Annotated in this window: 51 protein-coding genes, 1 pseudogene and 1 riboswitch (1 of these 53 running past the window's edge); of the genes and pseudogenes, 24 read left to right on the top strand and 28 right to left on the bottom strand. The window is 69.9% G+C overall.

Features of this window, described 5'->3' with window-relative positions:
- The first annotated feature begins 205 nt into the window (after positions 1-205).
- From pgsA to ACFWHU_RS36300, 10 genes are all read left to right on the top strand, one after another.
- Entirely contained in the window at positions 206-814 is a 609-nt protein-coding gene (pgsA, locus tag ACFWHU_RS36255; RefSeq protein WP_078078411.1) for a CDP-diacylglycerol--glycerol-3-phosphate 3-phosphatidyltransferase, read from the top strand.
- A 114-nt stretch (positions 815-928) separates the two neighbouring features.
- The gene (locus tag ACFWHU_RS36260; protein WP_385802973.1) at positions 929-3,424 is read left to right on the top strand and encodes a sugar phosphate nucleotidyltransferase; all 2,496 of its coding nucleotides are present in this window, start codon (positions 929-931) and stop codon (positions 3,422-3,424) included.
- Between the two features lie 97 nt (positions 3,425-3,521).
- On the top strand, positions 3,522-4,451 hold the full coding sequence (locus ACFWHU_RS36265; RefSeq protein ID WP_385802971.1) for a DUF881 domain-containing protein: 930 nt from the start codon (positions 3,522-3,524) through the stop codon (positions 4,449-4,451).
- The gene (locus tag ACFWHU_RS36270) at positions 4,448-4,780 is read left to right on the top strand and encodes a small basic family protein (protein ID WP_023543062.1); all 333 of its coding nucleotides are present in this window, start codon (positions 4,448-4,450) and stop codon (positions 4,778-4,780) included. Before ACFWHU_RS36265 ends, ACFWHU_RS36270 begins: the two co-directional genes overlap by 4 nt.
- A gap of 5 nt (positions 4,781-4,785) precedes the next feature.
- Entirely contained in the window at positions 4,786-5,553 is a 768-nt protein-coding gene (locus tag ACFWHU_RS36275; protein WP_387230403.1) for a DUF881 domain-containing protein, read from the top strand.
- A gap of 85 nt (positions 5,554-5,638) precedes the next feature.
- On the top strand, positions 5,639-6,553 hold the full coding sequence (locus ACFWHU_RS36280) for an FHA domain-containing protein (protein WP_385802980.1): 915 nt from the start codon (positions 5,639-5,641) through the stop codon (positions 6,551-6,553).
- A gap of 17 nt (positions 6,554-6,570) precedes the next feature.
- Complete coding sequence (locus tag ACFWHU_RS36285; protein ID WP_387230405.1) at positions 6,571-7,323, top strand: MerR family transcriptional regulator; 753 nt, start codon at positions 6,571-6,573, stop codon at positions 7,321-7,323.
- Between the two features lie 53 nt (positions 7,324-7,376).
- Complete coding sequence (locus ACFWHU_RS36290) at positions 7,377-7,850, top strand: bifunctional nuclease family protein (protein ID WP_031232239.1); 474 nt, start codon at positions 7,377-7,379, stop codon at positions 7,848-7,850.
- Positions 7,851-8,032: 182 nt separating this feature from the next.
- Positions 8,033-8,599, top strand: coding sequence for a MerR family transcriptional regulator (locus tag ACFWHU_RS36295; protein WP_385802964.1), 567 nt, complete (start codon positions 8,033-8,035; stop codon positions 8,597-8,599).
- Between the two features lie 48 nt (positions 8,600-8,647).
- On the top strand, positions 8,648-10,054 hold the full coding sequence (locus tag ACFWHU_RS36300; RefSeq protein WP_387230407.1) for a DNA polymerase IV: 1,407 nt from the start codon (positions 8,648-8,650) through the stop codon (positions 10,052-10,054).
- 10 nt (positions 10,055-10,064) lie between these two features.
- Here ACFWHU_RS36300 and ACFWHU_RS36305 read toward each other — a convergent pair whose 3' ends face one another.
- Positions 10,065-10,466 carry a PRC-barrel domain-containing protein gene (locus ACFWHU_RS36305; RefSeq protein WP_387230409.1) on the bottom strand — a complete coding sequence of 134 codons (402 nt, stop codon included), beginning with the start codon at positions 10,464-10,466 and terminating at the stop codon, positions 10,065-10,067.
- A 112-nt stretch (positions 10,467-10,578) separates the two neighbouring features.
- Positions 10,579-10,676, top strand: a riboswitch (glycine riboswitch).
- Between the two features lie 178 nt (positions 10,677-10,854).
- Between ACFWHU_RS36305 and gcvP the strand changes: the two genes are divergently transcribed.
- Complete coding sequence (gcvP, locus tag ACFWHU_RS36310) at positions 10,855-13,740, top strand: aminomethyl-transferring glycine dehydrogenase (RefSeq protein ID WP_387230411.1); 2,886 nt, start codon at positions 10,855-10,857, stop codon at positions 13,738-13,740.
- A 71-nt stretch (positions 13,741-13,811) separates the two neighbouring features.
- On the opposite strand, the gene ACFWHU_RS36315 is transcribed toward gcvP, so the two are convergent.
- Entirely contained in the window at positions 13,812-14,018 is a 207-nt protein-coding gene (locus ACFWHU_RS36315) for a DUF5999 family protein (protein ID WP_355187043.1), read from the bottom strand.
- A gap of 345 nt (positions 14,019-14,363) precedes the next feature.
- A complete protein-coding gene (locus tag ACFWHU_RS36320) occupies positions 14,364-14,978 on the bottom strand; it encodes a hypothetical protein (protein WP_385802957.1) in 615 nt (204 codons plus the stop codon).
- Positions 14,979-15,488: 510 nt separating this feature from the next.
- On the opposite strand from ACFWHU_RS36320, the gene ACFWHU_RS36325 reads away from it, so the two are divergent.
- Positions 15,489-17,021 (top strand): glutamate--cysteine ligase, encoded by a 1,533-nt coding sequence (locus ACFWHU_RS36325; protein WP_387230414.1) that lies wholly within the window; start codon positions 15,489-15,491, stop codon positions 17,019-17,021.
- Positions 17,022-17,213: 192 nt separating this feature from the next.
- On the opposite strand, the gene ACFWHU_RS36330 is transcribed toward ACFWHU_RS36325, so the two are convergent.
- Complete coding sequence (locus ACFWHU_RS36330) at positions 17,214-18,980, bottom strand: substrate-binding domain-containing protein (protein ID WP_387230416.1); 1,767 nt, start codon at positions 18,978-18,980, stop codon at positions 17,214-17,216.
- 182 nt (positions 18,981-19,162) lie between these two features.
- On the opposite strand from ACFWHU_RS36330, the gene ACFWHU_RS36335 reads away from it, so the two are divergent.
- A complete protein-coding gene (locus ACFWHU_RS36335; RefSeq protein ID WP_385802951.1) occupies positions 19,163-19,942 on the top strand; it encodes a CPBP family intramembrane glutamic endopeptidase in 780 nt (259 codons plus the stop codon).
- A gap of 25 nt (positions 19,943-19,967) precedes the next feature.
- Here the strand turns inward: ACFWHU_RS36335 and ACFWHU_RS36340 are convergent, their stop codons facing one another.
- Positions 19,968-20,789 carry a PhzF family phenazine biosynthesis protein gene (locus ACFWHU_RS36340; RefSeq protein WP_387230418.1) on the bottom strand — a complete coding sequence of 274 codons (822 nt, stop codon included), beginning with the start codon at positions 20,787-20,789 and terminating at the stop codon, positions 19,968-19,970.
- A gap of 150 nt (positions 20,790-20,939) precedes the next feature.
- On the opposite strand from ACFWHU_RS36340, the gene ACFWHU_RS36345 reads away from it, so the two are divergent.
- A complete protein-coding gene (locus ACFWHU_RS36345; protein WP_147878668.1) occupies positions 20,940-21,545 on the top strand; it encodes a PadR family transcriptional regulator in 606 nt (201 codons plus the stop codon).
- A 120-nt stretch (positions 21,546-21,665) separates the two neighbouring features.
- Here ACFWHU_RS36345 and ACFWHU_RS36350 read toward each other — a convergent pair whose 3' ends face one another.
- Complete coding sequence (locus ACFWHU_RS36350; protein ID WP_069630480.1) at positions 21,666-21,860, bottom strand: hypothetical protein; 195 nt, start codon at positions 21,858-21,860, stop codon at positions 21,666-21,668.
- A 232-nt stretch (positions 21,861-22,092) separates the two neighbouring features.
- Here ACFWHU_RS36350 and ACFWHU_RS36355 point away from each other — a divergent pair, with 232 nt between their 5' ends.
- From ACFWHU_RS36355 to ACFWHU_RS36365, 3 genes are all read left to right on the top strand, one after another.
- Positions 22,093-22,644: a Clp protease N-terminal domain-containing protein gene (locus tag ACFWHU_RS36355; RefSeq protein WP_385802947.1), complete on the top strand. Its 552-nt coding sequence runs from the start codon at positions 22,093-22,095 to the stop codon at positions 22,642-22,644.
- A gap of 84 nt (positions 22,645-22,728) precedes the next feature.
- Positions 22,729-23,808, top strand: coding sequence for a DMT family transporter (locus ACFWHU_RS36360; RefSeq protein ID WP_385802946.1), 1,080 nt, complete (start codon positions 22,729-22,731; stop codon positions 23,806-23,808).
- Positions 23,809-23,975: 167 nt separating this feature from the next.
- A complete protein-coding gene (locus ACFWHU_RS36365) occupies positions 23,976-24,950 on the top strand; it encodes a DMT family transporter (protein WP_385802978.1) in 975 nt (324 codons plus the stop codon).
- Between the two features lies 1 nt (position 24,951).
- Here the strand turns inward: ACFWHU_RS36365 and ACFWHU_RS36370 are convergent, their stop codons facing one another.
- The gene (locus ACFWHU_RS36370; protein ID WP_387230421.1) at positions 24,952-25,629 is read right to left on the bottom strand and encodes a pyridoxamine 5'-phosphate oxidase family protein; all 678 of its coding nucleotides are present in this window, start codon (positions 25,627-25,629) and stop codon (positions 24,952-24,954) included.
- 36 nt (positions 25,630-25,665) lie between these two features.
- On the opposite strand from ACFWHU_RS36370, the gene ACFWHU_RS36375 reads away from it, so the two are divergent.
- Complete coding sequence (locus ACFWHU_RS36375) at positions 25,666-26,997, top strand: aminotransferase class I/II-fold pyridoxal phosphate-dependent enzyme (protein ID WP_387230423.1); 1,332 nt, start codon at positions 25,666-25,668, stop codon at positions 26,995-26,997.
- Here the strand turns inward: ACFWHU_RS36375 and ACFWHU_RS36380 are convergent.
- Positions 26,988-28,073 (bottom strand): DMT family transporter, encoded by a 1,086-nt coding sequence (locus ACFWHU_RS36380; RefSeq protein ID WP_387230425.1) that lies wholly within the window; start codon positions 28,071-28,073, stop codon positions 26,988-26,990. The genes ACFWHU_RS36375 and ACFWHU_RS36380 overlap by 10 nt on opposite strands.
- A gap of 73 nt (positions 28,074-28,146) precedes the next feature.
- Between ACFWHU_RS36380 and ACFWHU_RS36385 the strand changes: the two genes are divergently transcribed.
- Positions 28,147-29,064: a LysR substrate-binding domain-containing protein gene (locus ACFWHU_RS36385; RefSeq protein WP_381801421.1), complete on the top strand. Its 918-nt coding sequence runs from the start codon at positions 28,147-28,149 to the stop codon at positions 29,062-29,064.
- Positions 29,065-29,112: 48 nt separating this feature from the next.
- Here ACFWHU_RS36385 and ACFWHU_RS36390 read toward each other — a convergent pair whose 3' ends face one another.
- The 11 genes and pseudogenes from ACFWHU_RS36390 to ACFWHU_RS36440 all read right to left on the bottom strand — a co-directional run bounded on the left by ACFWHU_RS36390 (position 29,113) and on the right by ACFWHU_RS36440 (position 41,376).
- Entirely contained in the window at positions 29,113-29,583 is a 471-nt protein-coding gene (locus ACFWHU_RS36390) for a Rieske (2Fe-2S) protein (RefSeq protein WP_385802937.1), read from the bottom strand.
- A 154-nt stretch (positions 29,584-29,737) separates the two neighbouring features.
- A complete protein-coding gene (locus ACFWHU_RS36395; protein WP_385802976.1) occupies positions 29,738-30,658 on the bottom strand; it encodes an endonuclease/exonuclease/phosphatase family protein in 921 nt (306 codons plus the stop codon).
- A gap of 461 nt (positions 30,659-31,119) precedes the next feature.
- Positions 31,120-32,457 carry an ABC transporter substrate-binding protein gene (locus ACFWHU_RS36400; RefSeq protein WP_385802935.1) on the bottom strand — a complete coding sequence of 446 codons (1,338 nt, stop codon included), beginning with the start codon at positions 32,455-32,457 and terminating at the stop codon, positions 31,120-31,122.
- 87 nt (positions 32,458-32,544) lie between these two features.
- Complete coding sequence (locus tag ACFWHU_RS36405) at positions 32,545-34,143, bottom strand: glycoside hydrolase 43 family protein (RefSeq protein ID WP_387230428.1); 1,599 nt, start codon at positions 34,141-34,143, stop codon at positions 32,545-32,547.
- Entirely contained in the window at positions 34,140-35,030 is an 891-nt protein-coding gene (locus ACFWHU_RS36410) for a PmoA family protein (RefSeq protein WP_387230463.1), read from the bottom strand. Before ACFWHU_RS36410 ends, ACFWHU_RS36405 begins: the two co-directional genes overlap by 4 nt.
- A pseudogene (locus ACFWHU_RS36415) lies at positions 35,013-36,134 on the bottom strand (Gfo/Idh/MocA family protein); the annotation flags it as partial. The gene ACFWHU_RS36410 and the pseudogene ACFWHU_RS36415, both read right to left, overlap by 18 nt.
- Positions 36,131-37,039 carry a carbohydrate ABC transporter permease gene (locus ACFWHU_RS36420; RefSeq protein WP_385802931.1) on the bottom strand — a complete coding sequence of 303 codons (909 nt, stop codon included), beginning with the start codon at positions 37,037-37,039 and terminating at the stop codon, positions 36,131-36,133. The pseudogene ACFWHU_RS36415 and the gene ACFWHU_RS36420, both read right to left, overlap by 4 nt.
- Complete coding sequence (locus tag ACFWHU_RS36425; protein ID WP_387230430.1) at positions 37,036-38,004, bottom strand: carbohydrate ABC transporter permease; 969 nt, start codon at positions 38,002-38,004, stop codon at positions 37,036-37,038. The genes ACFWHU_RS36420 and ACFWHU_RS36425 overlap by 4 nt, the downstream gene beginning before the upstream one ends.
- A gap of 50 nt (positions 38,005-38,054) precedes the next feature.
- A complete protein-coding gene (araD, locus tag ACFWHU_RS36430) occupies positions 38,055-39,827 on the bottom strand; it encodes an L-arabinonate dehydratase (protein WP_387230432.1) in 1,773 nt (590 codons plus the stop codon).
- On the bottom strand, positions 39,824-40,735 hold the full coding sequence (locus tag ACFWHU_RS36435) for a dihydrodipicolinate synthase family protein (protein ID WP_385802926.1): 912 nt from the start codon (positions 40,733-40,735) through the stop codon (positions 39,824-39,826). The genes araD and ACFWHU_RS36435 overlap by 4 nt, the downstream gene beginning before the upstream one ends.
- Positions 40,732-41,376, bottom strand: coding sequence for a GntR family transcriptional regulator (locus tag ACFWHU_RS36440; protein ID WP_387230434.1), 645 nt, complete (start codon positions 41,374-41,376; stop codon positions 40,732-40,734). Before ACFWHU_RS36440 ends, ACFWHU_RS36435 begins: the two co-directional genes overlap by 4 nt.
- Before the next feature lie 217 nt (positions 41,377-41,593).
- Between ACFWHU_RS36440 and ACFWHU_RS36445 the strand changes: the two genes are divergently transcribed.
- On the top strand, positions 41,594-42,337 hold the full coding sequence (locus ACFWHU_RS36445; RefSeq protein ID WP_387230436.1) for an SDR family oxidoreductase: 744 nt from the start codon (positions 41,594-41,596) through the stop codon (positions 42,335-42,337).
- A 100-nt stretch (positions 42,338-42,437) separates the two neighbouring features.
- Here ACFWHU_RS36445 and ACFWHU_RS36450 read toward each other — a convergent pair whose 3' ends face one another.
- The 7 genes from ACFWHU_RS36450 to ACFWHU_RS36480 all read right to left on the bottom strand — a co-directional run bounded on the left by ACFWHU_RS36450 (position 42,438) and on the right by ACFWHU_RS36480 (position 49,327).
- The gene (locus tag ACFWHU_RS36450) at positions 42,438-43,256 is read right to left on the bottom strand and encodes a hypothetical protein (protein WP_385802920.1); all 819 of its coding nucleotides are present in this window, start codon (positions 43,254-43,256) and stop codon (positions 42,438-42,440) included.
- Between the two features lie 161 nt (positions 43,257-43,417).
- The gene (locus ACFWHU_RS36455) at positions 43,418-44,158 is read right to left on the bottom strand and encodes a VOC family protein (protein ID WP_387230438.1); all 741 of its coding nucleotides are present in this window, start codon (positions 44,156-44,158) and stop codon (positions 43,418-43,420) included.
- Positions 44,159-44,168: 10 nt separating this feature from the next.
- Positions 44,169-45,158 (bottom strand): erythromycin esterase family protein, encoded by a 990-nt coding sequence (locus ACFWHU_RS36460; RefSeq protein ID WP_387230440.1) that lies wholly within the window; start codon positions 45,156-45,158, stop codon positions 44,169-44,171.
- Positions 45,159-45,281: 123 nt separating this feature from the next.
- Positions 45,282-45,923, bottom strand: a complete 642-nt coding sequence (gene vanX / locus ACFWHU_RS36465; protein ID WP_387230465.1) for a D-Ala-D-Ala dipeptidase VanX — start codon at positions 45,921-45,923, stop codon at positions 45,282-45,284.
- An 8-nt stretch (positions 45,924-45,931) separates the two neighbouring features.
- Positions 45,932-46,975, bottom strand: a complete 1,044-nt coding sequence (gene vanA-Sc, locus ACFWHU_RS36470) for a D-alanine--(R)-lactate ligase VanA-Sc (protein ID WP_387230467.1) — start codon at positions 46,973-46,975, stop codon at positions 45,932-45,934.
- Positions 46,968-47,954, bottom strand: a complete 987-nt coding sequence (locus ACFWHU_RS36475; RefSeq protein WP_387230442.1) for a D-isomer specific 2-hydroxyacid dehydrogenase family protein — start codon at positions 47,952-47,954, stop codon at positions 46,968-46,970. The genes vanA-Sc and ACFWHU_RS36475 overlap by 8 nt, the downstream gene beginning before the upstream one ends.
- A 200-nt stretch (positions 47,955-48,154) precedes the next feature.
- A complete protein-coding gene (locus ACFWHU_RS36480) occupies positions 48,155-49,327 on the bottom strand; it encodes a lipid II:glycine glycyltransferase FemX (RefSeq protein WP_387230444.1) in 1,173 nt (390 codons plus the stop codon).
- A gap of 87 nt (positions 49,328-49,414) precedes the next feature.
- Here ACFWHU_RS36480 and ACFWHU_RS36485 point away from each other — a divergent pair, with 87 nt between their 5' ends.
- The 4 genes from ACFWHU_RS36485 to ACFWHU_RS36500 all read left to right on the top strand — a co-directional run bounded on the left by ACFWHU_RS36485 (position 49,415) and on the right by ACFWHU_RS36500 (position 54,324).
- The gene (locus ACFWHU_RS36485; protein ID WP_387230446.1) at positions 49,415-50,110 is read left to right on the top strand and encodes a response regulator transcription factor; all 696 of its coding nucleotides are present in this window, start codon (positions 49,415-49,417) and stop codon (positions 50,108-50,110) included.
- A complete protein-coding gene (locus ACFWHU_RS36490; protein ID WP_387230447.1) occupies positions 50,103-51,212 on the top strand; it encodes a sensor histidine kinase in 1,110 nt (369 codons plus the stop codon). The genes ACFWHU_RS36485 and ACFWHU_RS36490 overlap by 8 nt, the downstream gene beginning before the upstream one ends.
- 85 nt (positions 51,213-51,297) lie before the next feature.
- The gene (locus tag ACFWHU_RS36495; RefSeq protein ID WP_387230449.1) at positions 51,298-51,708 is read left to right on the top strand and encodes an ACT domain-containing protein; all 411 of its coding nucleotides are present in this window, start codon (positions 51,298-51,300) and stop codon (positions 51,706-51,708) included.
- 114 nt (positions 51,709-51,822) lie between these two features.
- Positions 51,823-54,324 carry an excinuclease ABC subunit UvrA gene (locus ACFWHU_RS36500; RefSeq protein ID WP_385802903.1) on the top strand — a complete coding sequence of 834 codons (2,502 nt, stop codon included), beginning with the start codon at positions 51,823-51,825 and terminating at the stop codon, positions 54,322-54,324.
- A 51-nt stretch (positions 54,325-54,375) separates the two neighbouring features.
- Here ACFWHU_RS36500 and ACFWHU_RS36505 read toward each other — a convergent pair whose 3' ends face one another.
- Both ACFWHU_RS36505 and ACFWHU_RS36510 read right to left on the bottom strand, forming a co-directional pair.
- Positions 54,376-55,641, bottom strand: coding sequence for a metallophosphoesterase (locus ACFWHU_RS36505; RefSeq protein WP_387230451.1), 1,266 nt, complete (start codon positions 55,639-55,641; stop codon positions 54,376-54,378).
- Between the two features lie 11 nt (positions 55,642-55,652).
- On the bottom strand, positions 55,653-56,999 hold the 3' portion of the coding sequence (locus ACFWHU_RS36510; protein ID WP_385802899.1) for an FAD-dependent monooxygenase. The gene runs 132 nt beyond the window's last position; 1,347 of the gene's 1,479 nt are visible here — the last part of the coding sequence; its start codon lies beyond the right edge, outside the window; it ends in the stop codon at positions 55,653-55,655.

A 56,999-nucleotide genomic window follows, 5' to 3' on the forward strand; every position in this document is an offset into this window, starting at 1 on the left:
GGGACCCTGTGGGAGAGTAGGACGCCGCCGAACAATCTTTGGTTGGGAATGCCCCGCACCTCTGGTGCGGGGCATTTCTGCGTTCAAGACCCTTTCTGCAACGGCCGAACAAGGCCACACCCCAAACCCCACGGCGTCCGCCGGCGGTTGGTCCGGGTAAGGTCAGGGGGCATCGTTGGTACATCCCCGCACAGGAGGCCCCCGGGTGGAGGTTCAGGAGACCCGCGTCCAGACGGATCGGGTGTTCACCATCCCCAACATCCTGAGCATGGCTCGCCTCCTGGGCGTACCGCTCTTCCTGTGGCTCATCCTCCGTCCGGAGTTCGGCGGGCCGAACAGCGACGGCTGGGCATTGCTCGTCCTGATGCTCAGCGGGGTGACCGACTATCTCGACGGCTACCTCGCTCGCCGCTGGAACCAGATCAGCAACCTGGGGCGCCTTCTGGACCCCGCGGCCGACCGGCTGTACATCCTTTCCACCCTCGTCGGCCTGACCTGGCGCGAGATCCTGCCCCTCTGGCTCACCGCGGCGCTTCTGGCCCGTGAGTTGATGCTGCTGGTGATGGTGGGAATCCTCCGCAGGCACGGCTATCCGCCTCCCCAGGTGAACTTCCTGGGAAAGGCGGCTACCTTCAACTTGATGTATGCCTTCCCGTTGCTGTTGCTCAGCGACGGGAGCGGATGGCTCGCAGCACTTGCCGAAGTTTTCGGATGGGCGTTCGCTGGATGGGGTACAACTCTGTATTGGTGGGCAGGGATCCTCTACGTGGTCCAGGTCCGCCGGCTCGTCAGAGCGGACAGAGTGGCCGATTGAGCTCGTCGATGTGGTGCCGTGCAGAGTCGCCGGCCCGCACCTGATGCCTGCCATGCGGCCTGTTCAGATGGGTGACGTCGGCGAGACCGTCTCTTCAAGGAGGACGCTTCCGACATGAAGGCAGTCGTGATGGCTGGCGGCGAAGGCACACGTCTTCGTCCCATGACCTCGAGCATGCCCAAGCCGTTGCTGCCGGTGGCGAATCGGCCGATCATGGAGCATGTGCTGCGTTTGCTGAAGCGGCACGGGCTCAGTGAGACCGTTGTCACCGTGCAGTTCCTCGCCTCCCTCGTGAAGAATTATTTCGGCGACGGCGAAGAGCTTGGAATGGAACTCACCTATGCCAATGAGGAGAAGCCGCTCGGCACCGCGGGGAGTGTGAAGAACGCCGAAGAGGCGCTCAAGGACGATGCTTTTCTCGTCATTTCCGGTGACGCTCTCACCGACTTCGACCTGACGGACCTCATCGCCTTCCACAAGGAGAAGGGCGCGCTGGTCACGGTGTGCCTGACTCGCGTGCCGAATCCACTGGAGTTCGGCATCACGATCGTGGACGAGGAGGGGAAGGTCGAGCGCTTCCTGGAGAAGCCCACCTGGGGTCAGGTGTTCTCGGACACGGTGAACACGGGCATCTATGTGATGGAGCCCGAGGTCTTCGACTATGTCGAGGCCGACACGTCGGTCGACTGGTCGGGCGACGTCTTCCCCCAGCTCATGAAGGAGGGCAAGCCCGTCTACGGCTATATCGCCGAGGGTTACTGGGAAGACGTCGGTACGCACGAGAGCTATGTGAAGGCCCAGGCGGACGTCCTGGAGGGGAAGGTCGACGTCGATCTCGACGGGTTCGAGATCTCCCCCGGAGTGTGGGTCGCCGAAGGAGCCGAGGTCCATCCGGACGCCGTCCTCCGCGGTCCGCTCTACATCGGTGACTACGCCAAGGTCGAGGCGGACGCCGAGATTCGCGAGCACACCGTCATCGGGTCCAACGTGGTCGTCAAGTCGGGGGCCTTTCTCCACAGGGCTGTCGTTCACGACAACGTGTACATCGGGCCGCACAGCAATCTGCGTGGCTGTGTGATCGGTAAGAACACCGACATCATGCGCGCCTCCCGGATCGAGGACGGCGCTGTCATCGGTGACGAGTGCCTTGTCGGCGAGGAATCGATCATCCAGGGCAATGTCCGGGTGTATCCGTTCAAGACCATCGAGGCCGGCGCGTTCGTCAACACCTCGGTGATCTGGGAGTCCCGGGGACAGGCGCATCTCTTCGGCGCGCGCGGGGTCTCCGGAATCCTCAACGTCGAGATCACTCCCGAGCTGGCCGTGCGGCTGGCCGGCGCGTACGCGACGACGCTCAAGAAGGGTTCCACGGTCACCACCGCCCGCGACCACTCACGTGGCGCGCGTGCTCTCAAGCGGGCCGTGATCTCCGCGCTCCAGGCCAGCGCCATCGACGTACGCGACCTGGAGAACGTCCCCCTGCCGGTGGCCCGCCAGCAGACAGGGCGGGGCAGCGCCGGCGGCATCATGATCCGGACGACGCCCGGTGTGCCGGACTCCGTCGACATCATGTTCTTCGACGAACGGGGCGCCGACCTCTCGCAGGGCGGGCAGCGCAAGCTGGACCGGGTGTACGCGAGGCAGGAGTACCGCAGGGCCTTCCCCGGCGAGATCGGGGACCTGTACTTCCCGGCGAGCGTCTTCGACTCGTACACCGGCTCACTGCTCAGGAACGTCGATACGTCGGGAATCGCCGAGGCCGGGCTCAAGGTCGTCGTCGACGCCTCCAACGGCAGCGCCGGCCTCGTTCTGCCCAGTCTTCTCGGGCGGCTCGGCGTCGACGCGCTGACCATCAACCCGGGCCTCGACGAGGCGCGTCCCACCGAGACCGTCGAGTCGCGCCGGTCAGGGCTGGTCAGGCTGGGCGAGATCGTGGCGTCGGCGCGGGCGTCGTTCGGGGTGCGGTTCGACCCCGTGGGTGAGCGGCTGTCGCTCGTCGACGAGCGCGGACGGATCATCGAGGACGACCGTGCCCTGCTGGTGCTGCTCGACCTGGTCGCCGCCGAGCGGCGCAGCGGGCGGGTGGCGCTGCCCGTGACGACCACCAGGATCGCCGAGCAGGTCGCCGCGTACCACGGGACCCAGGTCGAGTGGACGACCACGTCGCCCGACGATCTGACACGGGTCGGCCGTGAGGATTCCACGATCTTCGGCGGTGACGGCCGCGGCGCGTTCATCGTTCCCGAGTTCAGCAGTCTCCTCGACGGCACGGCGGCCTTCGTACGGCTGCTGGGCCTGGTCGCCCGTACGCAGCTCACACTCAGCCAGATCGACGCCCGCATTCCCCGCGCCCATGTGCTGCGCAGGGATCTGGCGACCCCCTGGGCCGTCAAGGGTCTCGTCATGCGGCGGGTCGTGGAGGCGGCCGGTGACCGGGACGTCGACACGACCGACGGAGTCCGGATCGTGGAGGCCGACGGACGGTGGGTGATGGTGCTTCCCGCGCCCGCCGAGGCCGTCACCCATTTGTGGGCGGAGGGACCGGACGACGCCTCCGCCCAGGCGCTGCTCGACGAGTGGTCGGCCGTCGTGGACAGCGCAGGTCAGTGACCTGATGACGGTGTGCCGGAGGCGGGTGACCGACGCCCTCCGGCACACCGGTGGGGCCATTCGGCGGTAACGCCCACGCCGTGCGACGATGTGCGGCATGCCGCAGCAGCCACCCGTTCGGAGCACACCGTCGCCACCCCGGCGTCCCGACGCGTCCATGTCGCTGCTGAACAATGTGATGGACCACAGCCTGGACGACGGTTACGCCGAGGCGGCCGCCCGCAGGGACGCGGAGGACGGTGGGCTGCCCCGTACGCTCCGGGCGAAGCTGGGCCTGGCGGCGGGGCTCGTACTGGCCGCGCTGGTCGTCACCGTGGGCGCGGCCGAGGCGCGGATCGACGCGCCGGTCGTCGCCAAGGAGCGCGAGGAGCTGATCGACCGGATCGACGCCGAGACGGCATCGGCGGACACCCTCGAACGCACGGTGGACAAGCTCCGTGACGAAGTGGGCGCCCAGCAGCGCGAGGCGCTGCGCGACCACGGGGGCGAACAGGGCGAACTGGTGGCCCTCCTGTCGGGTTCCACGGAGGTCGAGGGACCGGGCGTGAAGCTCGTCGTCGACGACGCGAAGTCCGCCGACGAGAGCGCCGGCGGCCCCCGTGAGAGCACCAACTTCTCGGACAACGGCCGGGTCAGGGACCGGGACATGCAGCAGATCATCAACGGTCTGTGGGAGTCCGGTGCCGAGGCGGTGTCCATCAACGGCCAGCGTCTGACGGCCCTTTCGGCGATCAGGGCCGCCGGTGAGGCCATACTGGTCGACAACAAGCCGCTGGTGCCGCCGTACACGGTGCTGGCCGTGGGGGACGGGAAAAACCTGAGCACCGCATTCCAGGACAGCGCCGACGGGCAGTACCTGCACTCGTTGCAGGAGAACTTCGGTGTGCGCACCAGCATTTCCGACCAGGAGACGGTGCGCCTTCCTGCCGCGCCGAGCCTGATCGTACGTACAGCAGAGCCGAAGGCCGCCGACCCGGGGAAGGGCGACGGAGGGGCCACGGCAGACACAGGGAAGGGCACATCGTGATCGCGGTACTTGGCCTCGTCGTGGGAGTCGTGGTCGGACTGTTGGTTCGGCCCGAAGTGCCGGCGGTGGTCGAGCCCTATCTGCCGATCGCCGTCGTCGCCGCTCTCGACGCGGTCTTCGGGGGTCTCCGGGCCATGCTCGACGGGATCTTCGTCGACAAGGTTTTCGTGGTGTCGTTCCTGTCGAACGTGGTGGTGGCGGCGCTCATCGTCTTCCTCGGTGACAAGCTCGGTGTCGGCGCGCAGCTGTCCACCGGTGTGGTCGTGGTGTTCGGCATCCGGATCTTCTCCAACGCTGCCGCGATCCGCCGGCACGTCTTCCGGGCGTGACGCCGATGAACAGCGAACAGCCCCCGCAGCCCCCGCCGCCCTCCCAGCCGAAACAGATGACGGGCCGTCAGCGGCTCGTCGCCGGACTGTGGCCGCCGCGCGTCACCCGGGCCCAACTGATCGTCGCCGTCCTGCTGTTCGTGCTGGGACTCGGTCTCGCCATCCAGGTCAGGTCGACCAACGACGACAGCGCGCTGCGCGGCGCGCGCCAGGAGGACCTCGTACGGATCCTGGACGAGCTCGACGGCCGTACCGAGCGGCTGGAGGACGAGAAGCAGCGGCTGGACGACCAGCAGACGGAGCTGGAGACCAGTTCCGACCAGGCCGAGGAGGCGCGCAAGCAGACGCGCGAGAAGGAGCAGCAGCTCGGCATCCTGGCCGGTACGGTCGCCGCCCAGGGGCCCGGCATCACGCTGACCGTCCATGACGACGGCGGCAGCATCGACTCCGACATGCTGCTCGACGCGATCCAGGAGCTGCGGGCGGCGGGCGCCGAGGCGATCCAGGTGAACGGGGTCCGGGTGGTCGCCGCGACGTACCTCTCCGGAAGCGACGGTGACATCGAGGTGGACGGCAAGCGGATCAGCGCGCCGTACCGTTTCAAGGTGATCGGCAAACCGCAGGATCTGGAGCCGGCGCTCAACATCCCCGGAGGTGTGGTGCAGACACTGGAGAAGGAGCAGGCCACCGCCACGGTCGCGGCGGCGGACGAGATCGTCGTCGACGCCTTGCGACCCGCGCAGCGGCCTGACTACGCTCGGTCGTCGTCGTGATGTGGCCGGGGCGCATGCGGACCGGGGGACGAGGGCAGAAGGTTCCGGGGGGTCGGCGCACATTCCGCGTGGTGCGTGGTGGAAACTGTCTGATGGATACGGACGTTGTGAAGATGTCCGAGTCGGCAGGTGTGTTCATTCAGGGTTCGTCCTGCCCCACGGGCGGGTCTGTTCAGGTCAAGGGGAATCGCCCGTGAAGTTGTTTGGAAAGTTGTTCGGCAGGAGTGCACGCGAGGACGGCGGTAACGCCCGGCATCGCGCACCGCGCCATGGCCAGGACGCGGAGCAGGGCGGCGAGCGTCCGCTCTTCCGTGACGAGGTCGGCGCCGCCGGTGGGGACAATTCGGGCGGTCAGGGCGCGTCGTCTGTTGACCCCGCGAACGCAGGCGGCATAGGTTTCGGTGGACCATCGACCTCAAGTACGGGTGGAGGGTTTCCCCCCGGTCAGGAGGGTCCGTCCATGGCGGCCTTGCCGGTTTGTACGAGGTGCGGGCACCGCAACACCCAGGACAGTCGGTTCTGCTCCAACTGTGGTGCGCCGTTGAGGGCTGGAACGCCCGCGGAGCGTCCTTCGGAGACGACCTCGACCATCTCCATCTCAGGCCTTGAGGCGTACGAGGCGGAGGCGACCGGTCAGACGGCCGTTCCCTCGCTCTCGCCGGAGGCGCAGGCCGCGGTGGACGCGCTTCCGCTCGGTTCCGCGCTGCTGGTCGTGCGCCGCGGCCCCAACTCGGGAAGCCGGTTCCTGCTGGACGGCGACCTGACGACGGCCGGAAGGCACCCGCAGAGCGACATCTTCCTCGACGACGTCACCGTGTCCCGGCGGCATGTCGAGTTCCGCAGGAGCCCCGAGGGGCACTTCACGGTCTCCGACGTCGGCAGTCTCAACGGCACGTACGTCAACCGGGAGCGGATCGACGCCGTGGCCGTGTCGAACGGCGACGAGGTCCAGATCGGCAAGTACCGGTTGGTCTTCTACGCGAGCCAGCGGGGCGTGTGACCCTTCAGGGAAGGTCCATGCTGCGACCGCCGACGGGCGGTGCCGGTCACGGCACCGCCCCCACGGGTGACCGTCTGGTCAGCATCGGCATGGTGCTGAACCAGCTCAGGGACGAGTTCCCCGAGGTCACCATCTCCAAGATCCGGTTCCTGGAGTCCGAAGGTCTGGTCGAGCCCCGGCGTACCGCGTCGGGGTACCGGAAGTTCGGCCCCGAGGACATTGAGCGCCTCACTCAGGTACTGCGCATGCAGCGGGACCACTATCTGCCCCTCAAGGTCATCAGGGAGCATCTCGACGCCGTCGCGCGCGGTGACCGGCTCCCGCTGCCCGCACAGGCCTCCCAGGACGCTCAGCGCGAGCTCGTCGGCTCCACGTGGGACGCGGAGCCCGAGCTGCCCACCGCCCCGAGGATCGGCCGCGCGGAGCTGCTGGCGGCCACCGACGCGGGCGAGAGCGAGCTGGACGAGTGGGAGGCGTACGGCCTCATCGCCCCGATGGCGGATGGCGGCTACGACTCCGAGACCGTGACCGTGGCAAAAATTGTCGCGGAACTCGGAAGATTCGGTCTGGAACCACGACATCTGCGAGCGGTGAAAGCGGCCGCCGACCGCGAGGCCGGACTGGTCGAACAGGTCGTCTCTCCCCTGCGCCGGCACCGTAATCCGCAGACCAGAGCCCATGCCGAGGCCGCGACGAAGGAGCTCGCCGCGCTCTCGGTGAGACTCCACGCGGCACTGGTGCAGACGGCTCTCGGAGTCCGGCTTACCTGATCTTGGGGGAGTCCGACTACCCAAACCGACCGGGCACGTCCTAGGGTTGCTGTGTGAACGAGCTCGACGTCGTGGGTGTCCGGGTGGAAATGCCCTCCAACCAACCGATCGTGCTCCTGCGTGAAGTGGGAGGCGACCGGTACCTTCCCATCTGGATCGGGCCTGGGGAAGCTACCGCTATTGCCTTCGCCCAACAGGGCATGGCACCGGCCCGACCACTGACCCATGACCTCTTCAAGGACGTCCTTGAGGCCGTGGGCCAGGAACTTACGCAGGTGCGCATCACCGACCTGCGCGAAGGAGTCTTCTACGCGGAGCTGGTCTTCGCGAGCGGTGTCGAGGTGAGTGCCAGGCCGTCCGACGCCATAGCGCTGGCACTGCGCACCGGCACGCCCATCTACGGGAGTGACGGGGTGCTGGACGATGCGGGCATCGCCATCCCCGACGAGCAGGAGGACGAGGTGGAGAAGTTCCGCGAATTCCTCGACCAGATCTCTCCGGAGGATTTCGGGACCAACAGCCAGTGAGCGGTGAACTGCCGGCCGTCATACCGACCTCTGCCAGCGCATTCGACCAGCCTTTCCCGGTGACGGGGCACGGGAAACCACTCTCAGGGTGATTATCACTCGGCGTGCCCAGCGTGGCGATCGTTGACGCACCCGGAGGGACTGCCTACCGTCGACGGGGCAGGTCAAGGACGGAGGTCGGTGTGAGAAGCAGCGGCGACGGTACGGCTAACGACCCGTACCCGCTTCACAGCAGTACGTCCGACCCCACGACCGACACGGTCGGCTACCGGGGACCGACGGCCTGCGCGGCGGCGGGCATCACGTACCGCCAGTTGGACTACTGGGCGCGCACGGGGCTGGTCGAGCCGAGTGTGCGCCCCGCGCGGGGATCGGGCTCCCAGCGCCTCTACAGCTTCCGGGACGTCGTCTTCCTCAAGATCGTGAAGCGCTTCCTGGACACCGGCGTCGCCCTCCAGAACATCCGGACGGCCCTCCAGCACCTTTGTGGGCGCGAGGCGGCGGATCTGGAGCGCATGACGCTCATGAGCGACGGCGCGACGGTGTACGAGTGCTCGTCCCCGGACGAGGTCGTGAACCTCCTCCAGGGCGGTCAGGGCATCTTCGGCATCGCCGTCGGAGTGGTGTGGCGGGACGTGGAAGCGGCGCTCTCGCAGCTGCACGGGGAGCGCGTCGACACCGGCGAGACCCTGATCGGCCACAACCCCGCCGACGAACTCGCCCGCAGACGCCGCGACCGGGCCGTCTGAACCCCTGCTCCGGGGCGATTGTCAGTGGCGTAGGGGAGCATCGGTGGGGTGAGACCCGCGCCGACCATCCTGCATCTCGACATGGATGCCTTCTTCGCCGCCGCCGAGCAGGCCGCGAAGCCGAGCCTGCGTGGAAAGCCGGTCGTCGTCGGGGGTCTCGGTCCGCGCGGGGTGGTCTCGACGGCGTCGTACGAGGCGAGGCGGTTCGGGGTCCACTCGGCCATGCCGATGGCGCAGGCGAGACGGCTCGCGCCGAACGCGGCGTATCTGGTGCCGCGCTTCACGCTCTACCGCACGGTCAGCGAGCAGGTGATGGAGCTGCTCGGCCGGCTGTCACCGCTGGTGGAGCCGCTGAGCCTGGACGAGGCGTTCGTCGATCTGGAGGCGGGCGGATCGGCCTCCGACTCGGCGTCGGCGCGGGCGACCGGCGAGCGGCTGCGCCGTGAGATCAGGGCGGTCACCGGCCTTACCGGATCGGTGGGTCTCGCCGGATCCAAGATGCTCGCGAAGATCGCCTCCGAGCAGGCCAAACCGGACGGCCTGGTGCTCATGGAGCCGGGCACGGAGCGCGAGCTGCTGGGGCCGATGAGCGTACGGACGCTGCCCGGCGTGGGGCCGGCCACCGGTGAGCATCTGCGCCGGGCGGGGATGACCACCATCGCCGATCTGACGGAGGCCGGCGAGGACGAGCTCGTACGGCTCGTGGGGAAGGCGCACGGCACTTCGCTGTACCGGATGGCGTCGGGGCACGACGACCGGCCGGTGGTGGCCGAGCGTGAGACCAAGTCCGTCTCCGTCGAGGACACCTTCGACGTCGACCTGCACGACCGTGCGCGGGTCAGGGCGGAGGTGGACCGGCTGGCGGACCGGTGTGTCCAGCGGCTCCGGCAGTCCGGGCACTCGGGCCGCACGATCGTCCTCAAGGTGCGGCGGTACGACTTCTCGACGCTCACCCGCTCCGAGACCCTTCGCGGGCCCACGGACGACGCGGGCGTGGTGCGTGAGGCCGCGGGGAGGCTGCTGGAGTCCCTGGACACCACCGGAGGGGTGCGGCTGCTGGGGGTGGGGGTGACAGGGCTGACCGACTACACCCAGGAGGACCTGTTCGCGCAGGCGGCGGCGGACGCGGAAGCCACGGGCGCCGGTGCCGAGACGGACCCCGTGGTGGTGCCGGAGGAGTCCGAGCCGCGGCCGGAGCGGGAACCGGAGTCCGATGCCGAGGCGGTCGCCGAGCGGCACTGGCCCGCCGGGCACGACGTGCGGCACGCGGAGTTCGGCGCGGGGTGGGTGCAGGGAAGTGGTGTGGGGCGGGTCACAGTACGGTTCGAGGAGCCGACGTCGGTGGTCCCGGGGCGGGTCCGGACGTTCCGTACGGACGATCCGGACCTGGAGCTGTCGGAGCCGCTGCCACTGGTCGCGGTGGAGCCGGATCCGGCTCCACCGCCGCCCTCGTGAGGGGCGGGTGCTAGGAGGCTCCGCCCGGCTCGTCGCGGCCCGCCACATGGCCGAAGTCGCGGTCGACCGGACGGGGCGGGGTCTCCGGGGCCGCCGGTTCCGGCAGAGCCAGCCGGTAGTGGTGGTAGAGCTGGATCTCCTGGTCGGGGGAGAGATGGCGGCCGACACCGAAGTCGGGGGCGCCCTTGATCAGGCCGCGTTCGTACGGGACGTGCAGCGTCTCGTCGCGGTAGGTGCTGGGGGCCAGCGGCACGAACGCGTCCCGGCTGAACAGCCCGGTCCGTACCGCCGCCCACTCGGGCACGCCGGTCGCGTCGTCCAGATACACCTCGTCGACGGTGCCGATCTTGTGCCCGTCGCGGTCGTACGCCTTGCGGCCGATCAGGCTGCGCGGATCGATGTCGGTCTGCACGGTCCCTCCAACTGGTCGCACATGCTCCCTTACCCTACGAAAGGGCACATCGCGGGTATCGGCCACTCGAACTCCATGGCGAGACCTCGCTGGTAGGCTGGCCAGTGGCTGTCGACCCCGTGCGGGAGAGCCATCCGGTGAGACTGCCGGAGGCGCCGAAGGAGCAAATCCTCCCCGGAAACTCTCAGGCCCCCGTACCGCATGGACGAGGTCACTCTGGAAAGCAGAACAGGTGTCGGACGGCATCGGTTCTCACCGACGGTGAAAGCCGGCCCGCCTCGCGGCGGACCGGTGAAACTCTCAGGTTGATGTGACAGAGGGGGAGGCCGTCCGGGCACCCGTGTATCGGTGCCCCTCGCAGGTCGCGCCAGACCAGGAGGCCTCCCGTATGACAGACCACCGCACGCCGCTCTCGCAGCTGGAGCGTGGCACGCCCTTCGAGCGGCGCCACATCGGCCCCGACGCCGCCGCCCAGGCGAAGATGCTCGCGCAGGTCGGCTACGGCTCGCTCGACGAGCTGACCGCCGCCGCGGTGCCCGACGTGATCAAGAGCGCCGAGGCCCTCCAGCTGCCCGACGCGCGCACCGAGGCCGAGGTCCTGGCGGAGCTGCGCTCCCTCGCCGACCGCAACAAGGTCCTCGCCCCGATGATCGGTCTCGGCTACTACGGCACGTTCACGCCGCCGGTGATCCTGCGGAACGTGATGGAGAATCCGGCCTGGTACACCGCGTACACGCCGTACCAGCCCGAGATCTCCCAGGGCCGCCTCGAAGCGCTGCTCAACTTCCAGACCGTCGTGGCCGATCTGACCGGCCTGCCGACGTCCGGGGCCTCCCTGCTGGACGAGGGCACCGCCGCCGCCGAGGCCATGGCGCTGGCCCGCCGGGTCGGCAAGGTGAAGGACGGCGTCTTCCTGGTCGACGCCGACGCGCTGCCGCAGACCGTCGCCGTGATCCGCACCCGCGCCGAACCGGCCGGTGTGGACGTCGTCGTCGCCGACCTGGCCGACGGGATCCCGGCCGAGGCCGCCGAGCGCGGTGTCTTCGGCGTGCTGGTCCAGTACCCGGGCGCCTCCGGAGTCGTACGGGACATCAAGCCCGTCATCGACCAGGCGCACGAACTCGGCGCCGTCGTCACCGTCGCCGCCGACCTGCTGGCCCTCACGCTGCTCACCTCACCCGGTGAGCTGGGCGCGGACATCGCGGTCGGCACCACCCAGCGGTTCGGCGTCCCCATGGGCTTCGGCGGACCGCACGCCGGATTCATGGCCGTACGCGAGAAGTTCGCCCGAAGCCTCCCCGGACGGCTCGTCGGGGTCTCCGTGGACGCCGACGGCAACAAGGCGTACCGGCTCGCGCTCCAGACCCGTGAGCAGCACATCCGGCGCGAGAAGGCCACCAGCAACATCTGCACCGCCCAGGTGCTGCTCGCCGTGATGGCCGGAATGTACGCGGTCTACCACGGCCCCGACGGGCTGCGCGCGATCGCCGAGCGCACCCACCGCTTCGCGACCGTCCTCGCCGACGGTCTGAGCGCCGGTGGCGTCGAGATCCTGCACGACTCGTACTTCGACACGCTGACGGTACGGGTGCCCGGCCGGGCCGCCGACGTCGTGGCCGCCGCCCGCGAGGGCGGGGTCAACCTCCGCCTCGTCGACGGCGACCTCGTCTCGCTCGCCTGCGACGAGACCACCGGGCGCGCCCAACTCACCGCCGTATGGACCGCCTTCGGCGTCAAGGGCGACATCGAGGCCCTGGACGCGGCGTCCCGCGACGTGCTGCCGGACGCGCTGCTGCGCACCGACGACTACCTCGCGCACCCGGTCTTCCACCAGCACCGCTCCGAGACCGCGATGCTGCGCTATCTGCGCAGGCTCGCCGACAAGGACTACGCGCTGGACCGGGGCATGATCCCCCTCGGCTCCTGCACGATGAAGCTCAACGCGACCACCGAGATGGAGCCGGTGACCTGGCCTGAGTTCGCGGCGCTGCACCCCTTCGCGCCGGCCGACCAGGCGCGCGGCTATCTCACGCTGATCCGCGAGCTGGAGGAGCGCCTGGCGGAGGTCACCGGCTACGACGCGGTGTCCCTCCAGCCCAACGCGGGCTCGCAGGGCGAACTGGCCGGGCTGCTGGCCGTACGGGCGTACCACAGGGCCAACGGCGACACCGGCCGCACCGTCTGCCTCATCCCGTCGTCCGCGCACGGGACGAACGCGGCGAGCGCCGTCATGGCCGGCATGAAGGTCGTCGTCGTGAAGACCCGCGAGGACGGCGACGTCGACGTCGAGGACCTGCACGCCAAGATCGAGCGTCACGGCGACGAACTGGCCGTCCTGATGGTCACCTACCCCTCCACGCACGGGGTGTTCGAGGAGCACATCACCGACATCTGCGCGGCCGTGCACGACGCCGGCGGTCAGGTGTACGTCGACGGAGCGAACCTCAACGCGCTGGTGGGGCTGGCGAAGCCGGGCCGGTTCGGCTCGGACGTCTCGCACCTGAACCTGCACAAGACCTTCTGCATCCCGCACGGCGGCGGCGGCCCCGGCGTCGGCCCGGTCGGCGTGCGCGCCCACCTCGCGCCGTACCTGCCCAACCACCCGCTCCAGCCCGCGGCCGGACCCGCGACCGGTGTCGGACCGATCTCGGCGGCCCCCTGGGGCTCCGCCGGAATCCTGCCGATCTCCTGGGCCTATGTACGGCTGATGGGCGGCGAGGGCCTCAAGCGTGCCACGCAGGTCGCCGTCCTGGCCGCCAACTACATCGCCAAGCGCCTGGAACCGCACTTCCCGGTCCTTTACGCGGGTCCGGGCGGGCTCGTGGCCCACGAGTGCATCGTGGATCTGCGTCCGCTGTCGAAGGCGACCGGCGTGAGTGTCGACGACATCGCCAAGCGGCTCATCGACTACGGGTTCCACGCGCCGACCATGTCGTTCCCGGTGGCCGGCACGCTGATGATCGAGCCCACCGAGAGCGAGGACCTGACCGAACTGGACCGGTTCTGCGAGACGATGATCGCGATCCGCGCCGAGATCGAGAAGGTCGCGTCGGGCCAGTGGCCGGCGGACGACAATCCGCTGCGCAACGCTCCGCACACGGCCGCCGCCCTGGGCGGGGAGTGGGAGCACGCGTACAGCCGTCAGGAGGCGGTCTTCCCGGCCGGGGTCTCGCCGGCCGACAAGTACTGGCCGCCGGTCCGCCGGATCGACGGTGCGTTCGGTGACCGCAATCTCGTGTGCTCGTGCCCGCCGCTGGACGACTACGACAACTGACGGACGGCACAACTGCGTCGGGGCCGGTGCGGAGTGAACTCTCCGGGCCGGCCCCCTTCGTACGGACGGCGTCAGGCCGCCGTCATCACCTGTCCGCTTCCGGACGGCCGGTGCGGCGCGATGATCTGGCCGTCGGGCAGCAGCTCACCGGTGTCCTCGAACAGAAGGACGCCGTTGCACAGCAGGCTCCAGCCCTGTTCCGGGTGGTGAGCCGCGAGACGCGCGGCTTCCCTGTCGGCTGATTCGGCTGTCGGGCAGGCTGGCTGGTGCTGGCACATGGATGGTTTCTTTCGCTGCGTCGTGGTGACTGTCCTGCGGCTCGATGTATTCATGGCCGCCCCCGGTTTCTATTGGTCCGTACCCCAGTGTTGCCCCACGGGCGTCGTTCCGCAGGGATTTCGCGGCAGCGCTCGTCTCTGCTTAAGGACGTGTCACCCGCCCGGACGGTTCAGCCCAACTGGGGTGTCCCTTCGGGTGGTTCGGGGTGGCCCATCAGGACTAGTCCGGACGGGCCAGCAGACTGCCCCGTGACCTCTGTGGGTCACGGGGCAGTGTAAGCCGCTCGGGGCGGTCGGGAGACGGTCCGGCCGTCGGCCGTCCGACGGCGGCCACAGGGGGACCGCTCAGGCAGGGGCGCTCAGCAGCGGGGCGGAGGAGGCCGGGGCCGCCGGGAGCCCCGAGGTCAGGCGCAGGCCCATCATCGGGAGCAGATCGGCGACACGGTGCGGCCGGTGGGCCACGATGCCCGGCGGGGCGGGCGCGAGCGGGATCAGGAGATCCGCCGGAGCGGGAGCACCGGTCGAGGCGTCCGCCTCGATGTCCTGATGCAGCCACAGCGTGAGCATGTAGAGCCCGGGCACCGACAGCAGCCGTGGCTGGTACGGGGAGTTCAGCGTCTCGGCCTGGCGCACCGCCCGTTGTGTGGCGGAGATGTAGGGGCCCTCGAAGAAGCGCGAGAACGCCCAGCCGTCCGGGGTGAGCATCGTGTCGGCGGCCGCGACGGCACGGTCGCCGCTGTGGATCTGGAAGCGCCAGCCGGCCAGCCGGGTCTGGGGCGCGTCACTGCTCGGGGCGATCTGTTCCAGTACGTGTACCGGAAGGGGCAGTTCGGGGCTCAGCGGTCCCTGGACGGACCGGAGAGCGGGTGTACGGGCCTCGCGCACGGCGGTGGGAGAACCGAGTGCCGCGAGGACGCTGCGCAGGGCGGGCGCTGGAGCCAGGGGGACATGCAGCGGCATGATGGGTTGCCTCTCGCTCAGTAGGCACAGTCAAGCGTGTGTCATGCGGGGTGCGGGTGCGGACGTCGCTGTCGGCGCACGTGGTCAGAGGAGGGCCCAAAGCCGTGGCCGGGCTCCGACTCTCTGCCTCGTTCCCACACACTTTATACGATGCGTGTTCACAGAATGTTTCTTCTAGCTGTCGCCCGTATTGCGCACAAGGGCATATCCGGTCCATCTCGTTCGGAATCGTCATCGATGAACCGTGAGATGAACGGTGAACGCAGGCTTCTGGCCTGGGGTTATTCGGCTGGAGCGGTAGGCCGAAACTCGTCCGCGTTTTCTGCCGCCGGGACGGGCAGTGAAATTGCTCACTGACCATGCCGAAGGAATGTGCCGCGAGGCAGTTCTGTCCACTCTACCGGGCGCGGCGCGCAAACGGGGCGTTATGGATCACTCAGTCTGGGCACTATCGATCGTGAAGCGATGCCCGGGGCAGCCGGGACGCCGACGTGAAGGAGGAACCCTCCGATGGGGGAGAAGGTCGAATCGGGCGGTACCGGCCTGTCCGATCGGCAGAAATACCGCGCGAAGCTCCAGCAGTGCCTCGCGGTGCTGGGGCGGCTGCTGGGGGAGAAGCGGTTCGACAGGCCCCGGAATCTGATGGGTCTGGAGATCGAGCTGAATCTCGCCGGTTCGGACGGGATGCCGCGCATGATGAATGCGGAAGTGCTTGAGCGGATCGCCAGTCGTGATTTCCAGACGGAACTCGGAATGTTCAATCTGGAAGTCAATATCGCTCCGCACCGACTCGGTGGACGTGTTCTCGACCAGCTCGCGGAAGAACTGCGCACGGGACTCGGATATGCCCATCGCAAAGCGAATGAGGTCGATGCCGGGATCGTGATGATCGGCATTCTGCCGACGCTCTCCCTCGACGACGTGGTCTCGACGAACCTCTCGGACGCGGACCGCTACACACTTCTCAACGATCAGATGGTGGCCGCGCGTGGCGAGGATTTCGCGCTCGACATCGACGGGGTCGAACGGCTCACGTGCAGCTCACCCTCGATCGCGCCCGAATCCGCCTGTACGTCCGTGCAGTTGCATCTCCAGGTCACACCGGACCGCTTCGCCGACGTGTGGAACGCGGCGCAGTGCGTGGCCGCCGTACAGATCGCGGTCGGCGCCAACGCGCCTTTCCTGTTCGGAAAGGAGCTGTGGCGCGAGTCCCGGCCACCGCTCTTCCTCCAGGCGACCGACACCAGGCCGCCGGAGCTCCAGGCGCAGGGCGTCCGGCCCCGGACGTGGTTCGGCGAACGCTGGATCGACTCCGCGTACGACCTCTTCGAGGAGAATCTGCGCTATTTCCCGCCGCTGCTGCCGATGAGCGACGGCGAGGATCCGCTCCAGGTCCTGGACGAGGGCGGTACGCCGCGGCTCGCGGAGCTGGTGCTCCACAACGGCACCGTCTACCGGTGGAACAGGCCCGTGTACGACGTCGCCGACGGGCTCCCCCATCTGCGGGTCGAGAACCGCGTCCTGCCCGCCGGGCCGACGGTCACGGATGTCGTCGCGAACGCCGCCTTCTACTACGGTCTGGTGCGCGCGCTCGCCGAGGAGGACAGGCCCGTCTGGACGCGGCTGCCGTTCGCGACCGCCGAGCGGAACTTCGAGACCGCGTGCCGCGACGGTATCGAGGCCCGGCTCCGGTGGCCGCGCGGTGGCCGCGCCGGCAACGGTGTCGCCGAGATGTCGGCGGTCCGGCTCGTCCGCGACGAGCTGCTGCCGCTCGCGGCGGCGGGGCTCGACGCGTGGAACGTGGAACCGGCCGACCGCGACTTCTACCTCGGGGTGATCGAGGGGCGCTGCGAGCGCCGCGTGAACGGTGCCTCGTGGCAGGTGGACACCTACCACCGGGCCCAGGAGGCCGGCCTCCGCCGAGAGGCGGCGCTCGCCGCGACGACGCGGCGCTACGCCGAACTCATGCACCAGGGAGACCCGGTCCACACCTGGCCGGTGGGCTTCCCTGCCCCGGCCCGCATGCCGGACCTGTCCGCCTGACGGGCGCGGGCGCGGGCGGAAGGCGGAGGGCTAGGGCCTGTCGTTCGGATCTTGCCGGGCTCGCGGTCCCTGGCACGCACGTCCGCCGCGTTGTCGTCGGTCGCCAACGCTCCGCGTTGTCTCCCTCCTCCGCCTTGCGACCGCACGCACCAGACCCCGCTCCCTGATCCGGCCTGATCCAAACGACAGACCCTAGCGCTTTGTGCCGCCCACCGACATGATCGCCTCGATCATTACCGCCTGGATCTCTGCCGGGTCGCTCACCTCGTAGGCCGCGCCGCCCGTGATTCGGGCGACCTCGTCCATTTCCTCGCGGTCCGCCTCCGGGCCGACCGCGATCGCGATCAGGGGGACCGGGCGCCTGGGGTCGGCCAGCTTGCGCAGTTCGGCCATCAGGGCCGTGCGGGCCGCGGTGTCCGTGTCCGGGCCGCCGGTGAGGATGATGACCGCGTTGCACTTGCCGCTCACGTACGACGACTGGGCTTCCTTGAAGGCGGCCAGCGTCGTGTCGTACAGACCGGTCGCCGCGGCCGAGCCCGCCGGTACGGGCGCCAGTGCGGAGACCGCGTCCGAGAGGCTTTCGCGGTGGGTGGCGCCGTCCTTGGCGCGTTCGCCGAGGGGCGCGGTCTCCGACAGCTTGCGGTAGTCCTTGGCGCCGTCGAGAGCCGCCGCGAAGTCCCACAGGCCGACCTCGTCCGCCGGCGTGAACTGCTCGAGTGTCTGGAGCATCGAGGTCTTCGTGACGTCCATGCGGGACTCGTCCCCGCGGCCCGGTACGGGCCCGGCCATCGAGTCCGAGGTGTCGACGACGACGGTCAGCCGGGCGTCCTGCACGGTGACCGTCCACATGCCGAGCGTCTCCTCGACCATGTCCGTCGTCGGGGGCTGCGCCTTCGTCAGGGCGAACGGCTGCGGCGCGCGGCCACCCGCCGTACGGACCAGGCCGCCGGGCACGACGGAGTGGCCCGTACGGAACCCGTGCTCCGCCATCGTGCGCTGGGGCCCCTCCTCGCTCAGGAGGGAGATGAACCGCATCGCGGCGCGGCTCTCCTCCGTGGTCAGATCGGCCTCGTTGACCAGGTTCAGCGGGTAGTTGAGGACCGGGGCCGCGTCCGTCGGATAGAACAGCTGGAGGTCGGTGGCGCCGTCGTCGGCGGAGTTGTGGACGAACGCGGCCTGTTCGGTGAGGAACACCGCCTCGTTGCCCCGCGCGTTGTCCGACCGGCCACGCACCAGGGACCGGACCACCTGGCCGTCCGATTCGGAAACACGCTCCGCGAGCGCCTCGGCGGTGGCGGCGATCCGTGTGTCGCTGTCCGGCTCCTCCTGCCGCGTGGACGCGACGACGCTGCTGAACGCGAGCAACCCGGTGGCGCTGCGCGCCGGATCGGCCGCGCCGAGCCGCAGCCCGTCCTTGCCGGCCGCGGCGGAGGTCAACTCCGCCCAGGTGTAGGCCTTCTCGGGCCAGCCGAGCTTCGTGCCGGCGGAGGGGACCGCGGCCAGCGTCACCGGTGTGGTCGCCGCGTTGCCCGCAGGGGTCAGCGCGACACCGTCGCCCGCGTCCAGGGCGCGCTCGACCCACACGTCGGAGTCGGGCAGCCAGACCTCGTAGTCCGGGGCGCTCGAGCCGGTGGCGAGACCGTCCGCGATCTCGTAGTTCTCGCGCGCGTCGACCCGGACGTCGATGCAGCGGCCGTCGGAGGTGACGTCGTTCCTGCGCGCGTTGTCGGCCACGGCCCGCACGGCGGGGGCGATGTCCGGCGAGGCCGCCAGGTCGATCCGTACGGCCGAGCCCGTACAGCCGTCGGCGAAGGACAGCAGACCGCTCTGCGCCGCGACACCCGTCCCCGCGGCCACGCTGAGCACGAGAGCCGTGGCGATCAGTACGGTGCGACGGCGCGGGCGACGGCCCCTGGTGCTGTCCGTCGCTTCGGCGTCGGGCAAGCTGTGACGTTCCATGGCGGTGGTGCCCCTCCTTGACCTGAACAAGGAAAATGGGGGACCTCGGCCCGCTGAAGAATGCCCGTCCCCCGACGTGTAGCGCGATCTTCGTACCCGCATTCGAGACACTAGCGGGACGGGAAGGGGCTTGCGGCGCGATTAGTCAACTGGAGGCAGCTGTGCAGTCGGAGGCGGGCCGCGTGGCCGATTCTCTTCCCCAAGAAGCTCTGTCGCGCAAGATGCTGCGGTCCGAGGTGCTGATCGTCCTGGCGCTGTCGCTGGGAGCGAGCGGAGTGTCGGCGCTGATCAGCTTTGTCGGATCGGTCACCAAGCCCGGTGGACTGAGCGATCAGGCGGCCACACTCAACGGTTCGCACGCGCCAGGACGTCCATGGCTCGATCTCGCCTGGCAACTGTTCGGCATCGCCAGCTCATTGGTGCCTGTGGTACTGGTGGCGCACCTGTTGCTCAGAGAGGGCAGCGGACTCCGCGATCTGGGGTTCGACCGACGGCGGCCGTGGTTCGATCTCGGCCGTGGCGCGCTGATCGCCGCCGGCATCGGAAGCGCCGGGCTCGCCTTCTACATCGCCACGCGCGCCGCCGGGTTCAACCTCACCGTGGTGCCGGAATCGCTGCCCGAGGTGTGGTGGAAGTTCCCGGTCCTGATCCTGTCAGCGGTGCAGAACTCCGTACTCGAAGAGGTCATCGTCGTCGGGTATCTGCTGCGCAGACTCGATCAGTTGGGGTGGACACCGATGGCCGCCCTGGTGGCCAGTTCGGTGCTGCGCGGGTCCTACCACCTGTACCAGGGCATCGGCGGTTTCATCGGGAACATGGTGATGGGCGTGGTGTTCGTCCTGGCCTACCGGCGCTGGGGGCGGGTCGGACCGCTGGTGGTGGCGCACGCGCTGCTCGACATCGTGGCGTTCGTCGGATACGCGCTGCTCGCCGGACACGTGGACTGGCTGCCGACGCCGTAGCAGGCGGGCGCCGGCAGCCGTGCGCTCAGGGGGCCGCGAGGAGTTCGCCGTCGATGACGGTGACCGCGTGGCCCGTGAGCAGCGTCCGGGAGCCGCGCAGTGAGGTGCGGACGAGGCCGGTACGGCCGGACCCCTGGAGCCCGGTGAGTTCGTCGCGGCCCAGGCGGGCCGACCAGAACGGGGCGAGCGCCGTGTGCGCGCTGCCCGTGACCGGGTCCTCGTCGATGCCGACGCCCGGGAAGAATCCGCGCGACACGAAGTCGTAGCCGCGGTCCGGGTCCTCGGCCGCCGCGGTGACGACGACGCCGCGCCGTGAGAGGGCTTCGAGCGACCGGATGTCCGGTGTCAGTTCCCGTACGGTCCGCTCGTCCGCCAGCTCCACCAGCAGATCCCCGATGTGCGACGCGGTGTCGTGCACCGAGACCGGGGCGGCGCCCAGGGCCGCGGGAACGCCGTCCGGGATCGCGACCGGGGTCAGCGACGACGTCGGGAAGTCGAGGGTCAGCCCGCCGTCGTCGTGCGCCGTCGCGCCGAGTACGCCGCAGCGCGCGGCGAAGCGGATCGTGCCCGTCGCGAGTCCGGCGGTGTGCAGGACATGGGCGGTGGCGAGCGTGGCGTGCCCGCACATGTCGACCTCGGTCGCCGGGGTGAACCAGCGCAGTGCCCAGTCGGCCTCACCGCCGGGCGCCAGTGGATGGGCGAACGCCGTCTCCGAGAGGTTCACCTCCCTGGCGACCCGCTGGAGCCAGGTGTCGTCGGGGAACGGGCCGGTGTCCAGGATCAGCACTCCCGCGGGATTGCCGGCGAAGGGTCGGTCGGTGAACGCGTCGACGATTCGAATACGCATGCTCCGGACCGTAGGAGAGCGCGGAAGCCGCAGGCCAAGGCCAATCCCGGACGACTGGCATCGGAGATGGTTGCTAAACGAACTGTTCCGATATATCGTTGAGCCATCGCGACAGACTCGCGACTGATCAACGATGGAAGGAGCGTAGCGATGCGTTCACATGGACACGAGCAAGATCACGGACATGGGCAGTGCGGGCCCGGCCATCGGGGTCGGGGCGACTTCGAGGGACGGCGCGGGGCCTTCGGACCGTTCGGGCCGAACTTCGGACCCCCCTTCGGGGGTGGCGGACGAGGCCGTGGCGGAGGCAGGGGCAGGGCGCGGCGCGGCGATGTACGCGCGTCGATCCTGGCGCTGCTGAAGGACCGGCCGATGCACGGCTACGAGATGATCCAGGAGATCGGCGAGCGCAGCTCGGGCGCCTGGCGCCCCAGCCCCGGTTCGGTCTACCCGACCCTTCAGCTTCTGGAGGACGAGGGGCTCATCACCAGCCGTAGCGAAGGCGGCAAGAACCTCTTCACGCTGACCGAGGCCGGTCGCGCCGAGGCCGAATCCGGGCCCGACGCTCCGTGGGAAGAGGCCGGGCGCGGTGTCGACTGGGAGACGATGAACGAGATCCGGCAGGCCGGCTTCGGTCTGATGGAGGCGTTCGGACAGGTCTGGAAGACCGGCTCCGCCGACCAGCGCACGAAGGCTCTCGCCGTTATCAACGACGCCCGCAAGAGGCTCTATCTGATCCTCGCCGACGAGGACTGACCCAGACGGGTGCCTCTTGGCCCCGTACGGCTCACGAGGGCCCCGTGGCGATCACCGAGATCGTCGCGGGGCCCCTTCGTATGTCCGGTCCGTCGCATCCGGTTTCTCGCGTCCGGTCGCTCAGGTGCGGGCAGCCGGCAGGAGCCGCCAGAACTCCGCCGAGTCGAAACGGTCGCTCGCCCGGGGGTGCGGTCCCTCGTCGTGGCAGTGGAACGCCGCCCAGAACACATCGCCGCGCAGGGCGTCGGCCGGCGCGTACACGCGGTACACGTACTGCCGTCCGTCGACCGCGAGCAGGGCGACCATCCAGTACATCGGATCTCCCCCCGGCGGTCGTCGCGGCATCGTCGTACCTGAGGGACGAACGCTCCGGCGTGATGGTTGCGCAGGGGTGTGAGGCAAGGCGGCGCGCGCCCCTTCGGCGCGTCGGTGCCGGATCTCATTCGTAAGGAGGAGAGGCCGCACTGCTGTGCCCAACTTCGGTGGGATGCTCGAATGCTCCCCGCCGGGGATGTTTTCCCCACCGGCCGGCTGATGAGGTGGGAGAGTGCAGAGCCCTACCCCGTGGTTGCCCGAACAGTCCGATTCGACCGTTGTCTCCGCCGTCTCGATCCGCGCGGACATCGACGCCGGACTCTCCGCCGAGCTCGCGGCCGTCGTGTCGGGAGCGCGCAGGAGGGCGCACCGGGACGGTGACCGGCAGATAGACACCGCCCACCTGCTCCATTCGCTGCTGGAGTCGGATCCCGAGGTGCGCGCGGCGTTCGACGGCGGTCCGCAGGTCGCCCGTGTCCTCGGCTATCTCGTCCAGCGGAGCATCGGCTACGGGCTGCGCTGGCAGGGGACGGTGGAGGACTCCGGCTCGGTCCCCGTCGTATCGACGCCCACGGTCCCCGGCTGGTCGCCGTCGGCCGTCACCGTCATGGAAGGCACCGTCGAACGGGCCCGGCGGCGCGGCGAGCCGAGGGCCGGTGGTCTTGATCTGCTCAACGCGCTCGCGTCCGACCCGGCCTGCCGCGCGGTGGACGTGCTTGCACGGGCCGGAGTGGACGCGCGGACGCTGACCAGCCGTATCGCGGACGCGTCTCACGGAGCGTGACGCCTTCACGAACCGACAGCGACGATCCGTCTCGACAGGTGTGAAAGTGCTGATGCCCCTGACGTCGACTGACATGATGTGTCCATGCACGCGTCTCAGGGGAGAAGCGTCGGCCTGGGACTCGCTCTCTTGTCGGCCTTCGCATTCGGCGGATCAGGTGTCGCGGCCAAGCCGCTGATCGAAGCGGGGCTCGATCCGCTGCATGTGGTCTGGCTCCGCGTCGCCGGAGCCGCGCTGGTGATGCTGCCTCTCGCCTGGCGCCACCGTGACCTCGTCCGCCGCAGGCCCGCGCTGCTGGCGGGCTTCGGGCTGTTCGCCGTGGCGGGCGTGCAGGCCTTCTACTTCGCCTCGATCTCCCGTATCCCCGTCGGTGTCGCCCTGCTCGTCGAGTATCTGGCGCCGGCGCTGGTCCTGCTCTGGGTGCGCTTCGTGCGACGCAGGCCCGTCACCCGCGCCGCCGCGGTCGGTGTCGTTCTGGCCGTCGGTGGACTCGCCTGTGTCGTCGAGGTGTGGTCCGGACTCTCCTTCGACGTGATCGGCCTGCTGCTGGCGCTCGCCGCGGCCTGCTGCCAGGTCGGCTACTTCCTCCTCTCCGACCAGGGCGGCGACCCCGTGGACCCGGCCGACGCGGTCGATCCGCTGGGCGTCATCGCGTACGGGCTCCTCATCGGCACGCTCGTACTCACCGTCGTCGCCCGGCCCTGGGGCATGGACTGGTCGCTGCTGGCCGGCCGCGCCGACATGGGCGGGTCACAGGTCGCCGCGCCGCTGCTGCTCGGGTGGATCGTGCTCATCGCGACGGTGCTCGCGTACGCCACGGGTGTCGTCAGCGTCCGCAGGCTCTCGCCGCAGGTGGCGGGGGTCGTCGCCTGTCTGGAAGCGGTCATCGCGACCGTGCTGGCATGGATCCTGCTGCGCGAGCACCTGTCGGCGCCGCAGATCCTGGGTGGTCTCGTGGTGCTCGTGGGTGCGTTCATCGCCCAGACTTCTACGCCGACACCCACGGCACGGGCCGGGGGAGTGGGCGACACGGAGCTGTTGAGCGGGGAAGCGACGCCTCGTGAATCCGCCGCCGGTGACGCCGCCGCGGTGGCCGATGGGGACGAAGTGCCCGAAGTGATCGGCGAGGGGGACGGGTTGTCCGCCGGACGGACGGCCACGTAGGCTGGCGATCATGCGACTGACAGTACTTCCGCCTCCCGCCGCCTGACCGCGGGCGGCCATCCGCTGACGAAGACCGGGCTCGGGCAGTCCCCGAGCGGTCCGTCGCTGCCCGCGAGACGGCGCAAGCGACCACCAACCCGTTCTTCACACGGAGAAGTCACGTGTCGATTTCCGCATCGTCCGCCGCCGGCCTGTCGGTCGGCCGCAGCCTGTTCTATCTCGTCGTCGCCGGTGTCGCCTGGGGGACCGCCGGGGCCGCCGCCTCGCTGGTCTACCGCATCAGCGACATCGGACCGCTCTCCCTCTCCTTCTGGCGCTGCGTCGGCGGCCTCGTGCTGCTGCTGGGCGCGCTAGCGCTGCGCCGCGGGCGCGCCGCGACGGATCTTCCGGCGCGGACCACGGCGGAGCCGCGCCGCCGCCGGCTGATCCGCGTCCTCGGTACGGGCGCGGGCCTCGCGGTCTTCCAGAGCGCGTACTTCGCCGCGGTCGAGGAGACCGGTCTCGCCGTCGGCACCGTCGTCACCCTCGGCGCCGGCCCCGTGCTCATCGCGCTCGGAGCGCGGCTGACCATGGGCGAACGGCTCGGCGGCAGCGGTCTGATCGCCGTGGTCGGCGCCCTCGCCGGCCTCGTCGTCCTGGTGCTCGGCGGTGACGGGGCGACGGTACGTCCCGCGGGCATCGCGTACGCGGTGCTGGCGGCGGCCGGGTACGCGGCCATCACCCTGCTCACCCGTTGGCTCGGCCGGGACGGCGGCACGGCCGACGCCCTCTCCACCACCGCGTGGGCCTTCGCCGTCGCGGCGTTGTGCGTGCTGCCGCTCGCGGCCGGCGAGGGACTGCTCCCGCACACGGCCGAACCGGCCCAGGTGCTCTGGCTGCTGCTGTACGTCGCCGCGGTGCCGACGGCCCTCGCGTATGCCCTGTACTTCGCGGGCGCGGCGGTCGTACGGTCCGCGACGGTCTCCGTGATCATGCTGCTGGAGCCGGTGAGCGCGGCGGTCATCGCGGTCGGTCTGCTGGACGAACAGCTCACCGTCGCCACCGTCGTGGGGACGCTGTTGCTGCTCGCCGCCGTGGTGGGTCTCGCCACGGCCGAGGCGCGTCTCGCCTCCGATCGGCGCAAGGCGGCGGTCCTCGCGTGACTCAGAGCACCGAGAGGTAGTCGGGCAGGCCGACGGCCGGATCCAGGTCGTCGGCCGGGACCGGTGTGCCGTATCCGCGTACGACGGGCACCACACCGGTCCAGTGGGGGAGCGACAGGTCCTCCGGTTCGTCGTTCGGGCCGCCGGTGCGGACCTTGGCGGACACCTCGCCGAGATCGAGGCTCAGTACGGCGGTCGCCGCCAGCTCCTTCGCGTTGGCGGGCCGCGAGTCGAAGGAGCGGCCCGGCACCACGTGGTCGACCACGGCGTCCAGCGCGGCGCGCCGCTCGTCGAGGTCGGTCACCTGGTAGGCGGTGCCGTGCACCACGACGGAGCGGTAGTTGATGGAGTGGTGGAAGGCCGACCGGGCGAGCACCAGACCGTCGACATGGGTGACCGTCAGACAGACCGCCAGCCCCGGGTCGGCGGCGTCGCCCGCCATCCGCAGCGGCCGGGAGCCGGTCGACCCGTGGACGTACAGCCGCTCGCCGACCCTGGCGTAGAGGGTGGGCAGGACTACGGGCGCGCCGTCGCGGACGAAGCCGAGATGGCAGAGGTAGGTCTCGTCCAGTATCCCGTGCACCAGCTCGCGGTCGTACGACGCCCGGTTGGCGGAGCGGGTGGGGACGGTGCGGTCCGTGGGGCGGTAGGTGGCGGAGGAGGGGATGGGCTCCGGCATTGCGTTTCTCCTATGTACTAGTGCATAGTTCTCTTTGTGCTAGGAGAGTATCGGATCAAAGGACGGCGTGCCGCCGAGATTTCCGCGAGCGTGGAGCGGGGCATCGGCGCCGGACAGCTGGCGCCCGGCCAACTGCTGCCACCGTTGCGAGAGTTGGCTCTGGAGCTGGGGGTCAACGCGAACACGGTGGCCGCGGCGTACCGCACGCTGCGCGACCGCGGCGTCATCGAGACGTCGGGCCGCAGGGGCAGCCGCGTGCGCGCCCGGCCGTCGAGTACGGCGCGCGGCTCGATCCGGGTCGACGCACCCGACGGCGTACGGGAGGTGTCTGACGGCAATCCGGATCCCGCCCTGCTGCCACCGCTGCACGACGCGCTCGCCGCCGCCGCGCGGCGCCACGCGGAGCGGCCGGGGCGGTACGGGGACGCCGCCGTCCTGCCGGAGCTCGCCCGGCTCGCCAGGGCCGGGCTGGACGAGGACGGTGTGCCCGACGGGCCGGTCGCCGTCACCTCGGGCTCGCTGGACGCGATCGAGCGGGTCCTGGCCGCGCACCTTCGGCCGGGCGACGCCGTCGCCGTCGAGGATCCGGGCTGGGGCGCTCTGCTCGACCTGGTGCCCGCGCTTGGGCTGCGGCCCGTGCCGATGGCACTGGACGAGGACGGGCCGCTGCCGGGGGAGTTGGAGCGGGCGCTACGGGCCGGGGCGCGGGCGGTCGTCGTCACCGACCGGGCGCAGAATCCGACCGGGGCTGTGGTGGGCGCGGCCCGCGCGCGGGAGCTGCGTACGGTGCTGGGAGCCCACCCCCACGTACTGCTCATCGAGGACGACCACGGTCACCGCATCGTCGACGAGCCGCTCCATCCGCTGGCCGGCGTCACGGACAGCTGGGCGCTCGTGCGGTCCACGGCCAAGGCGTACGGCCCCGATCTGCGGATCGCCGTACTGACGGGGGACGCGGTGACCGTCGACCGGGTGACGGGCCGTCAGCGGCTCGGTCCCGGCTGGGTGAGCAGGCTGCTGCAACAGGCGGTCGTGGAACTGTGGACGGCGGGCGCGGTCGACACCCCCGCGGTCGCGCGCGCGTACGGCGAGCGGCGCGACGCGCTGGTACGGGCGCTGGCCGAGCGGGGGGTCGAGGCGCACGGGCGGAGCGGGATGAACGTGTGGGTGCCGGTGGCCGAGGAGACGGGTGCGGTGGCGCGGCTGCTGCACGCGGGCTGGGCGGTGGCGCCGGGGGCGCGCTTCCGGCTCGCGGCGGCGCCCGGCGTGCGGCTGACGGTCTCGTCCATGACGGAGGAGGACATCGAGTCGGTCGCGGACGCGGTGGCCGACGCGGCGGGGGCCGCGCCGGCGCGGAGTTACGGCTGATCGGCGGGGGCCGCCGTGGGCGCCGCCGCGGGCGCCGGCTTCGGTTCGGCCGGCGGTGAGGCTTTCCGCGCCGCCGTGCCGCCGCTCCTGCTCTGGGTGAGCGCGGCGCCGACGAGCACGATGACCGCGCCGACCGGAGTGTTCCAGTGCAGCGGCTCGCTGAGGACCGCCACACCCGCGGCCGTCGCGATGACGGGCACGAAGTACGTGACCATCTGCCCGGTCGTCGGGCCCACTTCGGCGACGAGACCGTACTGGATCAGCAGGGCCAGGCCCGTGCCCAGACTGCCGAGCGTGATCACCGCGAGCAGCGGCACCACCGGGAAGGAGGTCGGCAGATCGGTGAACAGCGGTGTGACCACGGCCAGTTGCACCGTCGCCATGAACAACTGGGCTCCGGTGAGCGAGAGATGCGAGCTGCCGTTGCCCGCCAGGGTGCGGCGTACGTACACCCAGCCGACCGCGTAGCTCAGCGAGGCCAGCAGAGCCATGGCCGTACCGCCGAAGTCCAGGCCGGAGAATCCCTGCCAGGCGCCGAGCACGGTCAGGACACCGATGAAGCCGAGCCCCAGACCGCCGACGCGGCGCCGGGTGGGGCGGTCCTCGGAGAGCGCGACGAGCGACAGCAGCATGCCCCACAGCGGTGACGTGGCGTTGCAGATGCCCGCGAGGGTCGACGGGATGGTCAGCTCGGCGTACGAGAAGAGCGAGAACGGCACGGCGTTGAGGATGAACGCGGCCACCGTGAGATGGCCCCAGGTGCGGATACCCCGGGGCAGCCGCTCGCGCCGTACCGCTATCGCGACCGCCAGGACCGCCGTACCGAAGAACAGCCTGCCGAAGGTCACCTGGAACGGCGCGTAGCCATGGGTGCCGACCTTGATGAGCAGGAAGCTGAAGCCCCAGATCAGCGAGAGCACGCCGAACCGGATGCGCCAGTCGATCGCGGGGCGGCGGCTCACGGCAGGGTCGGGCCCGCCGGCGGTCGTCGGCGCCGGGGCGCCGGCCGGCGTCCTGGGCGGGGTGGTCGAGGCGGATCCGGAGCGTCCGGTGCGGGGCGGGGTCGCTGTGGTCATACGGCTACGATGCGGCCCGGCACCTCTTAGGACAAGCGAGAATTTCTCGACCCATTCGCGTAGCATCGCTTACATGTTGAACCTGGAGAGACTGCGGATCCTCGACGCGCTCGCCCGGCACGGCTCCGTGAGCGGAGCGGCCGACGGCCTCCATGTCACCACATCGGCCGTCTCGCAGCAGATGGCCAAGCTGGAGCGGGAGGTCGGACAGCAACTGCTCACCAAGCACGGGCGCGGCGTCCGGCTCACCGACGCGGGACGCCTCCTCGCAGACCACGCCGCGCGGATCATCTCCCAGGTGGAACTCGCCCAGTCGGACATCGAGGCGCGGCGCGGCCAGGTGGTGGGCGAGGTACGGCTGTCGGCGTTCCCCACGGCGGCCCGCGGGCTGTTCCCCGTCGCGCTCGCCTCGCTGCGCAAGGCGCATCCCGATCTGCGGGTGCGCTCGCTGGAGTTGGAGCCGGACGGCGCGATCCGCCAGGTCCTGCGGGGCGACCTCGATCTCGCCGTCGTACTGGACTGGAACAACAAGCGGCTGCCGGTGCCCGGCGGGCTGGCGACGGCGTCCCTGCTGGAGGACGCGGCCGATGTGGCGATGCCGGCCGATCACCCGCTCGCGGAGCGGCGTGACGTGGATCTGGAGGAGTTCGCCCACGACTCGTGGGTGTCCTGGCCGACGGGCGAGTTCTGTCACGAGTGGCTGGTGTTCACGCTGCGTTCGAAGGGGATCGAACCGAGGATCGAGCACATGGCCGGTGAGCAGCACACCCAACTGGAGTTGGTCGGCGGCGGGCTGGGGGTCTGCGTCGCGCCCCGGATGGGACGCGGGCGACTGCCCGAGGGCGTCGTGGCCGTGCCCGTACGGCAGAAGATGTTCCGGCACGTGTACGCGGTGTGGCGCGCCGACGCCGACCGCCGCCCGTCGATCAGGGCGGCGGTCGAGGCGCTGGAGGAAGCGGCGGGAGTGGTGAAGGCGGCGGACGCGGCGTAGCGCCTGAGAGCCCGGCCGGTATTCAGGGCCGTGATCGAGGCCGCTGACTCAGGCGAGTTTGATCTCGTCGCCCTCCACGGTGATCGACGCGGCTCCCAGCGGCTTGGTGGCCGGTCCCTTCTTCACGCTGCCGTTCGACGCGTCGAACTGACTGCCGTGGCAGGGACAGGTGATGGTGCCGTTCGAGATGCTCCCCACCGCGCACCCCGAGTGCGTGCACTCGGAGGAGAAGGCCTTGAACTGACCGGCCGACGGCTGGGTGACCACCACTCCCTCGGCCTCGAAGACCTTGCCGCCGCCCTCCGGGATGTCGGTGGTCCTGGCGAGTACCGTGCCCTGCCCGCTGCCGCCGTTCGCCCCGTCGTCCGCCGGAGCCTGCCCGACGGAATCCGATGAGTCGTCCGACCCGCAGGCGACGAGCGCCGCGCCCAGGCCGACCGCCCCTGCCGCCGCCACGACCGTACGGCGCGCCACTGTCCGGCCCGTGGTCGTCGGTGCGGTGTCCTGCGTTCCCGTCATGTCTGCTCCCTGTCCGTGGCCGGCTCCGGCGGCCGGGTTCTTCAGGGGGTACGCACCGCCCGATCGCGGTGTTCAAGCCCCCCAAGACTTTCTCAAAGTTTCAAGGACTTTCTGGGGAGATCGACATCCGGAACAGGCCGTTTCCTCGCCACGATCAGCCATCGGAGCGGTCGAGACCCGTGATTCCGGCAGCGACCGGCAAGTGGTCGCTCCCCGTCGCGGGCAGCGTGCGGATGTGGGCGACGGTCGCCGAGCGGGCCATGACCTGGTCGATCCGTGCCACAGGGAACGCGGTCGGGAAGCTGAGGGCGAAGCCCCTTTCCGCCACGTTCATCCGGGACGTCAGCGGGGCCAGCCCCCGGTCGTCGACCGTGCCGTTGAGGTCGCCCAGCAGGATCACCGCTTCCGTCGTCTCGGCGGCGACGGCCTCGCCCAGCAGCCCGGCGCTCTCGTCGCGCGAGGACGACACGAGGCCGCTCGCCCGGAAGCGGATCGACGGCAGGTGCGCGACGTACGCCGCGATCTCGCCGTGCGGGGTGGCCACCACGGTCCGCAATCCACGATTCCAGCCCTCCGCGATGCCCCGGGGCCTGATGTCCAGCAGCCGGGTGCCGCTCAGCGGATGCTTCGACCAGAGCCCGACCGTGCCCCGCACAGCGTGGTGCGGGTAGTCGGCGGCGAGGGTCTTCTCGTAGACCGCGAGCGCCGGGGGCATCAGCTCCTCCAGCGCGATGAGATCGGGCTCGGCCTCGGCCAGCGCGCGGGCCGTGCCCGCCGGGTCGGCGTTCTCGTCGCTGACGTTGTGCTGCACCACGAGAAGGTCGTACGAGTCGGCAGCGGCGCCCGGCAGGAACAGCCCGCCGAAGAGATACGTCCAGGCCACCACCGGCAGCAGCAGGGCCACCAGCGCGAGGGCCGAACGGCGCAGCAGCGCCAGGCCGAACAGCGGCACGACCGCCAGACCGAGCCACGGCAGGAACGCCTCCAGCGAACTGCCCAGGTTGCCCAGGGAGTTGGGCACGGCCCGGTGGAACGCCAACAGCACGGCCGTCAGCACCGCGAGCGCGGCGACCACCCGGCCCCGCGTCCAGGCCGACCGGGCCCTGGCGTTCCCCAGCGCGTCCGCCGGCCCGTCCCCCTCCGGAGTCCGCCGCCCCGTCCGCCGCAGCGCCGTCCAAACCGTCGACGGCACACCTCCGCGCGCCCGTGCCTGCTCCACCATGGCTTCCCATCCGCTTGATCTTGTCCATCAAGACGAACCACCAGGTGGAACAGTTGCCGTCTACGCGCGCGTGTCCGCCACGTCACCGTCCCACGCGGAGACGGTGGGAGCCGGGGGTGTCCAGCGGCGGGTACGCGGGACGGTCGGGGGTGTCCAGCGGGTACGCGGGACGGTGGAGCACGCGCACCGTGCCCGCCCCTGCCGGCAGAGTGCCTGTCGGCCGGCGCCGATGATCCCGGGAAACCCCATCAAGTGATCACTCGTTCACGTGTACGGCGGCCGGTCCGCGACCGGTGACGGTCGCGGACCGGGTGTCACTTCTGGGTCTGCTCTTTCCACTCCGCCTGTGCGTCGTTGAGCTCCTTGGCCACCTTGTCGGCGAACTCCTTGGCGGTCATGTCGCCGAGGAGCACCTTCTGGAAGTTCGGCTCGTTGCCGGACTTGCTGATCGTGTTCCAGTCGGGCAGGTAGTACGGCAGGTTGACGATCTTCGTCGAACCGTCGCTGAGCGCCTTCATGGCCGCGGCCGTCGGCTCCGCCTTCTGGATCCAGGCGTCGGACGCCGCGTCGATGTTCGCCGGTATGGAGCCCGCCGACTCGTTCCACGCGCTGTTCGACTTGTGGGAGGCGGCGAACTCGATGAACTTCCAGGCCGCCGCCTTGTTCTTGCTGTTCTTGAACAGACCGAGCCCGTCCACCGGGTTGGAGACCTGAACGCGCTCACCGTTCTCCTGCGCCGGATAGGGCAGGCCCTTGAATTTCTCCTCGCCCAGCGATTTCACATGGTCCTGGTACGACGCGAGATTGTGGGTCAGCATGCCGATGGTGCCGTTGTCGTACTGGGCGACCATCTTGATGAAGTCGTTGTTGACGTCGGCGGACGGCGTCACCTTCTTGTAGAGGGCGACGTACTTCTCCAGCGCCGCCACGTTCTTCGGATCGTTGACCGTCGTCTTGTCGCCCTCCCAGAAGGACGTGATGCCGGACTGCCCGTACATCGCGTCCATCGCCGGGGCGATCGATCCCGCGCCGCCGCGGATCGTGTAACCGAACTTGTCCGTCCCGGGCTCGGTGAGCTTCTCGGCGGCGTCGTAGAACGCGGACCACGTGGTCGGCGCTTCAAGACCCGCCCGTGAGAACAGATCCGTCCGGTACCAGAGAGTGCCGTTGTTGGTGGAGCTCGGCACCGAGTACATGGTGTCGCCGCGCCCGCCCGCCGCCTTCACGCTCTCCACCATCGACGGGACGAGCTTGCCCTTGAGCGGGCCCGCGTCGATACGGTCGCCGACCGGCTCCAGGACCTCCCGCACCACGAGGTTGGAGAGATACGCGGTGCCGACACCGCCGACGTCCGGCAGCCCGCCGCCGTCGATCGCCGTGTCGTACTTCTGCTGGACCTGGTCGATGGGCAGACCGACGTACTTGACCTTGATGTCCTTGTTCTGCTTCTCGAAGTCCTTGATGATCTGCGCCCAGATGTCCCGGCGCTCGCCCGTGTTGTTGTCCCACAGGGTGATCTCACCCTTGCCGGACCCCTCGCTGCCGCTCCCGCCGCTGCCGTCGTCGCCACACGCGGTGGCCGTCAGGGCGAGTACCGTCGCCAGGGAGACGGCCGCGGCCGTCCGCCCTCTGTCTGTCTTCGAGACTGTCATGATCGGCTCTTCTCTCTGAGGTCTCTTCCGAGGTCTTTCGGGGGCTTGCGGGGGGGTTTCCGGGGTGGTGCTCGCGGGCTGTGCGGATCAGGCGGTGATACGGAAGTCGTCGAAGGCGGCCGTCCCGGCGAATCCCTCTCCGACCGGTGTCGCCGAGCCGTGCGCGGATCCGGGCGCTGTGGCGAACAGCCCCAGGAGCGCGCCGACCCAGCGCCAGGGTGTGGCGGTGAAGACCGGCCCCGAGGCGCGGAAGGCGTCCGGGGCGCCTTCCACGGACCGCACGGCGGCGGAGAACCGGCACCGTCCGCCCGCGCTCACCTCCACGCGCAGCACGGCGCGCGCGCCGGGCGCGGCGAGCGGACGCGCGGCGTCCCGTTCATGGGTGGCGCCGGTCTCGGCGAAGCGGTGCACCAGGTGGACCTCGCCGTCCGTGCCGCGTTCCAGACCGATCCAGGAGAAGGCGTCGCCGAGCACCGCGAGTCCCGCCCTGGCTCCCGGCTCCCCGCTCTCCAGGGCCAGTTCGACCGTGACGGTGAAGCTCTCCGCGGGCAGCCGCTGCACCAGAACGTGCGGCAGCCCGCGCAGATCGTGGGCCGTGTCCGTACGACGGCACGTCAGCCGTAGCCCGTCGCCCGGGTGCGGCACGGTCCAGCCGGGATCGGAACTCGCCCACCGTTTCGGCGGGTTGGCCGTCCACTGCCACTGGAGTCCGAACCGGCCGCCGGGGAACACGTCGTCCGTGGCGGGCGCCTGTACCGGCCGCCGGGGTGCGAGGGGTTTGCGGTGTACGCGCACCGGCTCGCCGTCCGCGCCGATGACCGGCCAGCCGTCGTCGCCCCAGCGCAGCGGCTGGAGATGCACCACCCGCCCGTAGGCGCCGCGTTCCTGGAAGTGCAGGAACCAGTCCTCGCCGGGCGCGTTGCCGGGGACCCACGCGCCCTGGTGCGGCCCGTTGATCTCCGTACGCCCCTGGGCCAGTACGGTCCGCTCCTCGTACGGACCGAAGAACTCCCGTGCCCGGAAGGCCCCTTGCCAGCCGGTCGACACCCCGCCGGCCGGCGCGAGGATCCAGTACCAGCCGTCGCGCTGATACAGCTTCGGCCCCTCCAGCGTGAACCAGCCGGGCAGCGAGTCCCCGTCCACGACGGTCTTCCCGTCGTCGAGGAGGCGGCGCCCGTCCGGGCTCATCCGGTGCCCCGTCAGCCGGTTCTTGACGCCCGAGCGCGATTTGGCCCAGGCGTGCACCAGATAGGCCTCACCGGTCCGCTCGTCCCACAGCGGACAGGCGTCGATGAGTCCTCTGCCGGCCTTGAGGAGGAAGGGTTCGCTCCACGGACCCGTGATCCGCGGGGCGTTGATCTGCTGGATGCCGTGGTCCGGGTCGCCCCAGAAGATCCAGAACCGACCCGCGTGGTGCCGGAGCGAAGGCGCCCACACCCCGCCGTCGTGGCGGGGCGAGGCGAAGTCGGCCGCCGGTTCGAGCCGGTCCAGGGCGTGCCCGACGAGCGACCAGTTGACCAGGTCGCGGGAGTGCAGCAGGGGCAGTCCCGGCGACCGGCCGAAGCTGGACGCGGTCAGGTAGTAGTCGCCGCCGACGCGGATGACGTCGGGGTCGGACCAGTCGGCGTTCAGCACCGGATTGCGGTACGTCCCGTCGCCGAGGTCGGCGCGCCACGGCAGGCTCATGACGGCGCCACCTCAAGGGCCAGGGCCGCCAGGGCCGCCGCTGCCGGGCGGTCGAGCCGGCCGTCCGCGACGACGGTGACGATCCGCCGCGACAGGGCGGCGCCCGCGGCCAGTGGCAGCCGCCGCTCCCACGCCAGTGACGAGCCCACGCCCGGGTACTGGCCGGTGCGGACGAACCACGGGTCCCGCCGGGTCTCCTCGTCACCCCCAACGAAGACCAGCGTCCATCCCTGACCGGCGAGCGCCAGCCACTCGGCGGTGCTCCCGTGCACCGCGTCCTCGCCGCTCGCGGTCGCGGTGAACACCTCGGGCCTCGGGTCCGCCGCGCCCTCCTTCGGGGCCCGCCAGAAGAACCCGCCGTACCCGGCACCCGGCCGCCCGTTGGTGGCAGGACTGCCGAAGGAGAGATCGGCGCCGGACACGTTGGTCAGCGTCGAGGTGAAGTCCAGGGCCCAGGCGCCGTCGGACAGCGAGTGCGCCCGGATCGCGCGCCGCTCCGAGAGGAGTTCGCGCCCCTCCCGGGTCCAGGACAGCTCCTGCGCACAGCCGTCGGGGACCGGCCCGAGCCAACCCGTGTGCTCCTGGACGCCGTGGTTGTCGAGCGCCACCGGGCCCTGGTCGCGTACATAGGTGCGTCCGCCCCAGAAGTTGACACCCGCCACGTCCGGCACGGCCATCGACACCCCGAGATGGTGCGCGTGGTCGGCGGGCCGCAGCTCGGTGACGACCAGACCGCCGAGGGTGCGCACCGGGTGCAGATACGGGCGCGGGGACAGCGCCGCGGGCAGTCGCGGCCGGTGTACGTAGTCGGCCACCGCGCGGCCGGCGAGGCGCAGGACCGTCGTGTCCTCGTCCGCGCCCGGTCGCGCGGCCCAGTCGGCGCCCAGTTCGGCGAACGTGGCCAGGGTTTCGGCGCTCTGCGCGACCAGCGCGTCCACGCCCTTGACGACCCGGCGCGGTCCGCTGTCGCCGTCCGCGCCGTACCAGGCGTCGGCGGGCAGCGGCGCGGGCGACGAGCCGGTCCTGACGGCCTCCAGGATCCGCATGAACGCGCCGGTACGGTGCGGCGGTACGACGAGTTCCGCGCCCTGATCCAGATGCGCGACCAGGTTCTCCAGCAGGTCCGTTCGCCCGTACACCGTCTCGACCGGCTCCCGGCCCGTACGCTCCACCCGCACCCGGTCCTGCTTGTACCAGAAGGTGATTCGCCCCTCGGTCCCGTGGACCACGACGTACGGCTCCGCGTTCCGCTCCGCGCACAGGGTGACGGCGACCGTGATCCGGGTGGAGCGCGCGGTCCGCAGCCGCAGACAACTGGTGTCGTCGGCCTCGATGTCGTTGGCCCGGAACTGCTCCAGCTCGATCCCGGAGATGTCCTCGGCCCGGTCGCTTCCGTCCAGGCGCAGGGCCGTCGCCACCGCGTGCGCCAGTGGGTTGGTGAGCACGCCGTCCACGACGTCCCGCCCGTCCAGCGACCGCCGTCCGGCCCAGGGAACGCGGCGGTAGTACGCCTCGTCGCGTACCCACGCCCCGGCGGCGCCGATCCCGCGGAGCCGTCCGATCGCACCGTCCCGGATCAGCTCCCCGATCGCGTCGACGGCATGGGAACCGAGGGACTGGAACCCGATCTGGCAGGCGGTGCCGCTCTTGTCCAGACCGGCGAGCAGCCGCTCGAACTCCGGGTAGGAGGCGGTCGTCGGCTTCTCCAGCAGGGTGTGGACCCCGTGGGCGGCGGCGGTGAGTGCGAGATCGGTGTGCGTGTGGATGGGGGTGCAGACGACGGCGATCCGCGCGCCCGTGCGCTCCAGCAGCTCACCGAGGTCGGCGGACTGCTCGGGCGCGGCGAAGCCCTCCAGCTCCGCCGGGGACAGCGGGTCCAGCTCGCAGACACCCACGAGCCTTACCAGGCCGCTCTGTTCGAGCCTGCGGATGTTGCGCAGATGCGAGCGGCCGTGACCACGGGCGCCGGCCAGCACCACGGGGAGGCTCATCCCTTCACCGCCCCCGCGCTGAAGCCGGTGATCAGCCACTTCTGGATGAAGGCGAAGACGATCACGACCGGTACGGCGGAGATCACACCACCGGCCGCGAGCGCCCCGAAGTCGACGCTGTCCGCGCCGATCAGGGTGGAGAGGCCCACCGGGATCGTCTGCTTGTCCTGATCCATCAGGAACATCAGGGCGAAGAGGAAATGGTTCCAGCTGTGCACGAAGGCGAAGGAGCCGACGGCGATCAGACCGGGCCGCAGCATCGGCAGCACGACGATACGGAACGCCTGGAGCCGTGAGCAGCCGTCGACCCAGGCCGCCTCCTCCAGGGAGTACGGCACGTTCTTGATGAAGCCGCTGATCAGGATGATGGAGAGCGGCAGTTGGAAGACGGTCTCCGCGATGACCACGCTGAGCGGGGAGTTGATCAGCGAGAGGTTCTTGAAGATCTGGAAGAGCGGCACCAGCATCAGCGCGCCGGGGATGAACTGCGAGCAGAGCAGCGCCAGCATGAAGGCCTGCTTGATACGGAAGTTGAACCGCGCGAGAGCGTAACCGCCGGCCAGCGCGACCGTCGTCGTACAGATCAGGGTGAACACGCCGATCAGCGCGCTGTTCTGGAAGAAGACGGAGAAACTCCGGTCGTTCCAGACCTTCTCGAAGTGGTCGAAGGTCATCGGCCACGGCACCAGCGAGGTGGAGCCCGCGGGTCGCAGCGAGAACAGCAGCATCCAGTAGAACGGCACGAGGGTGAAGAGGAGGTACAGCCCGAGCGGGAGATAGATCTGCCAGCGGGGCACCTCGTCGAAGGCGCGCTCGCGCCGCCGCTTCCGCCGCACCGACGGGGGCTTACGGCTGTCGCCCGCGGACACGGTGGAAGTGCCCTTCTCGGTCATGAGCGCGGTCACTTGTGATCGCCTCCGAACTTGCTCAGGCGCAGATAGAGAATCGAGCAGAAGAGGAGGATCCCGAAGGCGACGGTCGTCAGCGCGGTGGCGTAGCCGAAGTCGTGTGCCTCGAACCCGGTGACCGCGACGTACAGCGGCAGCGTGGTGGTGACGCCGGCCGGTCCGCCCTCGGTGAGGGTGAGCAGCAGGTCGACGTTGTTGAACTCCCACACGGCACGCAGCAGCGTGGAGAGGATGATCGCGTCCCGCAGATGGGGGAGGGTGATGTGGAAGAACTGCCGGAACCTGTTCGCCCCGTCGACCGACGCCGCCTCGTACAGATCCCCGGGGATGGACTGGAGATCGGCGAGGATGAGGATCGCGAAGAACGGCACCCCGCGCCAGAGTTCGGCCAGGACGGCGGCCCAGAAGACCGTGCCGGTGTCGGAGAGCACGGACGAGCCATAGGTGCCGATGCCCGCGTCGGCGAGATAACGGCCCACGCCCGTCGACGGGTTGTAGAGCAGCAGCCAGATCGTCGTCGTCAGTACGCCGGAGACGGCCCAGGGCGAGAAGACCATGGCGCGGGCGGCGGCGCGGCCCACGAACGTCTGGTTGACGAGCAGCGCGAGGATCAGACCGAGGGCGAGCTGGAGCGTGACCTCGGTGAAGACCCACTTGCCGGAGAAGACGAGGCTGTCCCAGAACAGCGGGTCGTCGGTGAAGATCCGCCTGAAGTTGTCGAGACCCGCGAAGCCGTTCCGCCAGGGTTTGGTGGCGTTGTAGTTCTGGAGGCTGTAGTAGAAGACGCTGAGCATCGGATAGGCGATGAAGCCCACCATCAGCAGTACGGCGGGGGCGATCAGCAGATACGGCAGGCGGCGTGGTGAGATTCCCGTGCTCTTGGTTCGGGTTGTACGGGACCCCGGCTTCTTGGGTGCCCCGGGCGGGGCGCCTGATGAGTCCTGCGCCACAGCTGAGGCCATGACCGGTTCTCCGTTCCTTCGGTGGAAAGGGGTGTGCGTTCCTGGCCGTCTCATCCGACGTAGGGGTCGGGGACCTCTCCGGGACGGGCGAGGAAGGCGAAGTCGCAGCCGGTGTCGGCCTGGGTGATCTGTTCGAGGTAGAGCGCGCCGTAGCCGCGTTCGTAGCGGGCGGGCGGCGGGGTCCAGTCGGCCCGGCGGCGGGTCAACTCCTCGTCGGAAACGTGGAGATGGAGGCTGCGGGCGTCGACGTCGAGGGTGATGAGGTCGCCGGTGCGGACGAGGGCCAGGGGTCCGCCGACGTACGACTCGGGCGCGATGTGCAGCACGCAAGCGCCGTAACTGGTGCCGCTCATCCGGGCGTCGGAGAGCCGGACCATGTCCCGTACACCTTGCTTGAGCAGATAGTCGGGGAGGGGGAGCATGCCGTACTCGGGCATGCCGGGGCCGCCCTTGGGTCCGGCGTTGCGCAGGACGAGCACATGGTCCGGCGTGAGGGCGAGCGCGGGGTCGTTGATGGTGCGCTGCATCTGCCGGTAGTCGTCGAAGACGACGGCGGGACCGGTGTGGTGCAGCAGATGGGGCTCGGCGGCGATGTGCTTGATGACGGCGCCGTCGGGACAGATGTTGCCGTGCAGTACGGCGACGCCGCCCTCGGCAGCGAGCGGGTTGTCGCGTTCGCGGATGACGTCGGAGTTGTGGACTCGCGCGCCGTGGAGCTGTTCGCGCATCGTGTCGTGCGCGACGGTGGGGCGGTCCAGATGCAGGACGTCGGTCAGCCGGGACAGGAAGCCGGGCAGCCCGCCGGCGAAGTGGAAGTCCTCCATCAAGTACCTGCCGCCGGGACGGAGGTTGGCGAGGACGGGCACGGTGCGGGCGACGCGGTCGAAGTCGGCGAGGCTGAGCGGGATGCCGGAGCGGCCGGCCATCGCGATCAGATGGATGACGGCGTTGGTGGAGCCGCCGAGGGCGAGGACGGTCGCGATGGCGTCCTCGTACGCGTCGGGCGTGAGGATCTTCGACAGGGTGAGGCCCTGCCAGACCAGCTCCACGATCCGCCGTCCGGACTCGGCAGCCATCCGCTCGTGCCCGGAGTCGACGGCCGGGACCGAGGACGCCCCCGGGACCGTGACGCCGAGCACCTCGGCGGCGGCGGTCAGGGTCGACGCCGTGCCCATGGTCATGCAGTGGCCGGGGGAGCGGGCGAGGCCGTTCTCCAGTTCCGTCAGCTCGCAGTCACCGATCAGCCCGGCGCGCCGATCGTCCCAGTACTTCCACATGTCGGTGCCGGAGCCGAGGACTTCGTCGCGCCAGTGCCCGGGAAGCATCGGCCCCGCCGGTACGAAGACGGTCGGCAGATCGACGGACGCGGCGCCCATCAGCAGCGCCGGTGTCGTCTTGTCGCAGCCGCCCATCAGGACGGCGCCGTCGACCGGGTAGGAGCGGAGCAACTCCTCGGTCTCCATCGCCAGCATGTTCCGGTAGAGCATGGGGGTCGGCTTCTGGAACGTCTCGGAGAGTGTGGACACCGGGAATTCCAGCGGGAAGCCGCCCGCCTGCCAGACGCCCCGCTTGACCGCCTGGGCGCGTTCCCGCAGGTGGACATGGCAGGGATTGATGTCGGACCAGGTGTTGAGGATCGCGACAACCGGCTTGCCGAGGTGTTCCTCGGGGAGATAGCCGAGCTGGCGGGTACGGGCCCGGTGGCTGAAGGAGCGCAGGCCCGACGAGATGTCGCTGCCGTACCACTGGTGGCTGCGCAGGTCCTCGGGGGTGAGGCGTCCGTCGGGGCGGGATGCGGCGGGTGTGTCGCCGTGGGTGCTCATGTCGGCCAGCCCGCGATCAGGCCGGCGACCTCGGCGCGTACCGGCTCGGGCAGTACGCGGCTCGGGGCCCGTACGTCGCGTCGGCACAGCCCCAGCGCGGCAAGCGCTTCCTTCACGACGGTCACGTTGTCGGCGGACTGCCGTGCCGCACGCAGCTCCTCGAAGGGCCGGATGCGCTCGAAGACCTTCATCGCCGTGCCGTAGTCCCCGGCGCGCAGCGCCTCCAGCATCCCCAGCGAGACGGTCGGGGCGACATTGACAAGACCCGAGGTGAAGCCGGTGGCGCCGCCCGCGAAGTACGAGGGCGCGTACATCTCCGCGAGCCCCGCCACCCAGACGAAGCGCTCCAGTCCCGCGTCCCGCGCGAACGCGGCGAAGCGCGCGGCGTCCGGCACGGCGTACTTGGCGCCGACCACATTCGGGCACAGCTCGCCGAGCGCCGCGAGGCTCTCGCCGGGCAGCCGCGGATCACGTATGTACGGCACGACCCCCAGCTCCGGCACCGCCTCGGCGATGGCCCGGTGGTAGTCGATCCAGCCGTCCTGCGACACGTAGGGGTGCACCGGCTGATGGACCATCACCATCGCGGCCCCGGTCTCCCGGGCGTGTACCGCGGCGGCAACGGCGGTCGGCACCTCCAGTCCGATGCCCACCAGGATCGTTGCCCGGCCGGCCGCCTCCTCGATGGTCAGCTCGGTGACCGTACGGCGCTCGTCGGGGCTGAGGGCGTAGTACTCACCGGTGTTGCCGTTCGGCGTGAGCGTGCGCACTCCGCCGTCGATCAGCCGGCGCAGCAGTGCCCGGTGCGCCTTGGTGTCGATGGTGTCGTCGTCGGTGAACGGCGTGACGGGGATCGCCACGACATCGGCGAGCGCGTCCCGCGACGCGAGAAGACCCTGGCTTGTCATATCTGGTCTCCCTCGGGGAACGCCCGCCGTACGAAGGAGGCGATGTGGTCGTGCAGGGCGAGTGCGGCGCCGGCGGCGTCACCGGCCAGGGCGAGGCGCAGGATCTCCCGGTGCTCGTCGGCCTCCCGGTCCCAGGACGGATCGGCCGCCCAGGCGACGGTGGAGACGAGTGCGGCCTGGTCGCGCACCTCGTCGAGCATCCGGGTCAGCAGAGGGTTGCCGCACGAGAGATACAGCTCGCGGTGGAACTCCCGGTTGGCGAGCGAGCGTTCGGCCTGGTCCACCGCCTCGTCGGCCCTGAACAGGGCGTCCCGGGCGGCGTCCAGGGATGCGTGCCGGGCGAGGGAACGCCGTAGCGCCTCCGGCTCCAGCAGCAGCCGTACCTCGTAGACCTCATGGGCCATTCCCGCGTCGACGGTCCGTACGGTGACGCCCTTGAACTGGCTCATCACGACGAGGCCGGTACCGGCGAGCGTCTTGAGTGCTTCTCGTACCGGAGTTTTCGACACCCCGAACCGCGCGGCCAGTTCGGTCTCGACCAGGGCCTGACCGGGGCTGAGACCGCCGGTCAGGATGCCGTGTTTGATCGCTTCCAGGACGAACTGGGTGCGGGAGGGAATCGGACTCGGAGCGAAGGCCATGGGCGCTCTCACATCTCGCGTATCGCGTCTCATATATGACGTACGAAGTACGACGCGATGAAAGTAGGACCGCTCAGATGTTTCGTCAATGCTTCGCGCAGAAGTTCTTCCGGGAAGTGGTAAGCGCTTGCTGTTTCAGCGCCGTCACGCGAGGCTGATGGGTCAACCGGTGGGGTAGGGGTGTCGTGACAGACGCGGTGTCCAGGTGGGAGGGGCCATGGCGGTACTCACGGGCAAGGCGGCTGTCGTCACCGGGGGCTCGCGGGGGATCGGCCGGGCTGTTGTTCTGCGGCTCGCGCGGGACGGGGCGGATGTGGTCTTCAATTACGCGCGGAGCCGGGACGCCGCGGACGATGTCGTGAGGCAGGCCGGGAAGGCGGGCGGGAACGTCACCGCGGTCCAGCTGGATCTGGCCGGGGCCGGCGCGGCCGAGGAGTTGATGACTACGGCCGGGCATCGGCTCGGCGGCCTGGACATCCTGGTCAACAACGCGGCCGTGCACACCGACGTCGTGCCCCTCGCACAGACGGCCGAGGCCGATTTCGACAGAGTGATGGCCGTGAACGCGAAGTCGGTGTTCCTCACGGTGCGTCACGCGGCGCGGCACATGCGCGACGGCGGGCGGATCGTGAACATCTCCACCCTCAATACGGTCTTCCCCGCACCCGGCAACGCCCCCTACGCGGCCAGCAAGGGCGCCCTCGAACAGCTGACGCTGGTGGCCTCACGTGAGCTGGGCGCACGGGGCATCACGGTCAACGCCGTATCACCCGGCGCCACGGACACCGACCTTCTGAACGCGGCCAACGAGCCCGAGAAGCTGGCGATGGTCATCGGAATGACCTCGCTCGGACGACTCGGCCGGCCCGAGGACGTGGCGGACGTGGTCGCCTTCCTCGCGGGACCCGACGGACGGTGGCTCACGGGCCAGAACATCCGCGCCAACGGAGGCGTCCTCTAGTCAATGAGGTGCTGCGGGCTGACCGCCTTGGTGCAGGTGAGCATCGCGGCGGAGCGAGAACTTCCGCCGCGAGCACTCCGGGCCCCGACCGCGCGCGTTGTTACAGGACGACGCCGCGTTGCTGGAGGGCGGCTGTTTTCAGAAGGGTCACCACAGCGGCGCTGTCGCGGCCGATCGCCACGCTGATCCGCTCCAGCTCCCGCTTCTCCGGAGGATCGCCGGACGCGCGGCCCTCCGACAGGATCGCCACTCGCCGCAGCCCGGCGGCGGCGAATCCGCACACCCCCGCTTCCCCGCCCTGGGTGGCGCCGTCGCTGCGCGGCAGCGTGACGAGGGTGACGTCGGCCTCCGCGATCAGCATGAAGCCGTCGATGGAGAATCCCGTCTGCTGACCGAGCGACCACTCCTCGATGCGGCCCGCCACGGTGTCCTTGATGCCGCGGCCGGTCTGGGCGTCGGCGTCGTCGGCGGTGGGCGGCGCGGTGATGTTCACGTCCAGGAGATGACCGCCGAAGGTGCGGTGGGTGAGGATCTGCCGGGCCTGCACCGGGTTGGTGCCCCGGGCGATCACGACGCTGCCCTGCGCGCGGAGACCGTTGAGAGTCGTGGCCTGGCGCGGCTGCGCGGTGGCCAGCTCGTCGGCGGTGCTGCGGTCCCAGTTCTGCCGGCACCAGTTACGGTCCGCCGCGGTCGTCGTCGCGAACTGAGTGGCCTGCGCGAGGAAGTCGTCGTAGACCTTCCGGACGTCCGGCAGTTCGAACAGCGCCGCGCCGCCGGCCGCGACGGCGGCGGTCGCGCCCAGCACCGCACGCTGGGGTGTGTTGTCCTTCGGCGCCGCTGCGCCCATCGCCTTGTAGACGGCCGATTTCGCGTCGCCGGGCGACCGATGGTCATACGTGATGTCACCGATTTTGAGCACGGTAACCCCTTCTCCCGGGGCCGTCGCGGGCCCCGTGTCCCGCTGCCCCGCTTCCCGTCGCGGGGCGGCAACACCGTCACGGTCCCACCGGAATACGTGCGGACGCCGGTATTCCACCCAAAAACATCGGTATCCGCCTGAACGGAACCGTTGAGGCTCCGTCAGGACGGGGCGAGGACGCAGAACTCGTGGCCCTCCGGGTCGGCGAGACAGGTCCATGGGACGTCGCCCTGGCCGAGATCGAGGTCGGTGGCGCCGAGGGCCCCCAGCCGGGCCACCTCCGCCTCCTTGTCGTCACCGGGGTACGGCAGCAGGTCGAGATGGACGCGGTCCGGCACGGTCTTCGCGCCGGGCGTGCGGAGGAATTCGAGGTACGGGCCGACGCCCCTGGCGGAGCGGAACGACGCTTGATCGTCGGTCACCTCGTGCGGTGTCCAGTCGATCGCCTCGTCCCAGAACCGGGCCATGGCCCGCGGATCCGCGCAGTCGACCACCACCGCGGCGATCGGGCCGGTGTCGCGGTAGATCTCGCGAGGTTCCAGCACACAGAACTCGTTGCCCTCGGGGTCCGCGAGGACCGTCCAGGGGACATCGCCCTGGCCCACGTCGGCGGGCGTCGCACCGAGAGCCCGGAGGCGCGCGATCAACTCCGTCCGATGGGCCGCGGAGGTGGTGGCGAGATCGAGGTGTACGCGGTTCTTCGTCGTCGTCTTGGGTTCCGGGACGGGGACGACGTCGACACAGACGGCGACCGGGTCCGGCCAGACGAGGCCGCCGGCGGGGCCGACGTAGGTGGTCTCGCCGGGGCGGTACGCACTCCAGCCGAGCGCCTCCGCCCAGAACCGGCCGACCACCGCGTCGTCAACAGCCTTGATGTTCACCTGAACAGGTCGCAGTGCCATGCCGGGGATCCTATGCACCGGCTCCGCGGCCGGGTTCCGTGCGCGTACGCCGGTCGTCACGCGAGAGGAGACGGACCGGGGTGACCTCTTGTGTGTGGAGGATGGCGTCGAACCAGTCCGCGAGCGATCCGCCGGAAAGGTGGTAGGCGGCGTTGTCGTCGGGGTCGTAGTCAGGACCGATCAGACGTGTCCTGGTCGGCGTATCGAGCCAGGTCCGTACAGAAGCCGGGCTGTCGGCGTGCAGGTCCAGAAGGTAGGAGTCCAGCCCGGTTCCGCCCAGGATCGCGTCGGCGAACTCCGTCGGCGGTGCCGGGACCGGGTAGGGCGCCATGCCGTGGTGGAACGTCAGGCCGATGGACACGTAACCGGCTCCGAAGTGCTCGCGGAGGTAACTGCCCGCGTTCCGGTGCGTCAGCGGTGGGGAGGAGGGAGAGACGGTCCGCGGATTGCCGTTGGCGGTGTGCGCGATACCACCCCAGTAGACGATCTTGTCCCCGGTGTGTTCGTGCCACCGGATCGTGTCCTCGGCCAGAGTCACCTCGATGCCGGCGAGACCGTCGAGCCGGTGACCCTGGCCCCGGCGAGAGCCGGCCACTCCGGCGAACCGGACCGGGTCATCGGGATGCCGAAGGTTGAAGGAGCGCATCCACCGGATGACATCGAGGATCTCCCCGGTCTGCCAGAAGGACCGGGCCTCGGCCAGCAGCGCCAGTGGATCCCCAGTTCCGCCTCTGATGTACTCGTCGAGCCCGACCCTGGACGCGTCGTCCCCCTCCAGCGCGAGTGAACGGAATCCCAGCTCCTCCACCAGCAACCGGACAACCCTGTGCGAGAGCGTGGACAGCTCGTGGGCCTGACGGGTCGAGGCGCCGACAGCCACGACCTCGGCATCGCGCACGATGTCGACCAGCGGCAGGAGATCGGTCAACGGAGCCTCGGGATCGAGCGTGGTGAGGTGGTGGGCGTGACGCCCGATCCACTGGGGCATCGTCTCGGTCATTGCCAGTGCTCCTTGATGGGCCCGATCGCTTCAGGGACGTGCATCCCTCGCGGCCGACGCCGCACACGCAGCCTCAGACATGAACCACAGTTGAGGTCAAGCCGGCACGTTCGGAGGCACCGATTAGGGGCCGAGCCGCCGACCACTACTGGAATCCCAGGTGATGGGAAAATCGAAATGGGTGTCCGGATAGGGTTCGTCGCTCAGTGTGTAATGCCACCACTCGCAGTCGTACGAGCGGAAACCGGAGGCATCCATGATGGAACGCAGATGTCGACGGTTCGCCGTTTCGACTCGTGTGATCCCCGTCGCGCCATGATGCGAGACCGAATCCATCAGGTCATGGTCACCGCCCATGGGGGCGAGTTCACCGGTGGCCAGGTGATACAGCGTCAGGTCGACGGTGCTGCCGCGACTGTGGCCCGACTTGACGGCCACGTATCCCAGGTCGAACATCTCGGCCCTGTTGATGTTCGGATAGTGCCGTGGCTTCGTCCGGCCGTCCTCCGGCTGTTGTGACCAGTGGAGAAAGCGGTCCACGGCGCGCTGAGGGCGGTAACCGTCCCAGAGCAGCAGGCCGAAGCCGAGGGATTCGGCCTCTCCTCGCGCCACTTCCAGAGCCGCGCACAGAGCCCTCGTGCCCACGACTCGATTGGCCAGATATCCGTCCACCGGTTTTCCGGTGAAGTTGTCCCAGGTGGCGTACTTGGCATCCCAGCGTATTCCGGGTACGAGCTCGTCCACGAAGACGAAATCGTCCCTCATCGACTCTTTCATCGGCTTTTCCCCGTCAACGCCAACGAAACCATCCGGTCGATCACTTCGGCGAGCGGCAGATCCGCGGCTGCCATCATCCTCGGATAGCGGCTGTACGAGGTCAGGCCCGGAAGAGTGTTGACCTCGTTGAGTACTATCTCTCCGTCGTCCTTGAGGAACATGTCCACCCGTGACAGTCCCCTGCACCCCAGGGCGCGGTATACGGCCTTCGCCGTCTCCTGGACGCGCGACCGGGACTCGGGGGGAATATCGGCGGGAACGATCGCTGTCGAGTTCTCGGAACCGCTTTCGGGTTCGGTCTCCTGATGGATTCTGAAGAAGCCGTGCGAGAGGGCGATTCGATCCACCTCGCCCGCCATCGGATCCGGCTCGTTCCCCAGGATGGCGCATCCGATCTCGCTGCCGACGACCGCCTCTTCGATCAGCACCTTCGAGTCGTACCGCCGTGCGGTTTCCACGGCGCTCGCCAGCTCATCCTCTCCGGATACCTTGGTGACGCCGAAAGATGACCCCGAACGGGCCGGCTTCACGAAGACGGGATAGGTCAGCCGGCCGGGATCGACGTTCTCGTCCGCCATCACGGTCCAGAAATCCGGCGTGGCGATTCCCGCGCTTCTGGCGACGGTGTAGGCAAGGGATTTGTCCATGCACAGAGCGGAACTCTGGACGTCGCAGCCCGCGTAGGGGATGCCGGAGAGCTCCAGCAGACCCTGTATCGCACCGTCCTCGCCGAGTCTGCCGTGCAGAACGGGCAGCACGACGTCCAGCCGGACCGTCCCGTATCGCCCCTGCTCCAGAACGAGCAGTCCGTGCACGCCTCTGTCCGGTGACAGCGCGACAGAACGGCAACTGCCGCCGTTCTCCCAGTCCGGGGCAGGGCTGTCACAGAGCTGCCAGGCGCCGTTCTCCGTGATCCCGACATAGAACGGTTCGTACTTCTCGATATCGAGGTGCCGGGCGACCTCCCCCGCGGACTTGACGGAGACGGAGTGCTCTTCGGAGCAGCCGCCGAATATGATTCCGACCTTCAGCCTAGACATGCTGATTCCTGCTTTCGAATTCAAGGCAGTTGGTGATGGAGTTCTCGACCGTGTCGCTCAGGGCGTGGTCCGTGTAGTAGGCGGTGTGCGGACTGATGAGCGCATTCGGCATCTCTTGGAGCCGCAGCAGGGATTTGCTTTCGATGGGCTCGTCCCTGCGGTCGGCGTAGAATATTCCTTCCTCTCCTTCGAGGACATCCAGCGCCGCGCCGCCCAATCTGCCGCTCTCCAACGCCTGAACAAGGGCCTGGGTATCGAGCAGTTGGCCGCGTCCGGTATTGATGACGAACGCGCCGTGCTTCATCCGCTCGATGCGCTGTCGATTGAGGAGATGATGCGTATCCGCGTCGAGCGGTGCGTGGAGCGTGACGATGTCGCTCACCCGCAGCAACTCATCGAGAGGAACGTAAGTGGCAGCTGTCCCGCGCTGTTTGTCATGGGCCAGTGTTCGGCAGCCGAAACCCCGCAGCCTCTCCATGACCGCCGTGCCGATGCGCCCGGTGCCGATGACCCCGACGGTCAGATCGCGCAGCTCTCTCCCGCGTACATCGTTCAACCGGTAGTCGTGCATGTCCGCGCGGCGGACGGTGGATTTCGCGTTCCGGACCGCCATCAGCATCAGCATCAGCGTGTAGTCGGCCACGCTGTCAGGCGAATAGGCGACGTTCTCCACGCGGATGCCGACACCGGCCGCGTACTCCACATCGATGTGGTTGTAGCCGATGCTCCTCGTGGAGACGTACTTCACGCCGGCCCGGCTGAACGCAAGAAGAGTTGAATTCTCGATCCGGGTCCTATGGCCTACGCTGACGCACCGGTTTCTGAAGACCAGTTCCATATTGGCCCCTGATGGCGCCGATTCCGTGATGGTCGGCACGACGCCGAAGCGGGGTGCCAACTCCCGGAACAGAACGGCCTCGTCCTGCCCGCACCCATAGATGGTGATTCCCCTTGGCCGGGCCGGTTCGCTGTAGGTCATACCGCCCAGTGAAGTTGGCGATGTGTTGCCGACGCGTATGCGGTTCCCGATACGCCGACGATATGTCTCTGCCCGGTAACTCGCGAAGCGGCCGACCGGGCCGTTGACTGGCCGCGCTCGTGCAGTTCGGCCCGTGCTCCGGGCCGCCGGATCGGCAGGAGTGCCCGGTCAGCGACCGCACCCACGTCGGCACGCCCGGCTCACCGCCCGCGCCGCTTCATGTAGTGGTCGAACGCCCGGTAGACCATCGGCCGCAGCGGCAGGTCCCACTCGCCCACGTACCTCACCGCCTGGCCACCGGTGCCGGCCTTGAACTGGATCAGGCCGACGTGCGGGTCGTCGGCGTCGAGAGTCGGGGTGATGCCGCGCAGGTCGTAGACGTCGCAGCCGGCCGCCAGCGAGTCGCGGATCATCGCCCACTGGCAGGCGTTGGAGCCCCGCACCTCGCGCTTCTCGGTGGAGGAGGCGCCGTACGCGTACCACGTGTGGGCGCCGACGCGGATCATGATGGCTGCGGCGACCAGGCCTCCCCGGTGGCGGGCCAGATAGAGCCTGATCCGCTCGGGATCCTCGGCGGTCAGCGCCGCGAACATGGTCTCGAAGTAGCGCAGCGGCCGGGGTGTGAAACGGTCGCGCTCGGCGGTGTGGACGTAGAGCTCGTGGAACGCCTTCAGGTCCTCGCCGACCGTGACCTCGACCCCCTCCTTGGCCGCCTTCTTGATGTTGCGGCGCCAGAGCTGGTTCATGTCCCCGAGCAGGTCGTCCTCGGTCCGGCCGGCCAGCGGAATCTCGTACTTGAACTGCGGGTGCCCGACCCCGAAGCCGTCCTCGGGGCTCTGCGGCAGCCAGCCGGCGTCCCTGAGTCCGCCGGTCACACGGGCGCCGACCGGGTCGGCCCACCGGCCGGACATCTCGGTGAGCCGTCGGACGCCCAGGTGGGCGATGCCCTCCTTGACCTGCGCGGCGCTCCAGGTGTCCGTGCGCACCGGCGGCCCGAGCCGGATCGCGAACGCGCCCTGCGCCTTGAGGTGGGCCGCCAGCGGGTCGAGCCAAGCGCCGATCTCGCCGGTCCAGTCGATGACCGGGCCCTCGGGCAGATAGGCGAGCGTGAAGCGATCGAACCTCGGCACCGGGCGGTGCAGGACCAGCCCGGCGCCGACCAGCCGCCGGCCGTCGAACCAACCGAGGGACTCGCTCCGCCACTGGGTCTTGACGCTGCCCCACGCCGGGGTCTGGAGGAAACTGACCGACCGCTGAGCCCGTACGAACGCCAAGTGCTCGGCCGCGCTGATCGGCCCGACGGTCGGACTCCAGCCCGGGGCCCCGGCCCCTCGGTGGTGATGGGCGGCTCGGGCCGGTTCGCGGTAGGACATGCCGCCAGTCAAGGCGGCGTGGTGTTGCCGGCGCGTATGCGGTTTTCGATATGTGGACGATATGCGCGGACTCGTAGCATCGAGGGCATGCGTGTGCTGATCGTCGAGGACGAGCCCTATATGGCAGAAGCCATCCGTGACGGCCTGCGCCTGGAAGCGATCGCGGCCGACATCGCGGGTGACGGCGACATCGCCCTGGAGCTGCTGGGCGTCAACACCTACGACATCGCCGTCCTCGACCGTGACGTCCCCCGGCTCTCCGGTGACGAGATCGCCAAACGCATCGTCGCCTCCGGCAGCGGCATGCCGATCCTGATGCTCACCGCCGCCAACCGGCTCGACGACAAGGAGACCGGGTTCGGGCTCGGCGCCGACGACTACCTCACGAAGCCGTTCGAGCTGCGGGAGCTGGTGCTCCGGCTCCGAGCACTCGACCGCAGACGTGCCCACAGCAGACCCCCCGTGCGAGAGATCGCGGGTCTGCGGCTGGATCCGTTCCGCCGCGAGGTCCACCGGGACGGGCGGTACGTCGCGCTCACCCGGAAACAGTTCGCCGTGCTCGAAGTCCTCGTCGCTGCGGAAGGCGGTGTCGTCAGCGCCGAGGAGATGCTGGAGCGGGCGTGGGACGAGAACGCCGACCCGTTCACCAACGCCGTACGCATCACCGTCTCGGCACTGCGCAAACGCCTCGGCGAACCCTGGATCATCGCCACGGTGGCGGGCGTCGGCTACCGCATCGACACAGTGCCCGGCGCCGGACACGAGGGTGGAGAGCGTGGATAGAGCGCCCGGTCTGAGCGTTCGCCTCAAGCTCACCCTCAGCTACGCGGGGTTCCTGATGGTCGCGGGTGCCTTGCTGCTCGGCGTCGTGTGGCTGTTCCTGCTGCGCTACGTACCCGAGGAGCTCGTCCCCTCGCCCATGGCGATACCCGACCGCTCCGCCCTCGTGGCCGCCTTCGTCCCGAAGGCGGCCCTGGCGCTGGTGTTCCTGCTGATCTTCGGCCTCCTGGGAGGCTGGGTCCTCGCGGGGAGCATGCTCGCGCCCCTGACCCGCATCACCAACGCCACCCGGCTGGCCACGAACGGCTCGCTCTCCCACCGGATCCAGCTGGAAGGCCACGAGGACGAGTTCCGCGAACTCGCCGACGCCTTCGACGTGATGCTCGCGCGGCTCGAGGCGAACGACGCGGAACAGCGGAGATTCGCGGCCAACGCCTCCCACGAACTGCGCACCCCGCTGGCGATCACGCAGACGCTCCTCGACGTGGCCCGCAAGGATCCGGACCGTGACACCGGCGAACTCGTCGACCGCCTGCACTTCGTCAACACCCGGGCGATCGAGCTCACCGAAGCGATGCTCCTGCTCAGCCGCGCCAACCAGCGCTCCTTCACCCGGGAACTCGTCGACCTGTCCCTCGCGGCGGAGGAGGCCACGGAGACGCTCCTCCCCCTCGCGGAGAAGCACGGCGTCACCATCGAGACCTCCGGCGACATGGCCGGCACCGTCGGCTCGCACGCGCTCCTGCTCCAGATGACCACGAACCTCGTGCACAACGCGATCGTCCACAACCTGTCGGAGCAGGGCACCGTGTGGGTCACGACGAGCCTGCGCCCCGAAGCCGTGGTGCTCACCGTCGAGAACACCGGCGCGAAGCTCACCCCGCGGTTGGTCTCCACACTCACCGAACCCTTTCAGCGCGGTGGCGAGCGCGTACGCACCGACCACGCCGGAGTCGGCCTCGGTCTGGCGATCGTCAAGAGCATCACCCACGCACACGGCGGAATCCTCACCCTCACCCCGCGCCCCGCCGGCGGACTCCGCATCACCGTGGAGCTGCCCGCGACGGCCTTGCACACCGACAGATCCCGGCTCGGACGCCACTGAACCGAGGACTCGGCCCGGCCGCGGGGCCGTGTCGCCCGGCGGTCCGATACGCGTTCGGGCCCGGCGGCTGCATAAGGTGTCTCCCGTGCCTGGCGAGACTGACCTGCGACGACTTCTGATCGACATGCGGCCGGAGCTGAATCCGGGGCGCTTCGTGTTCACCACGGTGGCCGACGGCATTCCCCCCGGGGTCTCGCCGATCGTCACGGTGGCCGAGCGCGAGGGCCTGACCATGGTGCTGAGCCAGGAGGACGCCGAGGCCGCCGGACTGGGGTACGACTACGTGGCCGGCTGGCTGGTACTCCGGGTGAACTCCGCTCTGGACGCGGTCGGTCTGACCGCCGCCGTGGCCCACGAACTCGCCGGGGCCGGAGTCAGCTGCAACGTGGTGGCCGGGTTCCACCACGACCACCTCTTCGTGCCGTACGAGGTGGCGGACCGTGCCATGGCCCTGCTCGAAGGGCTCTCCCGTAGATCAGCGGCCGGCCGCTCGTAGTAACATAAGTGGTTTTTCCGGGAGGGGATTTCGGGGCGCTCGGGACGAGAAGCCGGGCCGTTTCCGGGTGTTCCGGGTGCGTTCCCTTCCCGCCGTCGGGAGAGGACTCAACGAATGACAACTTCTGCGCACAACATCGAAACCATCGGGGTGGTGGGGGCGCGCACCAACAACCTTCGCGATGTCACCGTGAACATTCCCAAGGGGCAAGTGGTCGCCTTCACCGGGGTCAGCGGCAGCGGCAAGACCTCCTTAGCGATCGACACCATTCACAGCGAGGCACAACTCCGCTATCTGGAGGGGCTGTCGCCGTTCATCCGGCAGTACATCACTCAGCGTAACCGCCCCAAGGTGGACCGCGTACTCGGCCTCGGCGCCACCCTCGCAGTCGATCAGCGCAGGCTCAACCGCAACCCCCGGTCCACCGTCGCCACCATCACCGGAATCGACGGCCACCTCGGACTGCTGTACTCCCGGCTGCCGGGCGTCGGCCCGGACGCGGTTCCCGGTGACGGCCACCTCACCACGGCCCACTTCGACCGGCACACCCCGGAGGGAAGCTGCTCCGACTGCCACGGCGTCGGTGGCCGCTGGCAGGCCCGGGAAGAACTGATCATCACCCACCCGGAGTTGCCCCTCTTCGAAGGAGCCTCGCCCTGGTACGCGAAGTGGCGGTCCGGGGAACACGCCTTCATTCCCGCCCTGGCGGAGAAGCGCGGCGTGGACCTCGCGCGGCCCTGGGAGTCGCTGCCCGAGGCCTTCCGGCACAACGTGCTGTACGGCACGGGTGACGAGAAGATCGAGGCCACCGTCGACATGCCGAACAAGAACGAGACGTCCTCCTGGACGTACACCTCCAGCGAGCCGCTGCGCGGAGCGCTCGCCGAGGTGGAACGGGTCTTCGCCAACGCCGCGACGCCCAGCGCCAAGGAGCGCTATCTGCCGTACATGCGCAAGATGCCCTGCACCACCTGCGGCGGCACCGGCTACGACGACATCGCCCGGTCGGTACGGCTCGGCGGGCTCGCCTACCCCGAGCTGCTGGAGGTCGACGTCCGCGAGGTACGCGCCTGGGGGGACCGGGTCACCGAAGGACTCGGCACCGGACAGCGCGTGGTGGGCGAGCCACTGCTCCAGGACCTGTCCCGCCGACTCCGGGTGCTGGACCGGCTGGGCCTGGCCCATCTCCAACTGTCCCGCGGCGCGGCCACCCTGTCCGGCGGCGAACTCCAGCGCACCCGGCTCGCGGCCCAACTCAGCACCGAACTCAGCGACATCATTTTCGTCCTGGACGAACCGGGCACCGGCCTCCACCCGGCGGACAAGGCGCATCTGCTCGACATCGCGCTGGAACTGCGGGCCGCAGGGAACACCGTGCTGCTGGTCGAGCACGACCCCGAACTGATCGCCCGCGCCGACTGGGTGATCGACATGGGACCGGGCGCCGGGCGGCTCGGCGGCGAGGTGCTCGTCTCCGGCACACCCGCGGACGTCGCCGCGCATCCCCGCTCGCTGACCGGTCACTACCTCGCGGGGAAGGGGCCGCGACTGCGCCGTGCCCGCCGGCCGGTCGGGGACCGCACCGGCTGGGTGGAGCTGCACGGGCTGTCCGCGCACAACGTGACCGCGGACCTGGTCCGTTTCCCCAAGGGCCGGCTGACCTGTCTGACCGGGGTCAGCGGCAGCGGCAAGAGCAGCCTGCTCGGCGCGCTCGGTGCCGGGATGGAGGCGGCCCTGAACGGAACGGCGGCCGACACCGTCCGCCGGGTCACCGGAGGCGAGGACTTCAGCTGGGTCGCCGTGGTCGACCAGGAGCCGATCGGCCGGACCCCCCGGTCCAACCCCGCCACGTACAGCAAGGCCTTCGACATCGTCCGCAAGCTGTTCGCGGAGACGGACGAGGCGCGCAAGCGCGGCATCAAGTCCTCCTGGTTCTCCTTCAACACGGCGAACGGCGGACGCTGCGAGACCTGCACCGGGTACGGCCGCAAGCTGGTGAACATGCACTTCCTGCCGGACGTGTGGGTGGTCTGCGACGCCTGCGAGGGCCGCCGTTACACACCGGAGGCCCTGGAGATCACCTACGAGGGGCTGACCATCCACGGGGTGCTGGATCTGACCGTCGCCGAAGCCGTCGAACGCCTCACGGAACAGCGGCAGTTGGCGGAGACGCTGGAGGCCCTGGACCGGGTCGGCCTCGGCTATCTGCAACTCGGCCAGAACGCCACGGAACTCTCCGGCGGCGAGGCGCAGCGGCTGAAGCTGGCCTCGGCGATCCAGCGTGGCGCGGCCGGCCGCAAGGCCGGACTGGTCGTACTCGACGAACCCGTCTCCGGCCTGCACCCCTCCGACATCCAGCGCATGGTGGACGCCTTCGACCTGCTGCTGGACTCGGGCAACACCGTGGTCGTCGCCGAGCACGACATCCCCGTCGCCGCCTCCGCGGACTGGGTGATCGACCTGGGGCCGGGCGCGGGCCCGGACGGCGGGGCGGTGGTCGCGGCGGGCACCCCGGAGGAGGTCGCCGGCGCCGACACCCCGACCGCGGGTTTCTTCCGACGGTACGCGGCGGGGCTGCCGCTGCTGGGGGAGCCCGGCGACCGATCAGGTAACTGACCTTCGACGCCGGGCAGTTGAAGCCCCGCGTCCGGCCGCGGTCGCACGCGGTCAGGCGCGGGGCGAGGTCAGCTCCAGAACGGTGATGTCCGGCTCGGCGCCCAGCCGGACCGGCGGCCCCCAGAAGCCGGTGCCGCGGGTCACGTAGAGCAGGGTGTCGCCGTGCCGGCTCAGCCCCGCCACGTTCGGCTCACTCAGGCCCATGAGGTGGTTGAAGGGCCACAGTTGGCCGCCGTGGGTGTGACCGGACAACTGGAGGTCCACCCCGTACCGGGCGGCCTCCTCGACCTGCGCCGGCTGGTGGGCGAGGAGTACGACGGCCCGGTCCCGGTCGCGTCCGCCGAGCGCGGCCTCGTAGTCCGGGCCGTCGCCCTGCTCGGCGCCGCTCTCGTCCTCGACCCCGGCCAGGTCGAAGCCGGGCAGGGCGAGCCGTTCGTTGCGCAGTGTGCGCAGCCCGAGCCCCCGCACGAACCGGACCCACTGGGCGGCGCCCGAGTAGAACTCGTGGTTGCCGGTGACGAAGAACGCGCCGTGGGTGGCCCGGAGGTCCGCCAGAGGTTCGGCGGCCCGTCCCTGGTCGGCCACGTCGGCGTCCTCCACCAGATCGCCGACGAGGGCCACCAGGTCCGGTTCGGTGCCGTTGAGGAGGTCCACCAACTGCCTGGTGCGGTCCCGGCCCACCAGCACGTTCAGATGGATGTCGCTGATCAGGGCGATCCGGAAGCCGTGGGCCGCCGGATCGAGCCGGGCGAGCGGCACGGTGAGGTGCTTGATACGGGGAGGGCCGAGCGCGGTGTACGCGCCGTAGCCCACGGCGGCGGTGGCGGCGGCCCCGGAGGCCAGCGCGACGGCCCGGCCGACGAACAGCCGTCGTGAGGGGTGGAGAGGGGCGGCGGACGCGGGCTCCGGCTCGGGAGAATCCGTGGCGGACGCGGGCTCCGGGGAGCCCGTACCGGACACGGAGTCCGTACGGGGCGTTGCGGGCACGGTAACCGCGGCGGTGACCCGGCGCCGTTCCACCCGTAGCAGCAGCAGGCGCGGTACCTCACCGACCAGCAGCGCCAGGGCCAGGTAGAGGATCCCCGCCATCCACACGAAGCCGGGCCAGCCGACAGCCGTGGCCAGCGGCGCGGGGAGCGCCCGCTCGCCGGGTGGCGCGGCCACCAGCAGCAGGCCGAGCACCACGATCAGAACGGTGCCGCCCCGGCGCCACGCGGAACCGGGAGTGGTGGTGTCGCGGACCATGCGCCGCCACACGTAGTAGTGGACGCCGGCCAGGAGTGGCAGGACGAGTGCGACGAACAGCGCGGAGGACACCGGCCCCCCGCTCAGCGGGCGATCGGTTGCGGCTCACCGCACCAGTGACGCAGCGCCCTGGTCAGCCCCCGGCCGGGGTCGGCGCCCGCCCAGGCCACGTATCCGTCGGGCCGGATCAGCACATGCGCGGGCCACCTGGCGCCGAGGGGTTCGGCGAGCACACCCGTACGCAGCCGGGCCTCCCAGCCGGCGGCGGCGGGCGGACAGCCGTCCGTGCCCGTCAGCACGAAACCGCCGCCCCTGAACAATTCGTGCAGCCGCTCCGGGCCGCCGGGAGCCGCCACGAGGGGCCGGTCGGGCACCCGCAGGCCCGTCCACCGGTCACGTCCCGCCGCCGGATAGCGCAGTGTCAGCCCCGACAGGTGCAGCACGTTCAGCCGGTGGACCGGCTTGATCCGCATCGACCACATCGCGGCCTTGCGCAGCAGCCGGGCGGGGAGGCTGTCCGAGGTCTCGAAGCGGAAGGACAGGTCGGTCTTGCGCAGCGTCTCCGCCGCGATCGGGTAGCGCTCCGCCTCGTAGGTGTCGAGCAGGCTCTCCGGCGCCCACCCGTCGAGCACCGCCCGCAGTTTCCAGCCCAGGTTGAACGCGTCCTGGATACCGGTCTGGAGGCCCTGTCCGCCGGAGGGGATGTGGGTGTGCGCGGCGTCCCCGGCGAGCAGCACCCGGCCGACCCGGTACCGCTTGGCGTGCCGCTGCGAGCTGCGGAACCGCGACAGCCACAGCGGGTCGGTGATGCCGATGTCCAGGCCCAGGATGGCGGCGCAGCTCTCGCTGAGATCCTCCAGGGTCAGCGGCTCGTCGGCGGGGACGGTGAACTTCTCCCGGTCCAGGACGATGACCCGGTAGGTGCCGTCCCGGAACGGGAACAGGGCCGCCATGCCGCGCCGGTTGATCCTGGCGTACTCGGCCGGTCCCGGCGGACTGCTCAGCCGGGCGTCCGCCATCATCAATGACTGGTCGTAGTTCCAGCCGTCGAACTTCACCCCGAGGACGTCGCGGACGGTGCTGTTCACCCCGTCACAGCCGACGACGTACTGCGCCCTGACGGTGGTCGGACCCTCCGGGCCGGTCAGTTCGACCACGACCCCGTCGTCGTCCTGCGACAGCCCGGTCATCTCGGTTCCGGGCAGCAGCACCGCGCCCGCCTTCTCGGCGGCTATCTGGAGCGCGTCCTCGGTCTTCGACTGCGGGATGGACAGGCTGAACGGGAAGCCGGTGTCGAGCAGTCCGTAGTCCAGATAGCCGTCCTCGTTGCCGAGCGGGGGGTGCGGGCACTCCAGGCCCCAGGCCAGCACGTCGTCGACCCGGCCCCGCATGTCGAGGAGTTCCAGGGTGCGGGGTTCGACCGTGCAGGC

Source organism: Streptomyces sp. NPDC060366 (assembly GCF_042725135.1).
Taxonomy (GTDB): Bacteria; Actinomycetota; Actinomycetes; order Streptomycetales; family Streptomycetaceae; genus Streptomyces.

Bases quoted from the DNA above. Each gene is read 5' to 3' on its own strand.
- ACFWHU_RS36475 (WP_387230442.1), bottom strand. From the start codon at position 47,954: ATGACCTACAGCGAACCGGCCCGGCCAAGGGGAATCACCATCTATGGG.
- ACFWHU_RS36435 (WP_385802926.1), bottom strand. From the start codon at position 40,735: ATGACAAGCCAGGGTCTTCTCGCGTCGCGGGACGCGCTCGCCGATGTC.
- ACFWHU_RS36265 (WP_385802971.1), top strand. From the start codon at position 3,522: ATGCCGCAGCAGCCACCCGTTCGGAGCACACCGTCGCCACCCCGGCGT.
- ACFWHU_RS36340 (WP_387230418.1), bottom strand. From the start codon at position 20,789: ATGCGTATTCGAATCGTCGACGCGTTCACCGACCGACCCTTCGCCGGC.
- ACFWHU_RS36350 (WP_069630480.1), bottom strand. From the start codon at position 21,860: ATGTACTGGATGGTCGCCCTGCTCGCGGTCGACGGACGGCAGTACGTG.
- ACFWHU_RS36445 (WP_387230436.1), top strand. From the start codon at position 41,594: ATGGCGGTACTCACGGGCAAGGCGGCTGTCGTCACCGGGGGCTCGCGG.
- ACFWHU_RS36320 (WP_385802957.1), bottom strand. From the start codon at position 14,978: ATGCCGCTGCATGTCCCCCTGGCTCCAGCGCCCGCCCTGCGCAGCGTC.
- ACFWHU_RS36275 (WP_387230403.1), top strand. From the start codon at position 4,786: ATGAACAGCGAACAGCCCCCGCAGCCCCCGCCGCCCTCCCAGCCGAAA.
- ACFWHU_RS36260 (WP_385802973.1), top strand. From the start codon at position 929: ATGAAGGCAGTCGTGATGGCTGGCGGCGAAGGCACACGTCTTCGTCCC.
- gcvP (WP_387230411.1), top strand. From the start codon at position 10,855: ATGACAGACCACCGCACGCCGCTCTCGCAGCTGGAGCGTGGCACGCCC.
- ACFWHU_RS36480 (WP_387230444.1), bottom strand. From the start codon at position 49,327: ATGTCCTACCGCGAACCGGCCCGAGCCGCCCATCACCACCGAGGGGCC.
- ACFWHU_RS36460 (WP_387230440.1), bottom strand. From the start codon at position 45,158: ATGACCGAGACGATGCCCCAGTGGATCGGGCGTCACGCCCACCACCTC.
- ACFWHU_RS36385 (WP_381801421.1), top strand. From the start codon at position 28,147: ATGTTGAACCTGGAGAGACTGCGGATCCTCGACGCGCTCGCCCGGCAC.
- vanX (WP_387230465.1), bottom strand. From the start codon at position 45,923: ATGAGGGACGATTTCGTCTTCGTGGACGAGCTCGTACCCGGAATACGC.
- vanA-Sc (WP_387230467.1), bottom strand. From the start codon at position 46,975: ATGTCTAGGCTGAAGGTCGGAATCATATTCGGCGGCTGCTCCGAAGAG.
- araD (WP_387230432.1), bottom strand. From the start codon at position 39,827: ATGAGCACCCACGGCGACACACCCGCCGCATCCCGCCCCGACGGACGC.
- ACFWHU_RS36425 (WP_387230430.1), bottom strand. From the start codon at position 38,004: ATGGCCTCAGCTGTGGCGCAGGACTCATCAGGCGCCCCGCCCGGGGCA.
- ACFWHU_RS36485 (WP_387230446.1), top strand. From the start codon at position 49,415: ATGCGTGTGCTGATCGTCGAGGACGAGCCCTATATGGCAGAAGCCATC.
- ACFWHU_RS36380 (WP_387230425.1), bottom strand. From the start codon at position 28,073: ATGACCACAGCGACCCCGCCCCGCACCGGACGCTCCGGATCCGCCTCG.
- ACFWHU_RS36315 (WP_355187043.1), bottom strand. From the start codon at position 14,018: ATGTGCCAGCACCAGCCAGCCTGCCCGACAGCCGAATCAGCCGACAGG.
- ACFWHU_RS36345 (WP_147878668.1), top strand. From the start codon at position 20,940: ATGCGTTCACATGGACACGAGCAAGATCACGGACATGGGCAGTGCGGG.
- ACFWHU_RS36440 (WP_387230434.1), bottom strand. From the start codon at position 41,376: ATGGCCTTCGCTCCGAGTCCGATTCCCTCCCGCACCCAGTTCGTCCTG.
- ACFWHU_RS36405 (WP_387230428.1), bottom strand. From the start codon at position 34,143: ATGAGCCTGCCGTGGCGCGCCGACCTCGGCGACGGGACGTACCGCAAT.
- ACFWHU_RS36400 (WP_385802935.1), bottom strand. From the start codon at position 32,457: ATGACAGTCTCGAAGACAGACAGAGGGCGGACGGCCGCGGCCGTCTCC.
- ACFWHU_RS36455 (WP_387230438.1), bottom strand. From the start codon at position 44,158: ATGGCACTGCGACCTGTTCAGGTGAACATCAAGGCTGTTGACGACGCG.
- ACFWHU_RS36285 (WP_387230405.1), top strand. From the start codon at position 6,571: ATGCTGCGACCGCCGACGGGCGGTGCCGGTCACGGCACCGCCCCCACG.
- ACFWHU_RS36370 (WP_387230421.1), bottom strand. From the start codon at position 25,629: ATGCCGGAGCCCATCCCCTCCTCCGCCACCTACCGCCCCACGGACCGC.
- ACFWHU_RS36390 (WP_385802937.1), bottom strand. From the start codon at position 29,583: ATGACGGGAACGCAGGACACCGCACCGACGACCACGGGCCGGACAGTG.
- ACFWHU_RS36500 (WP_385802903.1), top strand. From the start codon at position 51,823: ATGACAACTTCTGCGCACAACATCGAAACCATCGGGGTGGTGGGGGCG.
- ACFWHU_RS36325 (WP_387230414.1), top strand. From the start codon at position 15,489: ATGGGGGAGAAGGTCGAATCGGGCGGTACCGGCCTGTCCGATCGGCAG.
- ACFWHU_RS36360 (WP_385802946.1), top strand. From the start codon at position 22,729: ATGCACGCGTCTCAGGGGAGAAGCGTCGGCCTGGGACTCGCTCTCTTG.
- ACFWHU_RS36330 (WP_387230416.1), bottom strand. From the start codon at position 18,980: ATGGAACGTCACAGCTTGCCCGACGCCGAAGCGACGGACAGCACCAGG.